Genomic DNA, 52,777 nt, shown 5'->3' with positions numbered 1-52,777 from the left:
ATCGCGACCCCGCTGCACACCGCCGACCTGCACCGGGGGCCCTTGCCGGAACTCGCCCGCGCCGCCGAGCACGCGCCGCCGCGTCCGCCCGGCACACCAGCCCCGGTGGCGGAGGTGGAGCTGACCGTCGAGGGGGACCCGAAGGTCCACACCTCCCGGGGCGGCACCACCGGCGGGCAGACCCTGGTCACGGTCGAGGCCGTGGCCGACCGGGCCACCGTCCTCCCGGACGGCCGGGCCGTCCGGACGCACACCCCGGTGACCGTCATGGTCCGCGGGTCGGAGAGCGAGCCGTGGCTCCGGCTGCTCCCGTCCGAGCGGCTGGCCGTCGAGGCCGAGGTGCGTCCGGCGGGGGAGGGCTACGACACCGAACGCGCGGCGCTGCTGGCCGTCCACGGCCCGCCCCGGCAGCTCGCGCCGCCGAGCCTGCCGCAGCGGATCGCCGGGCGGCTGCGCGCAGGACTGCGCACGGCGACCGACGGGCTGCCGCCGGACGCGCGCGGGCTGCTCCCCGGGCTGGTCGTCGGCGACACCTCGCGGCTGCCCGACGACCTGGTGGACGCCTTCCGGGCGACCGACCTGGTGCATCTGGTGGCGGTCAGCGGAGCCAACCTGGCGATCGTCCTCGGCGTGCTGCTGGGCGCGCCCGGCCAGGTCGGCACGCCGGAACGGCGTGGACTGGCAGCGCTGTTGGGGCTGTCGCTGCGGACCAGCGCCCTGCTCGGCACGGCACTGGTGCTGGCCTTCGTGACCGTGTGCCGACCCGAGCCCAGTGTGCTGCGGGCGGCGGGGACGGGACTGATCGGCATGCTCGCCCTGGCCACCGGCCGCCCCCGGCAGGCCGTACCCGCGCTGGCCGGGGCCGTCCTGGTCCTCGTCCTGCTGGACCCGTTCCTGGCCCGCTCCTACGGCTTCCTGCTCTCGGTGCTCGCCACCGCCGGGCTGCTCGTACTCGGGCCGCACTGGGCCGAGTCGCTGCGCGCGCGGCGCTGGCCGCACCACCTGGCGGGTGCCATGGCGGCGACGGCGGCGGCGCAGGCGCTGTGCGCGCCGGTCACGGTGGTGCTGTCCGGGCACGTCAGTCTGGTCGCCGTCCCGTGCAACCTGCTGGCCGAACTGGCGGTGGCCCCGGCGACGCTGCTCGGCTTCGGAGTGCTCGTCCTGCAACCGTTCTTCCCGGCCCTGGCACGGCTGTTGGCGGAGCCGGCCGGAGTGCCGGCCGGTTGGCTGGCCTTCGTCGGGCGGCGCGGGGCCGAGCTCCCCGGCGGACAACTGTCCTGGCCCGGAGGCTGGTTCGGCGTGCTGACGGTCGCTCTGGCGACCTTGGCCGCCTGTTGGGCGGCGCCCCTGCTGCTGCCCCGGCGGGCGGTGCCCGGTCGGCCGGCGCCGGCCCGGCGCCGCTGGGCGGGGGCGCTGGTGACGGGCACCCTGCTGGTGGTGCTGCTGGCCGTCCTGCTGCGGCCGCCGCAGCTCGTCCGGATCGCCACGGGCTGGCCTCCGCCGGGCTGGCGGCTGGTGATGTGCGATGTCGGTCAGGGAGACATGTTGGCCCTTGCCACCGGTGCACCGGACAGCGCCGTGGTGATCGACACCGGGCCGGATCCGGACGCCGCAGATCGCTGCCTGCGCGAACTCGGCGTCACGACGGTGCCGCTCCTGCTGCTGACGCACTTCCACGCGGACCATGTCGAGGGCGTGCCGGGTGTGCTGCGAGGGCGTCGGGTGGGCGCGGTCGAGGGCACGGTGCTGGACGACCCACCGGGCGAGGCGGCCCGGGTGGCGGCCTGGGCGGCCGGGGCCGGGGTGCCGCTGTTGCGCGCGGGCCGGGGCGAACGACGCTCGGCCGGTGCGGAGTTGGCCTGGGACGTGATGTGGCCGGACCCCGGGGCGGTCCTTGACGCGCCGGGCGCGAACAACGCGAGCGTGGCACTGCTGGTGTCGCTGGCCGGTGGTCTGCGGATGGCATTGCTGGGGGACCTCGAACCGCCGGCCCAGTCCGCCCTGGTGGGGCGTGTGGGCCGGGTCGACGTCCTGAAGGTGGCGCACCACGGCTCGGCCCACCAGGACTGGGAGCTGACGGGTGCCCTGCGGCCCCGGCTCGCTCTGATCTCCTGCGGTGAGGGCAATGCGTACGGGCATCCGTCGACCCGTACGGTCGACCGCCTGCGCGGGTTGGGCGCCACCGTTCTGCGCACCGACCACGCGGGGGACATCGCCGTGACCGGCGACTCGTCGTCCACCCTCGCGGTCGCCGTCCACCCCCAGCCGTCCCACGGCACCCGCCGCCCGGGGCACTCGGCCTCCGGGACCTCCGCCCGCACGACCCGCGGCCCGCCCCCGTGACCCCCGCTCTCCTCTTCCCTCCACGAGGTGGGGTGGGCAGGGGGTGGGGGAGGTGGAGGGAGGGTGGGAGGGGGCGGGGGCGGGGGCCCCGGGGCCGGGGGCGGCCCCGGGGGGGGGGGGGGGGCGGGGGGGGCGGCGCCGCCGCCCCCCCCCCCCCCCCCCGGGAGGGGGAGGTGGCTGGGGTGCTGGGGGCGTGTCCCCGTTGGGGCGGTGGTCGTTGTTCCGTTCGGATCGGACGTGAGCACGGTGGGAGGCCCGGGATGCGGCGCCGAGTCGGGGTGTGGGCGCGGCGGGTCGCGGCGGTGTGCTGGGTGGTGGTGCTGAGTGGGTGCGGGGGGTCTTCGGGGGCGGGGTCCGGGGATGCCGTGGGGGGTGGCGCGCGTACTGCGTCCGTGCCGCCGTCCCGGGCGGTGGTGACGGCGTTGCCGGCGGACGGGGCGCAGGACGTGCCGCCGGAGGGGCCGGTGCGGGTGAACGTGGCCCAGGGGCGGCTGGTGTCCGTGCGGTTGGCGGACGGGAAGGGGGTCGAGCTGCCGGGGGCGATCAGCGCCGACGGTGCCGGCTGGGTGCCGGACGGGCCGCTGCCGCTCGGGACGGCGTTCACGCTGGACTCGGTGGCGGAGGACGACCAGGGGCAACGGGCGGCCCAGCACTCGGCGTTCTCCACGGTGGCCCGGGCGCACACCTTCGTGGCGTTCTTCACGCCGGAGGACGGTTCCACGGTCGGGGTGGGGATGCCGGTCTCGCTGCGGCTGAGCCGGCCGATCACCGACCGGGCGGCGGTGGAGCGGGCCGTCCAGGTCACCGCCGACCCGCCGGTGCCGGTGGCCGCGCACTGGTTCGGCAACCAGCGGCTGGACTTCCGGCCGCAGCAGTACTGGGCGGCCGGGACGAAGGTGACGGTGGCGCTGCGGCTCAAGGACGTCCAGGGCGCGCCGGGGGAGTTCGGCAGTCAGAGCCGGGACCTGCACTTCACGGTGGGGCGGGCGCAGGTCTCCACCGTCGACCTGGACGCCCACACCCTGACCGTGCGGTCCGGGCCGGGCGGCAAGGTGGTGCGGGTGCTCAAGGTGTCCGGCGGCAGCCCGGACCACTCCACCTACCGGGGGGTGATGGTGGTGTCGGAGAAGTACAAGGTGACCCGGATGAACTCGCAGACCGTCGGCATGGGCGACGAGTACGACATCAAGGACGTCCCGCACGCGATGCGGCTGACCACCTCCGGCACCTTCCTGCACGGCAACTACTGGGCGGACCCGGGGGTGTTCGGCACCGCCAACACCAGCCACGGGTGCATCGGCCTGGCGGACGCCAAGGGGGGCGCGAGCAAGGACACCCCGGCGGGCTGGCTGTTCGAGCACACCATCCCGGGGGACGTGCTGGAGGTGAAGGCCTCGGCCGGGGACTTCGTGCCGCCGTCGAACGGGCTGAACGGCTGGAACGTGCCGTGGGACCAGTGGCTGGCCGGGAGCGCCCTGCACTGACGTGCCGCCTTCACCGGGGGTTCACCGTCGCTTGACCCGCCTCCCCCCGGCGTTCCGTCGGGACGGCCCGGCTATCCTGCTCCGGCGCGTCGGGCCTGACGCGAAAGATCGGGACCCGGTGCAACTTCTCGGGACGCTCGGCGCGTCAAGGGAGTGAACACCGGGAGGGGAGATTCCGTGAAGACGGGCAAGACGGGCGGCGCCGCGATACGCAGGGGCGCGATGGCGCTGGCCATGGGCGGGGTGCTGCTGCTCACCGCCGCGTGCAACGACGACAAGGGCGGCGGTTCGACGGACGCCGCGGCGACGGCGTCCGCGGGCGCGAACGGCACGGCCGCCCCGGCGGGCGACGCGGCCACGCCGAAGGCCTCCGCCGCCGTGCTCGCGGTCGAGCCGAAGGACGGCGCCCAGGACGTCGCGCCGAGCGCGCTGAAGGTGTCCGTGTCCAACGGCAAGCTGACCACGGTCGACGTGACCGACAAGAACGGCAAGCCGGTGGAGGGGGCGATCACCCCGGACGGCACCGGCTGGAAGCCGGCGGCCGCGCTCGCGGTCGGCATGGCGTACAAGGTGAATGCGCAGGCCAAGGACGACGCCGGGCTGGTGTCCGCGTCGACGACCTCGTTCACCACGCTGACGCCGGACAAGAAGGTCTCCACCAACGACAACATCGCCGACGGCGCCACCTACGGCGTCGGCATGATCGTCTCGGTGAACTTCACCAAGGACGTGAAGAACAAGGAGGCGGTGCTGAAGGGCATCACCTTCGAGACCAGCGACGGCACCGCGGTCAAGGGCCACTGGTTCGACAGCCGCCGGGTGGACTTCCGTCCGGAGGAGTACTGGAAGCCGGGCACCAAGGTGACCATCAAGTACCGGCTGAAGAGCGTCGAGGTCGCGCCGGGCGTCTACGGCGACGTGGACAAGGACGAGCCGTTCACCATCGGCCGCTCGATGGTCTCCACCGCCGACGCCAAGACCCACAAGATGACGGTCGAACGGGACGGCAGGAGCACCACGCTGCCGGTCACCCTGGGCGCGGACGCGACGCCGTCCTGGGGCGGGACCATGGTGGTCATGGACAAGGAGAAGGTCACCCGGATGAACTCGCAGACCGTCGGTCTGGGCGGCGAGTACGACATCCAGGACGTCCCGCACGCCATGCGGCTGACCACCTCCGGCACCTTCCTGCACGGCAATTACTGGTCCAACCCCTTCGGCAGGAGCAACGGCAGCCACGGCTGCATCTCGATGCAGGACGTCAAGGGCGGCAGTGACTCCTCGGTGGCCGGCAAGTTCTACAACGACTCGATGGTCGGCGACGTGGTGAAGATCGTGAACACCAAGGAGAAGACGGTCGCGCCCTCCAACGGGCTGGGCGGCTGGAACATCACCTGGGCCAACTGGTAGGCCGACGGGTTTTCCACCGAGCGGCCCGGACCTCACCCGTTGGGGTTCGGGCCGCCCGGTTTTCGGGGCGGAAAGCCCCTCGAATGGCGCAACCTTTCCGGTGGGCCGGCACATCTACGGTTCGGGCCCGTCGTGGCCGCGGGGAGCAAGGGAGGGAATCGGCGTGAGGTCGATACGCAGAGTGGTGGCCGTCGGTCTGGTCGGCGGGGCGATGGCGCTGACGGCCGCGTGCGGTGGCGGCAGCGGGAGCGGGGCGGCCAAGGCCGATCTGGGCGCCGGGGCCGGGGCGACCGCGTCCGCGGCGGCGACCGGTGGTGCGGCGCCGAAGGCGTCGACGGCCGCGGTGAGCATCGAGCCGAAGAACGGCGCGGTGGACGTGGCGCCGGGGGCGCTCAGGATCGGCGCGACCGGCGGCAAGCTCACCACCGTCAAGGTGAGCGACAAGGCGGGCAAGGAGGTCCCCGGCACGATCGCCGCGGACGGCGCCAGCTGGACCCCGACCACCGGGCTCGCGGTGGGCACCGCCTACCAGGTCAGCGCGATGGCCGCGGACCCCAGCGGGGCGGTGGCGGAGGCCGACAGCAGCTTCACCACGCTGACCCCGGAGGCGCTCGCGAAGGCCTCCGACAACGTGGACGACGGTGCCACCTACGGCGTCGGCATGATCGTCTCGGTGGACTTCAGCAAGGACGTGAAGAACAAGGAGGCGGTGCTGAAGGGCATCACCTTCGAGACCAGCGACGGCACCGTGGTCAAGGGCCACTGGTTCGACGACCGGCGGCTGGACTTCCGCCCGGAGCAGTACTGGAAGCCGGACACCAAGGTGACGGTGCACTACCGGCTGAAGAGCGTGGAGATCGCCCCCGGGGTGTACGGCTCCGACCGGGACGAGCCCTTCACGATCGGGCGGTCCCAGGTCTCGACGGTTGACGCCGCCGCGCACCGGATGACGGTGGTCCGGGACGGGGCGTCGAGCGACATCGACATCACCTCCGGCTCGGACGAACACCCCACCTGGAACGGCACGATGGTGGTCATGTCCAAGGAGGGCACGGTGCGGATGCAGTCCAGCACCCTGCCCGGCATGACCGGCTCGCCGTACGACCTCCAGGTGCCGCACTCGATGCGGCTGACCACCAGCGGGACGTACGTGCACGGCAACTACTGGAGCGGCTCCGCCTTCGGCGAGGACAACGTCAGCCACGGCTGCGTGGGCCTGCGCGACGTCAAGGGCGGCGGGGACTCCACCACGATGGGCAAGTTCTACGCGGGCACCCTGGTCGGGGACGTCGTCGTGGTGAAGAACTCCACCAAGAAGGAGACGCTCGACCCGGCGAACGGCCTGAGCGGCTGGAACCTGCCGTGGAGCCGGTGGTGACCGACTAACCGCCAGGTGGCGGCAGTTGGACGTCAACCCGGGCTTGACTTCGGTCGGCCCGGGTCGATGTTTTTTGCACCGGGCATATGCCGACTCGGGGGAGATCGTTTGCTCATTGTCCGTACGCGGCCGCTTGCGTTCCGCAATGATGGTCCGCATGGCGGGTTGGGGCGAAACAGATCAGTCATCGGTTCCCGCGGCCGGCGTGGTCGCGGAGGCGTCGTGGATCGACGGCCAGGGCGCGCTCTCGCTGGAGCGGCTGAGTTCCGAGGAACTGCAGGAGATGTACTCCGGCAGACTGTGCGACCAGTCCGCGCCGAACGAGGTGCGGCTGCCCTCCCGGCCGGAGTCGGGCCCGGTGGCCCGCCGGCTGGTGCTGAACGTGCTGGAGTCCTGGGAGCTCCACCAGCACCTGGAGGCCGGGGAACTGCTCACCGGTGAGCTGGTGGCCAACGCGGTGCGGCATGCCGCCGGGCGGACCATCGGACTGCACGTCAGCCGCAAGCCCGGCTGGCTGCGGGTCGAGGTCCGGGACTCCTCCCGCGCGCTGCCCTGCATGATCCTGGCGGAGCCCCAGCCGGTGAACGAGCGGGGGCGCGGGCTGCGGATCGTCGACGACCTGTCGGACCGGTGGGGCGCGGACCTGCTGCCGCGGGGCAAGGGCGTCTGGTTCGAGCTGAAGGTGCGGGAGCGGGCCTAGCGTCCCGGGGCCGGATACGCGCAGGGCCCCCGGTGTCGCCGTGGTCCGGCGGGTGGGGGCCCCTGCAAGTCATCGCGCGGCCAAGGGGGTGCGTGTCGCGCGATGGGCGTCGGCAGTGCCAGGTCGGGCCCGCCGAAGTTCGATACCCCGACTATCGCATGAATCTCAGCATGTGGGCAAACCAGGTGGCTTTGATTGAAAGGTTTGTAACCTAGTTCACCTTGGGATTTTGCATAGGTTAACGCGATTACCTGTGAATATTCATGATCTTGGCGTCGTCGTGAGGGTCCGACGGGCCTGTCGGCCGTGCTGCGGGCCGGGTAGCATCGGGGGCGTGAACTCCTACTGGCGCGTCGCGCTGCCACCGCTCAGCGCCTGATCGGGCGCGCGCTTCGGTGGTTCGATCCCCGAAGCCCCCGGCTCGGCCCCGTGCGGCCGCCAGGGGTCGGTGACGTGCGTCCGGTCTCGGAACCCGTTCCCCTGACGGTCTTCGACGACGGAAGTTCACGACTGTGCCGAATCGTGTGTCCGCGCCCGCGCGCGCCCGCCTGACCTCCTCCGCCCCCCGTTCCCCCCGCCGGGCCCGCCCGTTCGACGGGCCGGTGCCGATCCTGATCGCCGCGCTGCTCTGGGGCACCACCGGGACCGCCGGTTCGCTGGCGCCCGGCGGCGCTCCGGCGGCCGGGATCGGGGCCTTCGCCCTGGTCCTGGGCGGCTCGCTGCTCCTCCTCACCGACCGCGCCGCCTGGTCGCTGCCCCGCCGGTGCGGGGCGGGGGAGCGGTGGCTGCTGGCGGCCGGAGCGGTCGCGGTGGTGGGGTACCCGCTGACCTTCTACCCGGCGGTGGCCCGTGCCGGGGTCGCCGTCTCGACCGTGATCGCCCTCGGCAGCGCCCCGGTGTTCACCGGGCTGCTCGGGCTGCTCGCCCGGCAGGGGTGGCCCGGCGGGCGCTGGGCCGGGGCCACGGTGCTGGCCGTGCTCGGCTGCGGGGTGCTGGTGCTCGCCCCCGAACTCGCCGGTGACGGACGGCCGGTGGACCTCCTCGGAGTGCTGCTGGCGGCGCTCTCCGGGCTCTCGTACGCGGTGTACTCGCTGATCGCCGGGCGGCTGATCGCGGCCGGTCGGCCGTCCGGCGGGGTGATGGGCGCGATGTTCGGCGCGGCGGCGGTGCTGGTGCTGCCGGTGCTGGCGCTGGAGCCGGTGGACTGGCTGCTCACCGTGCGCGGCGCGGGCGTCGTGCTGCACCTCGGGGTGATCACCACCTTCCTCGCCTACCGGCTGTTCGGCCACGGCCTGCGCCATACCTCGGCGCAGACCGCCACCACCCTCACCCTCGCCGAACCCGCCGTCGCCGCCGTCCTCGGCGTCGCGGCCCTGGGTGAGCGGCTGCCCGCGCTCTCCTGGTGCGGTCTGGCCGTTCTCGCGGCCGGGCTGGCCTTCCTCGCCCTGCCCGGGAGGAAGTAGGTCCGCACTGCCCCCGCCCGCCGCTCGGGGCGGCGGGCGGGGCGGCGGGGGCTCAGATGCCGAAGTGGGCGGCGATGCCGTCGAGGACGCAGTCGAGGCCGGTCTCGAAGTGCCAGTCGGGGTCGTCCTTGCGGCGGGCCTCGTGCAGGAAGCGCTGGTAGGCCGGGTAGCGGCCGGTGCCCATCAGGTAGGTCATCCGGGGGGCGAGGCCGGCCCGGGTCTCGTCGCCGTCGGACCAGCCGCGGGAGCGGCGCAGGTCCTGGAGGGCGACCTCGCTGGCGGACGAGCCGTGGGTGTAGATGGCGACGGTGCGGAAGATCGCCATGGTGGTGTCGGCGTCCAGGCCGTGTCCGGCGAGGGCGGCGAACGCGCGCTCGGGGACCGCGAGTTGGTTGGGGCTGAGGGCGAACGGGGTGGCCGCCCGGGTGATCCAGGGGTGGGCCAGGCTCATCGCCCGCAGGTGGACGGCCAGCGCGTGCATGGTCTGGCGCCAGCCGTCGGCGGGGGTGTCCAGCGGGAGTCCGCCGTAGACGAAGTCGACCATCAGCTCGATGAGTTCGTCCTTGCCGGAGACGTACCGGTAGGCGGCCATCGGGGCCACGCCGAGGGCGGTGGCCAGCCGGCGCATGGTGACGGCCTCCAGGCCCTCGGTGTCGGCGATGGCGACGGCGGCCTCGGCGATCCGGTGCGGGGTGAGGGTGCTGCGCGGCGCGGGGGCCGGGCGGTCGAGCCGCTCCCAGAGCGAGGGCTGCGGCTGGTCGTGGTCGTCCCCGGTGGGGGCCTGCTGAGCGGGCACGGGGCGGGCTCCTTCCGGGTGGGAGGTCCCACGGTACCACCCGTGTGTACGTCGTATCTGTCCAGTGGACGGCGTACGCGTCGATGTGTACGTTGTATCTCACGTCGATACGGCGTACACATCACCTCGGAGGGGGACTCCCATGTCCGCGCAGCAGAAGCTCGATGTCGCCGTCGTCCTGGGCAGCACCCGTGGCGGCCGCTTCGGCCCGGTGGTGGCCGACTGGCTGATCGGCCACCTGGAGGCCCGCGGCGACATGACCGCGTACCTGGTCGACCCGGCCGTCACCCCGCTGCCCACCGTGATGCCGGGCTGGGGTGCCGAACTGCCGGAGGCGGACCAAGAGTTGCTCGCCGCGGTGTCGCCCCGGCTGGCCGCCGCGGACGCCTTCGTGTTCGTCACACCCGAGTACAACCACAGCTTCCCGGCCCCGCTGAAGAACACGATCGACTGGCACAACCAGCAGTGGCACGGCAAGCCGGTCGGCTTCGTCTCGTACGGCGGGCTCTCCGGCGGGCTCCGGGCCGTCGAGCAACTGCGCGTGGTGATGGCAGAGTTGAACGCCGTGACGATCCGCAACACGGTGAGCTTCCACGGCGCCGCCCAGTGCTTCGACGCCGACGGCAGGCCGAAGGACCCGGCCGCCGACGCCGCCGCCAAGACCCTGCTCGACCAACTGGACTGGTGGGCGCGGGCGTTGCGGGACGCCCGGCGGGCCCGCCCGTTCGCGGCCTGAGCCCGCGGGTCGCACGGACGAAGGGGGAATCGACCATGACCGCGGAATCCGCCGACGACCGCCCCGGGCCGCCGCTGCTCGGCGTGTTCGGGCTGCTGCTCGGGATCTTCCTCTCGGCCCTCGACGGGCAGATCATCGGCACCGCGCTGCCGACCGTCGTCGGCGACCTCGGCGGGCTGGAGCACCTCGCCTGGGTGGTCACCGCCTACCTGCTCACCTCCGCCGCCGCCACCCCGATCTGGGGCCGGCTCGGCGACCTGTACGGGCGCAAGGGCGCCTACCAGTGGGCGGTGACGGTCTTCCTGCTCGGCTCGGTGCTGTCCGGACTCTCCCAGGACATGGGCGAGTTGATCGCCTTCCGGGCGCTCCAGGGGGTCGGCGCGGGCGGGCTGATGGTCGGCGCGCTGTCGGTGATCGGGGTGCTGGTGCCCGCCTCCGCCCGGGGCCGGGTGCAGTCGGTGGTCGGCGTGCTGATGCCGATCGCCTTCGTCGGCGGGCCGCTGCTCGGCGGCTTCATCACCGACCGGCTCAGCTGGCGCTGGGCCTTCTACGTCAACCTGCCGGTCGGGCTGTTCGCCCTGTTCGCGGTCGGTGTCGGGGTGCGGCTGGAGAAGGCCGCGCGGGCCCGCGCCCCGTTCGACTGGGCCGGGGTCGTGCTGCTGACCACCGGCATCCTCGGGCTGACCCTGGTCAGCAGCTGGGGCGGGACGGAGTACCCCTGGACCTCGCCGCTGATCCTCGGGACCGCCCTGGTCGCGGTCCTCGCGCTGGCCGGCTTCGTCCGCGCCGAACTGCGCGCCCCCGGGCCGCTGATCCCGCCCGCGCTGTTCCGCAACCGCAACTTCACGGTGGCCCAGGTGCTGGGCTTCCTGACCGGCGCGGTCATGATGGCCCTGGTCGGCTACCTGCCGCAGTACTTCCAACTCGTCCAGGGCGCCTCGCCCACCACCGGCGGACTGCTCCTGCTGCCGCTGATGCTCGGCATGATCGGCAGCCAACTGGTCACCGCCCGGCTGATGGGCCGGCCCGGCGGCGAACGCCGCTACCCGCTGCTGGGCGGGGCGCTGGCCCTGGTCGGGGCCGCGCTCCTGCTGCTGCTGGACACGGACACCCCCGCACCGGCCGCCTCGGCGCTCACGGCCGTCGCCGGGATCGGCATCGGACTGGTGCTGCAGAGCACCATCCTCACCTCGGTCGGCGCGGTGCCGCGCGAGGACATGGGCGCGGCCATGGGCGTGGTGACCCTGCTGCGCAGCATCGGCAGCTCGCTCGGGATGGCCGCCCTCGGCGCGGTCTACGCGGCGCGGACGGCCGCCTCGCTGGAGTCCCGGCTGGGCCCGGGCGAGGGTGCCGGCCTGGCGGGTGGCGGCAGGCTCAGCCCGGCCGCGCTGACCGGACTCCCGAGCGCCGTCCGGGACGCCGTCGGCACGGCCGTCACCGGCGGGCTGCACGGCACGGTGGCCGGTGGTGTCGCCCTGGCCGCGCTGGCGACGGCGGTCGCCTGCCTGGCCCGGCCGAGCCGGGCCCCGGAGCCGCAGGAGGCCGCGGCCCCGGAGCCGGCGGCGGCGGCGAACTAGCGGGCCGGCTTCCGGGCGGTACGGGGTTCCGCCCGGGAGCCGGCCGTCAGGCGTCCGCGCTCAGCACTCGATGACGTTCACCGCGAGGCCGCCGCGCGAGGTCTCCTTGTACTTGATCTTCATGTCGGCATCCTTGCTTACCGATGCTCTGAACTGCGGCTGAGCGAGGATCAACGAGGCCTTGACGACCGCCAGGGAGTCTCCAGGGAGAATTTCGATCCGGGGAGTGCTCGGGGCCTCTGCCGACTCGAACCAGCTGTCCATCGCGGCGAGCCCGCGGGCGCCGGACCCCGGCATGAAGTGAGCGTACCGCTCCAGCGTGATCGTCGGCGAGCTGTGCCCCATCCACACTGACAGCGTCACCGGGTCGACGTTCTCCGCGAGCTGGACGCTGGCGTAGGTGTGGCGCAGACCGTGGAAGCCGTGGTCCCGCGGGTCTGTCCACCGGAAGCGCCGCAGCCGCTTCTGCCGGGCGATCTCCTCCGGCGTCTCAGGCTCGATCCTGGTGATGAGGCCGGCGGCCATGAGCGCGGGCTTCCAGGTGCGGTCGTTGAACGTCCGGTAGTAGACCCGGTTCCCTTGGCTGGTCGCCACCAGCAGCGGCACCGTCACCGGCTTCCGCTGGCGTGCCTCCAGCTCGGTCTTCGGAGGCGTCGGGTCCGACCACGGAAGCGTCATCTGGACCGGCGGGTACCGTTCCATGTGCGCCCTCACGCGGGCCGCGAGGTTCGGCGTCAGCGGCACCTCGCGCTCCTTGTCGCCCTTGGGGAGCGCGAAGTAGAACTGGCCGCCGGCCGAGGCTCGGAGCTGCCGGCGGACGTGGATCACACCCTTGTCGAAGTCGAAGTCCTCGGCGCCCAGCCCGAGTACCTCACCCTGGCGCAGGCCGGCGCCCACCCCCAGGTCGACAGCGATCCGGTACCGGTCCTGAACGGCGCCCCGGATCGTGTCGACGATCTCGCGACCCCAGGCTGTGGCCCGCTTCTCGGCCTTCTTGGGAGGCTTGACGCTCCGGTTCACGCGGCACGGGTTCTTCAGGATCCGGCTGTCCTCAACGGCCGCGTTGAGGATGGTGCTGAGGTGGATCCAGATGACCTCGGCGGTCGAGGTGTCGACCCGCGTGAGCAACTCCTTCCTCCACTCCCGAAGGGCCGCCGCGTCGATGCGCCGGAGCGCCAGCTGCCCGATGGGCAGGCCCTCGATGTGGCGGCGGATCTTGCTCTCCATGGCCGTGTAGGTGGTGAGCTTGTCGGTACGGCCGGGCCAGAAGTGCTTCTGGATGTATTCGGTCAGCAGGATGTCGCCGTTCCGCGGGTCAACGAACTCCGCCCGGCGCTCATCCGTCTGCGCCTGGGCGAGCCACTTCTTCGCATCGCTGGCGGAATCGAACGACCGGGCACGCACGCCGGGTATCCCGGCGACCTTGTAGCGCCTCCCCTTGCCCCACAGGTCTGTCTTCCGGCGCCGCCCGGTCGCCGGGTCTGGCCTCTTCGTCAGCCAGCGATCTTCGATGTACCCAGCCACTGGGCTCCCCCCTCGAGGTCGATCGCGCGGGTCTTCAGCATCCAGCCGGTGACGCCGAGTTCAGCGGCGAGTTCAGCCGGGCCACTTGCCCACTGCCGGGCGGCGCAGAAGTCGCTGATGGCGATCAGCTTGCGGGCGGCCCGCAGGTCGGCGAGACGCTCGGCCCGCTGGCCGGCGGAACCGCCACAACCGACGTCCCCGGCGAGGATGTGCTCGATCTCGTGCGCGAGAACACACCGCTCCTCGACCGGGCTGAGGCCCAGGGCGACGACGACGACGCGGTGGCCGGGGGACCAGGCGCCCCAGGTGTCCCGCAGCCATCGGCGGAGGACAGGGATGCCCATCCGGTCCAGCTCGGCGTGCGGGTCGTACTGCTGCGCTACCTCGGCGACGGTGCCGATGGTTCCGGGCATGCCTCTCCCCCTGAGTCCTGACGTGTGGGAGGCATGCCGGTGCGGAGAGTCTGGCATATGCGCGTGAGGACGTGTGAGGATTTAGCCACGTTAAGTCACGCGTGTCGCGGGTATGCCGGGGAGTTACGGCTGTTCGCGGCGCCCGCGCTCGTACTCCTCGATGGCCTGCTGGATCCGAGCTGCATCGTCGCCCGGAACGCCAGGGTCGCCCTCGGCCCAGGCGTGCGGCCGGTACGCGGCAAGACCGTAGGAGCCCTGTGCCGCGGGCGTACCGCGCTGGGGGATCGACTGCAGCAGCCGGTCTGCGACGTCCTCCAGGAGGTCACGTAGCACGGGGTCGCCGCCCGCCGCCACCGCAGCGCGGGCGAAGCGTCCCACCGCGGGGAACAGATCTCCGGGGGCGCCACCGTGGGATGGGGTCACGGCGGCGAGCGCGTTCGTTGGTGCGCTGGAAGTGCTGGGGTCTTGGCCGGCCAGTGCCCGATCGACGCCGTCGGGGGGCCACAGAAGTGCTCGACCGACCGCCAGGTAGCCAGCGGGAATCTCCGGCGCACTGGCTGGCGCTGTCCCCGTCTCGTACGTGCTGATCGTTCTCACTGTCAGCCCGGATTCGTTGGCCAGCTCGGGCTGTCGCCATCCCTTGCGCATGCGGTCGCGCTTGATGCACCGACCGAGGTGCTTCCAGTCCTGCTCCACGGTCCCGATCTCCCTTGACTGCTTGGCGCGCTCTTCCTGCAAGGCAACGATAGGCAACAGTCTTGCAGAGGGCATGCAACTACACGCAGTCAGGTTCCCGCCAACCTCATGCCCGCCTCCTTCAACTTCCTCTCCATTTCTCATTGCTTCTTGCACTTCTTGCTCACTGCATCTACGGTTCCTGTTGTGCAAGCAGACGGACCGAACATCCGGCGCCTGCGCGAACGAATGGGTCACGGCCTGAACTCCTTCGCGCAGCGAGCCGGAATCTCCCCCTCGCACCTGTCGCGCATCGAGCGCGGGCTCAGTGGGGCTCAGCCGGAAGTGATGCAGCTCATTGCCGCCGGACTTCATGTCGAGGTGGAGCTGATCATCAAAGAAGAAGTGGAGAAGAAGTAATGAGCGAGGTGGACTCGCCCTTCCTGTCGCATAAGGAGGCGGCTGCCTACATCAAGCGGACTCCGCGCGCCCTGTACTGCCTCAACGACCGACGGCAGGGGCCGCCGTCCTTCCGTCTCGGCGGCCGGCGCATGTACCGCCTTGTCGCCCTCAAGGCATGGCTCAGGGAGCACGAGGCGGCTGATTCCAGGTCGAATCTCGCGCTCGACCCGACCCGCCAGGCCCCCGAGCCGCGCCGCGCGAAGCGCTGGCAGCCGATCGGCGTCTGAGCCACCACAGACCAAAGGGTCGGGCCCCCGCCCGGCAGTCACCCGGATTCCGCCCGGATGCCGCCCGCGAAGGCCCAGTGGCCCACCCGATCAACGACCCTGAACAGGAAGGAGGTAGGCCGACATGAAGCCTACCGACTCGCACGACCGCGAGCCCATGTCCGCCGAGCGCCTCGCCGAGATCCGCACCCAGTACGCCACCGAGACGAGCACGGACGCCGCCGTCATCATCGAGCTGTTGAACGAGATCGACCAGCTGGACGACCTGCTCGGTGACTCCGAGGACGAGGTCGAGCGCCTGCAGCGGTTGCTCTCGCCGTCCGCGGTGAGCGGCTCGGTGTCCCGGACGCTGTCCGGGAAGTGGCGCGCCCGGTGGCGTGAAGCGGACGGCACCCAGCGCTCGCGCACGTTCGGCAGGCGGCGCGACGCCGAGTACTGGCTCAAGGACGCGCAGGCGCGCCAGCGCCAGGCCGGCGGTGCCGAATGAGCAACACGTACACCTGGTGGACCGAGCGGGCGTCCGCCGGCACACACAACGCGGACGGGTCCATCCACATTTACCCGGACGGGGTCGGCGGCGACCAGCTGACCATCTACCGCCGCCAGGGCATGACGGACACGGAGATGCTCGCCATCGCGGACCGCATCGTCGCGGACGTGACGCGGTGGCGCGACGCCATCGCCGCGAACGCGGAGGCGACCCGCACCGTCGAGGACGAATTCGCCGCCGCCCGGGCGGACATCGCCCACCTCAAGGGCCAGGACGGTGCCGCGTGACTGCCGTCCTCGTCATCCTCGCCGCGAGCGCCGCCGTCCTCGTCATCCGCGCCTGGACGAGCCCCGACGCCCGCGCGTACCGCGCCTACCGCCGGTCGCTGGCCGCCCAGCGCCGCACGTGCCCCTGCGGCTACCCGATCCACAAGCACGTGCCGATCCGTCACCAGCGCACTGCCGAGGAGTCCCGATGACCATCCGCACCCTGTTCGGCCGCCGCACCACTGCCGTCGACCCGCGGATCCGTGGTCTGCAGGTCGACCTGCGCGAGGCCCGTGAGCAGGCCACCCGGCTCGCCGCCCGGCTGCGTGCCGAGGGCGCCCGCGCCGACCGCGCCGAGGAGGCGCTGAACGACTTCCGCGACGGCATCCGCTCCGGCCACGACGACCTGCTACGCCTGGTCGCGCAGCAGCAGCGCGAGATGGCCCAGCTCCGCCGGGACCGCGACGGCGCGCTCTCCCAGCTCGACGCCGCGCTCGGCTACGACGCGAAGACCCTCGCCACCATCAACGCCGGCGGCGCCAAGGCGGCGGCGTGAGCTTCGCTGGTGGTGCCTTCATCGACGGGCGCGACGCGCTGTTCTTCCTGATCGTCCGCCCCGCCTCTGCGGGCACCACCGGCTCCAAGGTCGTTCTGGAGCACGGCGGAAGCGGCCTGACCATGGCCCAGGCTGCGCACATCCTGCGCCAAGTCGCGGACCGCCTCGACGCCCAGGCTGCGGCCGAGGTGCTCGGCGCCCACGATGCGCTCTGCGGCTTCACCAACGGCATCACCAACCGCTGCACCTGCACGGCGCCCCACTGACCGCCTGGGGCGGGGCGGCACCGCGCCCCGCCCCAGGCCGCCAACCACCCTCCCCGAACTACCGGAAGGCCGCACGTGACCCTCGACGCCATGCACTGGGTGTGGAACCACTCCCAGTCCAAGGGGAACCCGAGGCTCGCGCTGCTCGCGATCGCGGACAAGGTGCGGACGCCTTCCTGTGAAGTCACGTTCAGCTACTCCGAGTTCATGGGCGCACTGAATGCAGGCCGTTCCGTCGTCCGGGACGCCGTGCGGACGGCTATGGAGTCGGGCGAACTGGAGTTGGTGAAGGCCGGGAAGGGCACCCGGTCCGCCCTGTACCGGTTGCCGAAGGCAGTCGGGTACATCCGGGGGGCTGTTGCTAGCGGTTCGGATCCCGGACCGCTAGGTGCTCCGAACGTCCAGGCCAGTGTGCCGGATTCCGAACCGCAAGCTCCTCACAGTGGTTCGGAACCCGAACCGCAAGGCGCGGACCATGATCACGCTAGCGGTTCGGAATCCGGCACAGAGTGGTTCGGATGTCGAACCGCTAGCGGTTCGGAATCCGGCACACACTCTCCATACCCAGTACCCATGAACGAGAGAGCGATCGACGCGGACGGTTTCCCCGCCTTCGCCAGGCCTCTCTCCGACCAACTCACCCTCGCCGGGGTCGTCGTCCGCTGGCCGTTCAACTCCACCGAGTGGCTCAAGCTCGCCGCCGCGATCAAGAAGTCCGGCATCCCCGCGCTCGTCGAGTACGCCCGTCGTGTCTGGGACCGGCAACGAGGCGACGTCGACAGCGCCCGATTCTTCCTTGCCGGCTGGTGCCAGCTCCCGCCGCTGCCCGCCGCCGACGCCGAACGCCCCCCGCTCCGCGCGGTCGCCGGTGGCAATCCCCAGGGCTGGCAGCCCTACAGCAACCAAGACCCCTCCGTGTACAAGAACGGCTGGTAGCAATGCCCGAGCCTCAGCGCATGAACCCTGGCGCCGCCATGGCCGCTCTCCGGGCCCGCCTCGACGCCCGCGGCATCGACCTCCCCGCCCGCGGCCCCATCGAGGACGTGCCCAGCCCCAACGATCCCGGCCACCCCGAGTACCACCACCGAGTCCGCGCCGAGTTCGCCCTCGACCGCTGGAGCGCTGCCGTTCCCCGTCGGTACGCCAACGCCCGCATCGTCACCGAGCCCGTTGTCGCCGAATGGGCCCGGCAGGTCGCCACCAACCCTGTCAACGCCCGGTCTCTGCTCCTCACCGGCACCACTGGCACCGGCAAGACCCACCAGGCGTGGGCAGCTCTCAGGGCAATCGCCGAAGCTGGCCCCGCCCGGTACGAGATCATCGCCACCACTGCCGCGGACATGTACGGCCGCCTCCGCCCCGGCGGATCAGCGAACGGTCCCGAGCACGACCTCAACCGCCTCGCCCGGATCCCGCTCCTGCTGCTGGACGACCTCGGCTCCGCCAAGGCCAGCGAGTGGGTCGAGGAGATCACCTACAGGCTCATCAACGAGCGCTACAACGCCTGCAAGCCGACCGTGTTCACCTCGAACTACCCGACCGAAGCGCCCCGCCACCCGAAGACCGGAGCGGTCCTCGGTCCCGGCCTCGACGTCATCCTCGGTGACCGCATCGTCAGCCGTCTCACCGAGATGACCGACGTCGTTGTCATGGCCGGCCTCGACCGCCGACGCCACCGGGCCGCGTGATGGGTGCCCCCAGGCCAGCGGACACCCGTCGACGTGAAACCCCGCCCGAGTGGGCCATCCCCTGCCCCGTACCCACCTGCCGCGCCAAGCCCGGCACTCCCTGCCTCGGCCGCACCACCGGCCGCCCCGTCGCGGAAGGCAGCCACCCCAGCCGGGCCGACGCCTGGCTCACCCGCCCCGCCGCCTAGGAGACCACCATGTCGCGCCCCCGCCCCACCTGGACGCTCACCCGGGACAACCTCACCCAACTCATGGAGCTCATCGAGCCATCCAAGCCGCACTACCGATCCCGCGTCCCCGCCGGCCCGTACGACGTCAGCGTCGAGATCGACGGCCTCACGATCCTCGCCCACCGCGAACGGCCCCGCGCCGTCGCCCACTTCGGCGACATCATCACCCACCAGCACGACGGCACCTGGACCGTCCAGCCCGCCGCCGAGGAGACCACCCGATGAGCACCCTGACCGCCGCGGCCTGGAACGACCGCTACCCGGCCGGCACCCCGGTGACCGCCTACCCCGGCGTCCGGCCCGAGCACCCGGCCGGCGAGTTCTGCACCGTGCTGGAGACCCGCACCCGCTCCGCCGCCTGGACCCTCGGCCACGGCGAGCCGGTCGTCGCCGTCGACGGCTACGCGGGCGGGATCTCCCTGGAGCACATCGACCTGCGCGAGGAGCCCGCCCCGACCGCCGGGATCGTGCACGCCGGCACCGACACCGCCCACACCCTCGTCCAGACCGCCACCGAGGAGAACGCGCGATGAGCACCCAGCCCCAGCCCGCCACCGAGCCGATCACCAACCAGGAGATCCTCGCCGCCGGCCAGCGCATCGCCAACGACCTCATCGCCCACCTGCTCACCGAGGCCCGCGACTACCTCGGCACCGACACCATCGGCGAGGCCATCGGCGACGACCCCGACCACCACCGCCTTGACGCGCACACCCGCGGTCTCGTCTGGCGCGAGGTGTGGGACCGCCTCGGACGCGGCGCCACCGACGCCGAACGCCTCCGTGAGCAGGCCGAGACCGCCCACGTCCGCCTCTGGTTGATCGAGCAGACCCTCCGGCGCGTCGACGCCAGCCAGGACCCGGCCGGCATCGCCGGGCACGTCGGCCCCTACTTTGACGGCCCCCTGCACCCCGACCACATCGCCGCCTACCACGCTGCCCAGGAGGCCTGAGCCATGACCCAGCCCCTCGACCTCGACGCCATCCAGGCCCGCTGCCCCGTGCCTGGCTGCACCCGCGAGACCTACGCCGACCCCGAGACCCACACTGTCGACCTGTACGACCACCTCAACGACGTCCACGGCGCCGCCGGCGTCCGGGCGCTGGAGCACATCGCCCGCCAACAGGCCGCCCGGGTCCGGGACCTGGAGGCCGAGCTGGCCACCGAACGCGCCGTCGCCGAGTCCAACCGGCGGTCCGCCAAGCTGCTCGCCGACGACGTCAAGCGGCTCACCGCCACACTCGACCAGCGCGACGCAGCCATCCGCGCCACCACCGACGGCATCCTGCAGCGCGCCAAGGCCCCCAGCGGCCGCACGCGGCCCGCCTGAGCGCCCCGCAGCCCCACACCGGACCACGGAGCCGACCGGCGCCCGAACGGGCGTCCTAGGCCCCACCACGACCACCCCCACGGAGGCCCACATGGCCATCAAGCTCTACGCCTGCGTCACCGCCCAATGCGACGAGTGCCACAACACCCTGACCAACGACGACGAGGTGCTGCTGCACTTCGACAACCAGACCGAGGCCATCAACGAGGCCAAGGGCATGGGCTGGCAGCAGACCGCCGACGGCCAACTGCTCTGCGAGGACTGCGCGGACCCGCTGCCCGAGTGCCCGACCTGCGGCCCCGACTGCACCAACCGGACGCACGACCGGGTGTTCCGCACCCGCGGCTACTGACTGCTGACCCACCCCGGCGGCCGGCACCCACCGGCCGCCACGCACACCCACCACGGAGACCCGACATGACCAACGCCCGCACCGCCCTCCTCGCCGAACTTCTCGCGGGGGAGGACCCGGCCAGCCCCGAGTACGCCGACGCCCGTCGCCGGATCGAGCGGCTGGTCGACGCCTACCGCGCCGCACTGCTCGCCAAGGCGGGCCGCCGCATCCGAGGCAGCAAGATCATCGAGCCCGGCGACGACGTCGACCACCACGTCAACGACGTCCTGGAGCAGACCGCCGCGATGGTGGAGGGCATCCGGTGACTGACGCCCCGCAGCTGAGCACCGACGCCCAGCTCCAGTACGACGAACTCGCCTACCTGCTCCGCAGCACGCTCGCCGAGAGCGACGCCGACGACGCGATCGACACCCTCGACGCCCTGCTCGACCTCTACCGAGACCAAGTGCTCGCCGAAGCCCGCGACCGGGCGCCCGCCCTACCGACCGCCAGACGGCGCCCGGTGACCGGCACCCCGCCGCCCGCCGCCGACACTGACCTCGACGAGCGCGAGCGCCGCCTCCGCGCCGACTTCGACGATGCCCGCAAGGCCCTCCAGCTCGCTCAGGGCCACCTCGACCGGATCGCCAACGAACTCCGCGAACTGCGCCGCGAGCGCCGGGACCGCGCCACGGCCCGCGCGGTGCTCGGCCAGGACGGCGGCCAGCAGTGACCCGACCCCTCACCCCGCGCGAAGCCGACGCCCTCCGCTACAAGGCCGAAGGCCGCACCGACTACGACATCAGCGCCGCCCTACGCATCACCCAGAGCGCCGTACGCAGCACCACCAAGCGCGCCATCCGCAAGCTCGGCGCCAAGACGCTTGACGAGGCCATCCAGATCCACAACCAGCCCACGGAGAACCAGCAGTGACCGACCGCACCGTCCTCCCCGGCCAGGTCTGGGCCGACAACGACAAGCGCGGCTACGGGCGGCAGGTTCGTGTCATCGAACTCGACGGCACCCACGCCGTGGTCGAGCTCCATGTCCCCCGCAGTGCTGGCCACCTGCACGCCAAACCGGGTCGACGCACCCGCATCCGTCTTGACCGGTTCCGCCCCACCAGCACCGGCTACCGGCTCGTCCGGGACGCCGAGTGACCGTCAGCCCCTGGCTGGTCCTGGCCGGCGCCCTCGCAGCCCTCGGCCTGACCGCCGTTCTCCTCGGCCACCTCGACAACCGCCAGCACACCGAGCAGGACGAACAGGCCACCGCCGACGACCAGTTCGCCGCCCTCCTCGCCACCATGGAGCGCCCGTGACCACCGCCCCCACCGTCGACCAGATCGGCATCCTCGCCGACACCGCCGCCCGCCGCATGCTCACCCCCGCCGAGGCCGCCCGCCTCCGCGCCGGCATCAACGCCATCGGACAGGCCCTCAAGACGGCCTCGATCAGTCGCCTCGACCAGCAGACCCTCGACCGCCAGCGCACCGAGATCACCCGGCTCACCGCCCTCACCACCGACTACGAGCAGGTGATCAGGCACCAGCGCGCCGAGCTCCTCGCCGCCCGGAGCGGCCGACCGGTCCCGGTCGAGCCCGCGCACGCCTGACCCCCTGCACTTCTCGCCCACCGCACCAGGAGCCACCACATGACCAGCAGCACCCACGCCGACCTGATCCACATCGCCGCCTCCTGGCCCGTGCTGCGGGAGATGCTGGAGGCCCGGACGCCGCGGACGTGGCCGCCGGCGGGCCGGATGTCTGACCACCAGCGGGACCTCGACGACATCCTCGATGGGATCGAGGTGCTGGACCAGCAGGCCGCGGTCGAGCGGGCCGAGCGGACCGCCCTCGCTCCCGGGCAGCGGCCGGCACCGCTGCGGGTGTCGATCCTGGACACGATCACCGAGCTGGAGGGTGAACTCCTTGCCCTGGCCGACGAGATCGCCGGTGCCGTGCAGCGGCCTGCGTTCACGGCCCGCTTTCCCTCGGCCAGCCCGGCCGACGACGTCGCCCGCTCGCTCGCCCTCATGGGGCTGCGGGACCAGCAGGATGAGCGGCGGTGGCGATTCAACATGGCCGGCCGGTCCGGCGGGACCGCCGCGGCGTGGCTCGCCGCCCGCATCGTCGGCGAGGACGGCCCGTTCCGGCCGCTCTCCGACGCCCAGCGGGCCCGAATCGGCCAGGTCGCCGCCGCCGCCCGGCGCCGCCTCGACCGGGCGCTCGGCGACACCCCGGGCGTCACCCGTACCCGGCTGCGGGTCGAGTGCGGCTGTGGTGGCCGACTGGAGACCGTCAGCGGTGGCGACGGCGAGCCGCGCATCCAGTGCGACCGCTGCGGCACCCACGCCAGCATGATCGCGCTCCTCGAGGGCCTCGACGCCGCCTGAAACAGCCCGCTGTGAGGGCGCTCACCCGGTACCCGTGAGCGCCCTCACCAACCCGGAGACCACCATGAGCACCCTCACCATCGGCGGCGTCTACACCGCCCAACTCCACGGCATCGCGGGCCCCTGGACCATCCGCGGCACCGCCACGATCTGGGCCGTCCAGGAACACGCCAACGCCAGCACCACCGTGACCGTGCAGCTCAGCGACCACCCCGACCCGCGCCGTCCCGGCCACTCCACCTACGCCACCGGCAGCATGAGCGAGCTCCCCGACGGCACCCGAAGCCTGGTGAGCCTCATCACCCCGCACCCCGGACCCACCCAGATCAGCCTCGGCTACCGGATCCTCAGCCAGCGCGACCCGGCCGACACCGACCTCCACCTCGCCGCCGCCGCAGCCCTGCTCGCCGACTGGGAGCCCGTCCCCGACAACGACGAGCCCCTCGGCGTGAATGCACTCACCACCCTCGAACGCGTGGTTCGACGGGTCGCTGCCGGAGAGGACGCGGTCCGCGTGCGAGACACCCTGATCCGCCGCCTCCGGGCTGGGAACGTCGACCGCAGCCGCCTTGCCGCCATCGTCGGCATCGACCCCAGCCGGATCACCCAGATCTGCAGGCCGATCCGCGACACAATGAGCGCATGAGCACCGACCTGGTCGAATTTCTCCACGCCCGTTTCGACGACGACGAACAGGCTGCCCACGCCGCACTCGGCACCAACGAGCTGGCCCAGCCAGCAGGGCAGCAGGCGCGCTGGGTCCGGCAGGGCGACCAGATCTGGTCACAGGGCCGGTCGGACGTTCCAGTGGTCGGAAAGACCTGGGCCCGACCCGCCGAGCACATCGTCCGCCACGACCCGGCCCGGGTGCTCTCCGAGGTCGATGCCAAGCGCCGCGTCCTGGCAGACGCCGCGAGCTTCACCGAGGACGGCCAGCAGGCCGTTTTCCAACTGCTCGCACTGCCGTACGCCGATCACCCCGATTACCGACCCGAGTGGGCGCCGGGCACGAGTGCTTGACGCACCGCCACCTGGTGATCCAAACTGGCCCCACGTCCGGCGTGCCCGGACATCAGACCACCCGAGAGCCCCGCAGGCCAACGCCGCGGGGCTCTCGGCGTATCCAAGCGGAGGTGACCATGCCCGGCGACACCCTCGGCCAGCGCGCCGCCGACCGCGTCGCCAGCGCTTTCGGCAGCTGGCGGTTCATCTGGATCCAGACTCTGTTTGTCGCCGCGTGGATGGCCGCCAACATCATCGGGCTGGCCTATCGCTGGGATCCGTACCCGTTCATCCTGCTGAACCTCGTGTTCAGCACCCAGGCCGCCTACGCCGCGCCGCTGATCCTGCTTTCGCAGAACCGCGGCGCCGAGCGGGACCGCGAGCGTGCCGAGCAGGACCTGGCGACCGACACGGAGACGCTCGGGATCGTCCGGGCGATGGCCGACCACCTCGGCGTCACCCCAGCGAAGCGGTGAACCGACCGGCCGTTGCGTCGTCGGCCGAGAGGGTCAACTTCCCCCGGTGGCTGATCTCCACCTGATAGAACCGCGGGCCCGCAGGGACACCCGGAACCGATATCGGGAACACGCACCTCTGCCGCGACAGAGGCACCTCGTCCGTCCCGACGCCCAGCACCCCCGTGGCGACCACGGTGCCGTTCGCGTCGTAGACCGTCACGGCAGCACCGCTGCTGATGTCCGCGTAGCCGCCCGAGGTCATGCAGCCCCTCGGGTCGGTCGAGGAGTAGCTGGTGCCCGACACCGTCAACGTCCCGGTGAGCGTGAACGCTGCGGGCCTCGCAGTGGACCCGGTCGGCTGATCCGTGCCGGACAGGGTCCATGCAGCGCCGACTGCGCCGGCACCAACTGCCAGGCCGGCCAGGCCAACGATCAACGCCGTACGCCAACGTGTAGCGACGGATGCAGGCGTCGACTGCTCAGCGGGAACAGGCTGCGGCACCGACTGTGACTCTGTCACCTCGTCAGACATGGCCCGAGGATCCCAGCCTGCGCAACTGGCCACCATGCCAGTTTCTCAATCGTGATCAGGGAGGTGATCGTGGCCAAGCGTCGGGCCTTCGCCATCTGCTCCCGTCCAGGGTGTCCCGAGTACACCGACCGTGGCCGGTGCGAGGACTGCCGCCGCAGTGCCGACCGGCAGCGCGGCGGCGCGCGCCAGCGCGGCTACGACCGCACGCATGAGCAGACGTTCCGCGCCGCCGTCCTGGCCCGCGACCCGGTCTGCATCCTCTGCCACCGCGAGCCCAGCGCGCACGCCGATCATCATCCGCTCAGCAGACGCGAGCTGGCAGCAGCGGGCGAGGACCCCAACGACCCGCGGCACGGCCGTGGACTGTGCGCGGCGTGCCACAGCAGCGAGACAACTCGGCATCAGCCTGGCGGCTGGGCGGCGGCACATCACGGAGGGTGACCGAACCCCAGGGGGGATACCCCAAAGGCGATCTTGTTCCGGACCGCCGGGGAGGGCTATCGCCGTCTGTACGGGTCTGGGAGTTCCAGAATCGCGCTCCAATCGGGCCCTCAGTTACTGAGTGTCGCGGGCGAGATAGAGGGCGACCTCCCGCAGGACCTCTTGACTCGACTTCGTCGAACCTGCGTCATGCGCTTCAGCAAGTACCCTTACGATCACGCAGGCGGCACCGACCAAGCCGTTGAACCGAGGCTCCAGAGCTTTCACGACGGCATGCGCCGTTTCCTGTGGGGTGGTATCCCCTGGCAGCTGAAGGTCGACGTTCAACAGGTCGGCCAAAAGGAGCTTGACACGGTCTTCCCCATCGCTGGCTGGCTCATTTCCCTGGGCGAGCAGGATGGTCCCCAGCAGGCGGCGGGTGATGTCAGTTTGGTCCATCCCAGCATGCTTCCCGACCGTGGCGGATACCGCCAGAGCTCAGGCTAGGACTGGGAGGTAGGCGATGGCTGGGATGGGACCGCCTCCGAAGTCGGCCGACCAGCGTCGGCGCCGGAATGCCAGCGTCGCGATGACCCGACTGCCTGCCAGCGGCCGCCTGGGAGAGGCCCCGCGGTGGCCGCTGCTGGCGGACATCGTGACCACCGAGCGGCTCGCTGCCGCCCGGCGCCTCGCGGACGAGCTGGAGCTGAAGCTCCTCGACCCCGAGCTGTCCGGCCGGGAGCGATCGGGCGTTCAGCGCAAGCATGACGGCGCCCTCACCGAGGTGAACGTCCTCACGGCCCAGCTCGACGCGCACGAGCGGGTCGAGGCCGAACTCTGGACGGACCTGTGGCGGACGCCTCAGGCCGTGGCGTGGGAGCGGCTCGGCTGGACGCGAGAGGTCGCCCAGTACGTCCGGTGGAAGGCCCGGGCCGAACAGGGCGACCTGGACGCGGCGAAGGAAGCGCGCCAGCTCGCGGACCGCCTCGGCCTGAACCCGCTCGCGCTGCTGCGGCTGCGCTGGGAGGTGGCCGAGGACGAGGTCGCCGAGCAGCGGACGGTACGTCGCCAGCCGGCCGGTGTCCGTCAGCGGTTGAAGGTGGTCGATTCCGATGCCGTGGCGGGGGGCTGAGTACAAGGGCGAGTTCCCGAGCCTGGGGTGGACCGTCGGGGAGTGGATCGAGGAGCTGTGCGTCATCCCGGACGGCGACCGGGCGGGCGAGCCGTACCGGCTCACCGACGAGATGTGGGAGTTCCTCGCCCACTACTACCGGCTGAAGCCAGAGGCCCAGGCGGGACAGCGGGCGCCCGCGTTCGCATACCGCCGCGCGCAGTTGGTGAGGCCTCAGAAGTGGGGCAAGGGGCCGTTCAGCGCCTCCTTGATCTGCGCTGAGGCGGTCGGGCCGGTGCTGTTCGACGGCTGGGATGCCGAGGGCGAGCCGGTCGGCCGACCGTGGCCGACGCCGCTGATCCAGATCGCCGCGAACTCCGAAGACCAGACCGCCAACGTGTACGCCGCGTTGCAGCCCATGATCGAGCTCGGCCCGCTCGCCGACCTCATCCCGGACACCGGGGACACCCGGATCAACCTGCCCGGTGGCGGCCGTATCGACCCCGTCACCTCCCGCGCGAGGACGAGGCTGGGCCAGCGCGTGACGTTCGTGGTGCAGGACGAGACCGGCCTGTGGACGGTGGCCTCGGGCATGGTCGCCGTGGCCGAGACCCAGCGCCGCGGCCTGGCCGGCATGGGCGGCCGCTCTATCGAGACCACCAACTCATGGGACCCGTCCGAGGATTCGGTGGCCCAGCGAACCTACGAGTCCCGGGTGCGGGACATCTACCGAGACCACCGGCTCGCCGACGCCCGACTCGACTACCGTCTCAAGCGCGACCGGAAGAAGATCCACCGGGCCGTCTACGGCGACTCCGCCAAGAAACCGGGCGGCTGGGTCGACCTCGACGCGATCGAGGCCGAGGCCGCCGAACTCGCCGAGCGCGATCTGGCCCAGGCGGAGCGGTTTTTCGGCAACAGGGTGGTGTCCGGCACCGGCACCTGGCTGGAACGTCCCGTCTGGGACACCCTGGCCGAGCCCCGCCCGACACCGCCGCCCGGTACCCGGATCGTCCTCGGCTTCGACGGCAGCGACCTGGACGACTGGAGCGCCTTCCGGGCCGAGACGCTGGACGGCTACCAGTGGACGCCGACCTACAGTTCGCTGCGGCTGCCGACGATCTGGGACCCGCGGGAGTGGGGCGGCCAGGTGCCGCGCCTGGAAGTCGCCGCCGCGCTGGACGAGCTGATGCGCACCTTCGACGTCGTCCGGCTCTACTGCGACCCGCCGTATTGGGAGACCGAGATCGACGAGTGGGCCGACCGCTACGGCGACCGGGTGGTGCGCTGGGCTACCTACCGCATCGCCCAGATGCACGCCGCCGCCGAGCGGCTCCTGACCGACGTCACCAAGGGCGGCACCGGTTTCCGGCACGACGGCTGCCAGGCCACGTCCGCCCACATCGGCAACGCCCGCCGGGCAGCGAGGCCCGGTGACCGGTACGTCCTGCGCAAGGCCTCGACCGCCCAGAAGATCGACGTGGCCGTGGTCAGCATCCTCGTCCACGAGGCGGCCGGCGACGCTGTCGCCGCAGGCCTGGCCCGAACCGACCCCGAGAGCACTGTGGTGGTGATGCGCTGATGGCCCTTGTCGATCTCACCCCCGAGCAGTGGGTCCAGCGGTTGTCCCAGCTGCACGACCGCCAGATGACCCAGCTGCAGCTGTGGGACGCCTACTACGAGGGTCGCCAGCCGCTGTCCTACATGGCGCCGGAGCTGCTGCTGGAGGTCGATGACCGGCTGCGGCAGGTGGTGGTGTTCTGGCCGGAACTGGTGGTGGACGCCCTGGACGAGAGGCTGGATGTCGAGGGATTTCGCCTCGGCGGGAGCGAGAAGGCCAGCGGGGACCTGTGGGACCACATCTGGCAGCCGAACAACCTGGACGAGGAGTCCGGGCTCGCGCACGTCGATGCGATCTCGATGAGCCGAGCATTCGCGATTGTGGGTGCCGGCGACAGCCGGATCGATCCGCCGGTCGTCACCCCCGAGAGTCCGGAGCAGGTGTACGCGGAGCGGGACCCCCGTACCCGCAAGGTGATCGCCGCACTGAAACGCTGGAACGAGGACGAGCCCGACGGCTCGCAGACCTTCCACGCCGCGCTCTACCTCCCGGACGCCACCGTGTGGTTCCAACGGGACTCCCAGCACGGCCAGTGGGAGGAAGCGGAACGCGACGATCACGCCCTCGGCGTGGTACCGGTGGTGCCGCTGGTCAACCGGCCTCGCCTGTCGGACCGCTCCGGGCGCTCCGAGCTGGCTTCCGTCGTGCCGCTGTCGGACGCGGCGTGCAAGCTCGCCACGGACATGATGGTGGCCGCGGAGTTCCACGCGATGCCGAGGAGGTGGGCCACTGGCCTCGGCGACGATGACTTCAAGGACCCGTCCGGGCGCGCGGTCTCGGCCCTGTCGAAGATCGCCGGTCGTGTGTGGGCGACGCGCAACAAAGACGTGACGTTCGGCCAGTTCCCCGAGGCGAACCTGTCCGTCTTCCACGACTCGCTGAACCAGCTCGCCCGCATGGTCGCGGCGATGCAGGGGCTACCGCCGACGGCAGTTGGCCTGGCCAGCGACAACCCTCCGTCCGCTGACGCGATCCGCGCATCCGAGGCCAGGCTCGTCAAGCGGGCCGAGCGCAAGCAGCGCATGTTCGGCGGAACTTGGGAGCAGGTGATGCGTATCGCCCTGCTGGTGCGTGATGGGGAGGTTCCCCCGGAGGCCATGCGGATGGAGACGCTCTGGAGGGACCCAGCCACGCCGACGTACGCGCAGAAGGCCGACGCCGTCACGAAACTCTACGCGGCAGGGCTGCTGCCGAAGGAGCAGGCCTGGGAGGACATGGGCTACAGCGCAGCACAGATTGCCCGCATGCAGGCGATGGAGGACGACGCGCTCACGCGCCTCACCGCCGCCGACCTGCACGCCCTGTCGACGGCGCCGCAGAGCGCCGCAGTGCCTGGATCGCCGGCCGCGCAGTCCGCCGTTTCGAGCTGGTCGGCGGACGCCGCCGATGGCTGACCCCGGCCCGCACGAGGCGATCATCACCGTGTACGGGCAGTCCCAGCAGCAGGCGGTCGCCGGAACGCTCGCAGGGGTCGACAGTCTGTGGGCCGAGCTGGCCCCGGACGACCTCACCGGGTCCTGGCTGGCCGGGATCGGCGAGCGGATCGTGCGCGCCGTCCAGGCCGGCAAGCTGCTGGCCGCGACCACCGGACAGCCCTACGTGGACGCGATGGTGGCCGCCGACGGCCTCACCTCGGACTACCTGCCCGGCGCCGCCCGCGTCCCGGCTCGGGCGTGGACTCTCAGCGCGTCGGACGGCCGGCCGCTGGACAGCCTGCTCTACCTGCCCGTGACCCGGACCAAGTCCCTGCTACAGGGCGGCCTGACCCTGCAACAGGCGATGCTCAAGGGCCTGCTGGACCTGCAGCGGATGGTCGCCTCCGAGGTCGCGGATGCCGGATCCAGCGCGGCCGGGGTGGCCATGGTGGCCAACCGGAAGGTAACCGGCTACATCCGGCGGGTCCGGTCCGGCGCGTGTGCCCGGTGCGCGATCCTCGCCGGCCGCTGGTACCGCTACGATGCCGGGTTCCAGCGGCACAAGCGGTGCCAGTGCTACGGCGAACCGGCCACCTCGGCCCGACACCTGCACGCCACCGGCGCCCGGGAGTTCTTCGACGGCCTCTCGCAGGAGGAGCAGGACCGCCGCTTCACCCGGGCCGGCGCTCAGGCGATCCGGGACGGCGCCGACGTCGGCCAGGTCGTCAACGCCCGCAAGGGCATCACGACCATCGACGCCTACGACCGATCCGTCGTGGCGACCCTGCAGGGCACCGGCCGCACCGGGATCTACTACCGGCGCGAGCGCGACGCCGCCGAGGCCGCGACCGGCATCCGGTACGCCCGCGGCGCCGCCGACCTCGAGGCCGGCCTGCCGCGCTTCAAGGTCACCGCCCCCCGGCTGATGCCGGAGGAGATCTACAAGCTGGCCGACGGCCGCGACGAGCTGATCGGACTCCTGCGCCGCTACGGCTACCTCACCTGACCTGCGCGCAACGCCAGGCCGCCCCACCCCCGCAATGGGAGACACCCATGCAGCACAGCAGCCCCGCGCCCTGGTTCGACCTGGGCCGCCACAACGACCCCGACCCGGGAACCCCGCCGGCCGGCGGCGCCGACCCGGGCGCCCCGGACGACGGCACCGCAGCCCTCGGCGACCCCGGCAAGCGCGCCCTGGACGCCATGAAGGCCGAGCGCACCGCCGCCCGCCAGCAGGCCGCCGCCGAGAAGCAGCGCGCCGACGAACTGGCAGCCAGGGTCGCTGAGTTCGAGAACCGCGACCGCACCGACCTCGAGAAGGCCACCGCCGCCGCCGAGCAGGCCTCCCAGCGCGCCGAGGCAGCCACCGTCCGGGCCGTGCGCGCCGAGGTCAGAGCGCTGGCCGCCGCCGACTACGCCGACGCGGACGACGCTGCCGCTTTCCTCGACCTCGCCAAGTACACGGGCACGGAAGGCGAGATCGACACGGAGGCGATCCGGAGCGACCTGACCGCGCTGCTTGAACGCAAGCCCCACCTCGGCCGCCCGGCCGACACCCAGCGCGGTCCGCGCCCCGATCCGGGCCAGGGCGCGCGACCGCCCGCGCCGCCGACCGACTACCGCACCGCCGACCGCGCCGCGTTCGACACCGAGCTCGCCAAGTACGGCATCCGGCTCCGCTCGTGATCCACGTGCGCGCCCGCCTGGGCGCCGGCCTTACCCGCATCCAGGTGACCGGCCACGAGGAGCCCGAGCAGGACGGCCGCGTCTGCGCCGCCGTTTCGGCTATCACTCAGACCGCCCTGCTCGGCCTCGACCAGGTGGCCGCGCAGTATCCGGACCTCGTGTCCGTCGAAATCACCCAGGAGAGTCCATGACCCAGCTCATCGCACCGTGGGTGCCGTGGTTCGACCTCGGTCGGCACGGCGTGCGCCCCACCCTGCCGCCTGCGATCCAGGCCATCATGCAGAACGGCATTCTGGACCGCGTCTTCCAGGAAGCCCTCAAGCCGGAATTCCTCTTTCCGGGTATCGCCGACTCCGAGCCGTGGCAGGGCGGCCTCGGCGATAGCAAGACCTTCACCCGCAAGGGGTTGCTCACCCCGGTCACCACGCCGACCACAGGGTCCGACCCGGCCCCGGCCACCTACAGCATCGAACAGTGGTCGGTCGTGATGGACCAGTACAGCAACTCGGTGGACACCAACATGCTGGTCAGCAGCATGTCGCTTGCGAGCAAGTTCCTCGGGGACCTGGCCACCCTCGGGGTGAACGCAGGCCAGTCCATCAACCAGATATGCAGGGGCAAGCTGTTCGCCGCCTACGCCGGGGGCCGGAGCTGGGCGACCGCGGCGACCACCAACAGTGCCTCGCTCACCGTGCAGTCCGCCAACGGGTTCGCCTACGTGCTGGCCAACGGGGTCCCCGCCCCGGTGTCCGGCGCGAATCCGCTGAACGTCACGATCGGCGGCGCCGCGAACACGGTCATCGGCGTCAACACCGGGGCCGGGACCCTCACCCTCGGCACCGCGGCAACGGTCGCGGCCGGTGCAGCGGTCATCGCGGCCAACGCCCCGGTGAGCATCCGCGCGACCGGCACCAACAGCGCTTACGACCTCACTTCGAGCAACCTGGCCACCTTCCAGATGTTCCGCGCGGCTGTGACCCGACTGCGGAAGATGAACGTCCCGACCGTGGACGGCTACTACGTCGCGCACATCGACCCCGACACCGAGGCCCAGTTGTTCTCCGATCCCGACTTCAAGCAGGCCCTGCAGGGACGCGTGGACTCCCCGGTCTTCCGCAACTTGTCGATCGGTCGCTTCGGTGGCATCGACTGGATCCGCAACATCGAAACCCCGACCGTCCAGGGCGGCTCGTCCGGCTCTCTCACCGTCCACCGGCCCATCGTGATGGGCGCCGGCGCGCTCGTGTCCTGCCCGATGGAGGGCACCGCCAACCTGCTCTCCGGCACCGGCGTCGAGGACGTCCCCGAGATCGCCATGATCGACGTCGCCCCGAACGTCCAGGTCGCGCGCATCATCCGGCCGCCGCAGGACCGCCTCCAGCAGGTTCTCTCCTCCACATGGTCCTACGTGGGTGACTTCGGGATCCCCTCCGACGCGATGACCGGTGACGCCGCCGCGTTCAAGCGCGCTGTGGTCCTGGAGCACGCCTGACCCGCCCGGTGGCCGCCTCCGCGCCGGCCGCCCCGACCACAAGGAGACCGCGGTGCGCGTTCGCCTGCTGACCAACTGCCGCCTCTACTGGGACTATGCCGTCCACGAGTTGCGCGAGGGCGCCGAGCACATCGGCGACATCGCCCGGCACCTGCACGCCACCGGCGCCCCGGTCGAGGTCGTCGAACACGACCCTGAGCCGGCCCCGGCTGCCGAACAGCCCCCCGCCTCCGTCGTTTCGACGCCGGTCTCCGAAGGCCTGCCGCAGGCCGGCGCCCTGGACATCACCGGCACCATCGACACTGTCCTGACCTGGGTCGGCGCCGATCCGGTCCGCGCCCAGCAGGCCCTGGACGCCGAGCGCGCCAAGGGCGACGGGGCCCGGGCGACCCTCACCAACCGCCTGGACGCGATCCTGCAGGCCGTCGCGCCCTGACCGACCCGGAGGTGAGCCATGACGCCGCCCCCGCCGCTGGCAACCGTGGCCGACCTGCAGTCGGCCATGCAACGCACCGTCGACCCGACCCAGGCCGCCCTGGCGATCCGCCGCGCCTCCGCGCAGGTGCGCCGCTACACCCGGCAGACGATCACCTATGTCTCGCAGGAGACGATCGTGCTGCCGGGCGGCGACCGGGTCCTGCGGATGCCGGACCGCCCGCTGGTCGTGGACGCGCTGAACCCGCTGACGGTGGTTGAGCTGGCGGACCTCGGCGGCGTGCAGATCACCTGCCTGGAGAACCGGGACTACCTGCGGCTCGGCGACGAGCTCACCCGCGGCTACCCCTGGTACGCGCCCGGCCGGCTGATGGGCTGGCCCCGGCGCAACCTCGGGATCTGGGCGCCCCGCGTCCAGATCACCTACAGCCACGGCTACCAGGACGTCCCCGACGACATCCTCGACGTCGTCCTCGACCTCGCCACCATGACCATGACCAACCCCCAGGGGCTGCGTCAGGAGACGATCGACGACTACTCCCGCACGTTCGCGTCCGAGACGATCGGCGGGGCCACCCTGTCCGACGGGCACCGGGAGATCCTCGCCCCCTACCGGGTCGAGCTGACCTCGCTGAGGCCCTCGTGACCGGACAGCTCGACCAGGTGCTCGGCGCCGGCCGGGCCGCCCACCAGCAACTCATGCTGGACACCTGCACCATCACCCGCTCCGGAGCGCCGGTCCTCGACCGGAACACCAGCGCCCTCACCCCGGGCCCGGCCACCACGCTCTACGCCGGACCCTGCCGCCTGAAGACACAGAGGCTGCCGCGCGACCGCCGCGCCGGCGAACGCCTCGCCGTCACCGCCCGCTACGAGGTCGCGCTCCCGTACGGGGCGACCACGGCGGCCAGGCTGCAGATCGGGGACACCCTGACGATCACCTCCTCCGGTGACACCCGGCTCGTCGGCCGCGCGCTGTCGATCATGGCCGTCGACTACGGATCCACCGCGACCGCATGGCGCCTGACCGTCGAGGACACCAACTGAGGAGACCGCCATGGCCGGTGCACCCGCCGTGCTGCCGCACATCGACGCCGTCACCGCCGCCCTGGCCGCAGCCCAGCTGACCGCCTACCTCGGCGGAGCACCCCAGGGCGTCGCCCCGCCCTACGCCGTGCTCTACCCGACCCCCGGGGCCCCGGTGCGCGCCTCGCTCGCGGACGACCGCACCGGATGGCAGTCGCTGCTGCAGATCACCTGCGTCGGCGCGAGCGCCGAGCAGGCCCTGAACTACGCCGACCGGACCAGGGCCGCACTGGATGCGCCCCTTGTCGTGGCCGGCCGCACAGGATGGCGCCCCGAGGCGCTGGACGGTCAGCCGGTCGTCCGCGACGACGAGGTCAGCCCGCCCGTCTACTACACCGTGGCCCGCTTCCGGCTGCGGTCCACCCCCAGCTGAGGAGACCACCATGGCCCTGCTGACCGTCCAGACCATCAAGCCCGGCGGCCTCTCGCCGACCTACGGGGCCGCGAGCGCCGGCGGCGACAAGCTCCCGCTCAGCGCGGCGAACACCTTCCTGCACGTCAAGAACGGCTCGGCGTCCAGCATCACCGTCACCGTGACCACCCAGAACAACTCCTACAAGGGCCTGACGGTGCCGGACCGCACGGTCAACATTCCCGCCTCCGGCGAGCAGATGTTCGGCCCGTTCGACCCCACCCTGCACGCCGACATCAACCAGCAGGCCTCCATCGGCTACAGCGCGACCACGACCGTGACCGTCGCCGCGTTCCGCCTCTGACCAGGAAGAAGGGAAACCATGGCTGACCTGATCAGCGACGGGAACACGAAGGTCGCATGGGCGTCCTCCGTCGCCAACGTGCAGTCCCCGACGGCCGCGGAGCTTACCGCGGCGCTCGACTGGACCACCCGCATCACCCCCGACGGCCTCAAGACGGACCCGACCACCGCCGACGTCGACACCAGCTCGCTGGCGAGCACGTTCGAGACCAAGGTCCCCGGCCGCAAGAGCTACTCGGCGGAGATCACGTGCAAGCGGGGCAGCACCCCGGCCGACGACCAGCCGTACGCCACGCTGACGTACGGCACCACCGGGTACCTGATCGTGCGTCGTGGCCTGCCCTTCCAGACCGCGTTCGGCACCGGTCAGCAGGTCGAGGTGTACCCGGTCGCCTGTGGTGAGCCGCAGAACATCGCCCCGACCGCGAACGAAATCTTGAAGTTCCAGGTGCCGCTCAAGGTGATCTCGGACCCGGCGACCCGCGCGATCGTGGCCTGATGCCCGACATCAGCGACCTCATCGCCGCCGCGGTGCCCCGCGAGCAGGCCGTTCGGGTGTGCCTCGACGGTGCCGGCGCCGCCCGCCTCGCCGAGCTGGAGGACGAGGCGGCCGCGCTGGAGGGCTGGCAGCCGGCCTCCCTCGGCGACGCGGACCCGCGTGCCGAGCTGCGGCCGCTGATCGAGCAGGCCCGCACCGCGCTGGCCGGCGCCACCGTCGAGTTCCGGTTCCGGGCCCTGGGTCACCGGGCGTTCTCCGCCCTGATGGCCGCCCATCCGCCGGCGCCCGACCGGCCGGAGCTGCTGTACGGCGACACGTTCCTGCCCGCGCTGCTGGCCGCCTGCAGCACCTCGCCGACGCTGAGCCCGGGCCAGGTCGACCAGCTGCTCGAGCGCGTCAACTACGGCACCGCCGCCGAGCTGTTCGCCGCCGCGGTAGCGGTGAACGAGGAGCCCTCTCCCATCCCTTTCTGATCGGGCGGCTGCGGGACGCCCGGCTGCCGTACCGGCGAGAGGTCGAGGCCGCCCGCGCCTGGGGAGTTCCCCGTTCGGTGCTGCTCGGCCGGCCGATGCCCGGGCCCGGTGAGCCGCTGTGGCTGCCGGACGACCGCTGGTGGGCGCTCGCCCTCCTCGAGGTCGAGGCCGCGGCATGTCGGGACTGCGGGCACCCGACCGGCGAAACCACCACCGCCGACGCCGAGTACGCCTACGACGCGCAGGTGGTGCGCTGCCACGCGTGCGCGGCCGGGGCCCGGCGCATGGCCGCCGTTCAGCAGGACGGCACCCCCACCGAGGGCCTGCAGGTCAGCATCTACCCCAAGGGGGAGACGGGTTGAGCGTCGTCGTCATCGGCCTGCAGGAACTGGTCGCCTCCCTGGAGAGCGCCCCGGTGCGGCTGCGGGTCTACGCTGCCAAGGCCGTCGAGGTCACCGCCCGCACCATCCGCGACGACGCCCGCCAGCGGATCTCCGGCCACCGCTACCTGCCGCGCTACCCGCAGTCGATCACCTACGACATCAAGCCGACGCCGGTCGGCGTCGAGGCCGAGGTCGGCCCGGACAAGCAACTGGCCCAGGGCGCGCTCGGCAACATCATCGAGTACGGCACCTCGAAGAACGCGCCGCTGCCGCACCTTGGCCCGGCGCTGGACGCCGCCGAGCCGGACGCCGAGCACGGCATCACCATCGCAGTGCAGGACGCGCTGCTCTGACCGCGAGGACACCCGCCATGACCACCCGCAAGACCGCCCCTCCGGCCCGGCTGACGTTCGCCGAGATCCGGGAGCGCATCAGCCGCCCCCGCCGGATCGTGACGCTCACCCTCGACGCCGCGGCCGCCGCCCAGGTCGACGCCCTCGAGGAACTGTGCGAGCGGCTGCGGGCCACCGGTGCCGAACCCGAGCAGCTCGCCACCGCCGCCGCCGCGCTGCGCGAGGCTGAGCAGTGCGCCGAGGCCTCCCGCGCCGAGGTCGTCCTGGAATCGGTCTCCCACCGCACCTACCAGGAGCTGAGGGCCCAGCATCCGGCCACCCGTGAGCAGATCGAGGACGCCAAGCGCCGCGGCGTCCCCGAGCCGGCGTTCGACGCCGACGCGTTCTCCGCTTCCCTCGTGTTCGCCCAGCTCATCGAACCCCGGCCGGGCAACCGCGAGGCTTTTGACGGGTTCTGGGCCGAGCTGTCCGACGGCCAGCTGGGGCGCCTGTGGGACGGCGCGCTCGCCGTACAGCTGACCACCTGATCCGCGGGCCAGCGGCCCCGCAGCAGCGAGGAGGTGCCCCGTGGCCGACCGCACAGTGACCGTCCGGGTGGTTGCGGACACCTCCCAGTTCGACGGCCGGATGCGCGGCGCCGGCTCCTCCGCCCTCGCGCTGGAGGAGTCCGCGCTGCGGGCCGGCCGCGGCACCGCCCTGATGACCGCCGAGGCCGGCGCCGCCCAAGCAGGTCTCGCCGCGCTGGGCACCGGCGCCCGCGGGGGCGCCGCCGCCGTCCGGGAGGCCGAGCAGGCCACCGCCACCGCCGCCCGCAGCGCCCGCGCCGTCGGTGCGGAAGTCTCGGCCGCAGCCCCCGCGTTCGGCCGCATCGGCACCGCCGCCCGCGGCGGCATGGAGACCGTCCAGCGCGGCACCGAGGGCGCCCTGGACTCCGTCAAGCACCTGGGCCTGCTGCTGGCCGGCGGCACGATCCTCTACGGCCTGCACGACATCGTCCACCAGGGCAACGAGTACCAGGACTCGATGAACAAGTTCATGGAGGTCACCCGCGCCTCGGGCGGCCAGATGGAGATGGCCGGCCGCGAGGCCAGGGCCCTGGGCGCCGACATGAAACTGCCCAGCGCGAACGCCGCCGAGGCCGCCGAGGCGATGTCCGAACTGGCCAAGGCCGGCCTGTCCGCCGAAGACGCGATCAAGGCGGCGCGCGGCACCATCCAGCTGTCGGCGGCCGCCCGCACCGACGTCGCCACCGCCGCCCGCATCGAGGGCGACATCATGGACCAGTTCGCCCTCAAGGCGAGCCAGGCCACCCGGGTCGCCGACATCCTCGCCAACGCCACCAACTCCGCCAGCGGCGAGCTGATGGACATGTACTACGCCATGAAGTACGTCGGCCCGACCGCGAACTCGCTCTCCGTCAGCATCGAGGACACGGCCACCGCGATCGGCCTGCTGGGCAAAAGCGGGATCATCGGTGAGACCGCCGGCACCAGCCTGCGCGGCGCCCTGGTCAACTTGGCCAAGCCGACCAAACAGGCTTCCGAGGGTCTGAAGGTGCTCGGCATCCAGGCGTTCGACTCGAGCGGCAGGTTCAAGGGCCTGCGCTACGTCGTCGATGAGCTGCACGACGCCCAGCACAAGCTGAGCGAGCAGCAGTTCACGGCGGCGAGTGCGATGGCGTTCGGCAAGCCGGCGCTCTCCGCGATGACGGCGCTGGCCCACCAGGGCGCCGAGGCGTGGGATTCGTTCTCGGTGCAGGTCGGCCGGGCGGGCGGCGCCGCCGCGCTGGCGGCCGCCGAGTCCCGGGGGCTGGGCGGCGCGATGCGCGGCCTCGGCAAGCAGCTGCAGGCCGCGGTCCTGGAGATCTACCTCGGCATCGCCCCGCACCTGGAGGGCATCACCCGCGCGATGGCCAACAGCGTCTCCGCGTCGATCCCCTACATCCAGCGGGGGTTGAAGACCGCAGAGCAGCTGTGGGAGCTGTACGGGCCCGGGGTCGAGCGGGTCCTGGCTGCCGGCGGGTCCCGGATCGTGCACGCCGCGGCGGCCATCGCGGGCCCGGTCGGGTCGACCCTGGCGCACCTGGCCACCCGGGCTGTGCCGGTAGTCGCGCACGACATCGACCTCCTCGGCGAGGTCTACCGCAACGCCCGGGGCGCGGTGGCCCCGTTCACCGACGCGCTGAAGGAGTCAGGCTCCGCGCTGCTGAGCCATGCCGGGGCCGTCGAGGTGCTGGCCGGCCGGGTGCACGCCGGCATCGGCCTGGTCGCCGGCCTGTCCTCTGAACTCGGGCCGCTCGCCTCCGTTGTCGGCAGCGTCGCGCACGCGTTTTCCGCGCTGCCGGGGCCGATCCAGCTGTCCATCCTGGGCATGATCGCCATGCGCCCGTTCCGGCCGCAGATCCAGGCCCTGCAGGACACGGTCGGCGGCTACGGCCGCTCCGCCGTGGACGCGTTCCGCTCCATCAACGGCAGCATCGCGACTCAGATGGCGCTCGCCGAGCAGGCCGGCGTATCGATGGGCCGCTGGGGCGGTGCGTTCGCCGCGGTCGAGGCGCACGTGCCGGTGATCGGCGCGATGGCCGGGGCCTACCGCTCGACCTCGGCAGCCGTCGAGGAGAGCGGCGGCCGGCTCGCCGGCTTCCGCGGCGCGCTCGCCGGTACCGCCTCCGCGGTGGGCACCGGAGCCGGCATGGGACTGCGGGGCGCCCTCGGCGGCCTGTGGAGCCTGCTGGGCGGCCCGTGGGGCGTCGCGATCGCCGCCGCCATGATCGGCCTGGACCACCTCGCGCAGAAGCAGCAGCTCGCCGCGGCCGCCGCCGAGGCCCACCGGGGCCGCATCACCAGCCTGACCACCGCCCTGCAGCAGTCGCACGGCGAGGTCGACGCCTCCGTGCGCGCGGCGGCCGTGCAGGTGATCGCCGACGCCCGACTCAAGGACGGCAAGACCGCCCTGCTGGACGTCATGAAGAGGGCCAAGATCAGCGCGAGCGAGCTGACCGACGCCTACCTCGGCCAGGGCAGCAGCATCCCCCAGCTGCGGCAGAAGCTCGAGGAGCTCGCCAAGTCCTACGCCGCGTCGCGGGCCGGCAGCGAGAAGGACCAGGTACTCACCCATGAGCAGGGGCGCCAGTACAAGGCCGCGGCCGACGCGCTGGCCCAGCTCGACGGCGAAGTACCCAAGGCCATCGAGCGGCAGAAGGACTTGGCCGGCGCGGTCCGGGGATCCGGCGACGCGGCCGGCGACGCGACCAGCCCTACCGGCAGGCTGAAGGCCGCGATCGACACCCTCAGCAAGACCGAGGCGGACGCGGACACCAAGGCCCGCGCCCTCAAGGACGCGCTGAAGCTGCTGTCCGGCGGCCAGCTCGAGGTAGAGGCCGCGATGGCCGGGATGAACCGCGAGGTGCTGGACCTCAACGCGAGCTGGGCGAACGGCGTCGACAAGACGCAGGGGTACGGGGCCGCGCTCCTCGCGGTCGACGGCAGCCTGAACACGACGACGGAGAACGGCCAGACGCTCTGGAACAAGCTCCAGAGCCTGACGGAGGGGACGGCCCAGGCGGCCCAGGCCAGCTACGACCTGGCCCGCTCCCAGGGCGTCTCCCTCACCGAGGCACTGAGCCGCGCCGAAGCCCCCATGCAGACCGCATGGGAGGCCACGGTGAAAGCCGGCACCGAGTTCGGCTTGACCGGCGACCAGGCGAAGATGCTCGCCTATCGGATGGGCCTGATCCCGTCCTACCTGGCGATCACCATGGCGACCCCCGGCATGAGCCAGACGCAGAAGGAGCTCCTGTACGTCCAGGGCCTGACCACGCACCTCGCCGAGGGCACCAAGATCACCGTTTCGGCCCTGACCGCGGAGGCCGTCAGGGACCTGGAGTCCGTCGGGGTCAAGGTCAGGGAGCTGCCGGGCGGCCGGCAGATGGAGATCACCGTCCCCACCGCACAGGCGCAGAACAACCTGAACGCCCTGATCAGCAAGATCGCGCAGATCCCGTCGAGCAAGAGCGTCTCGGTGGACGTGTCGTGGATGACCTACTCCGACCGGCACCTCCCGGTCGGCTGGGCCAACGGCGGTATCAACTACGCCTACGCCGACGGCGGGATCACCGCGTTCGCGCAGGGAAGTGAACGCCACGTCGCCCAGATCGCCCCGGCCGGCGCCATGCGGCTGTGGGCGGAGCCGGAGACCGGCGGCGAGGCGTACATCCCGCTGTCCCCGGCGAAGCGAGTGCGCTCGGAGCGGATCCTGGGCCAGGTCGCGGACCGGTTCGGGTACCAGCTCGTCCCGGCCCGGGTTGTCACCGGCGCTGGGGCGACCTCGAGTACGAGCTACGACCAGTCCCGGCAGATCGAACTCCACCTGCACGGGGCCCAGCAGTCCAGTCGCGAGCAGGCCGCCGACCTGGTGCGGCACCTGCAGTTCGTCAGCTGAGAAAGGGGTGGTGTCGTGGCGTACATGCCCGGGAGCACGCTCGGCGGCCTGCGGGTCGACCTCGGCACCATCCCGCTCGGCGGCGTCGACAGCGCCGGCGTCGCCTGGGTGCTGACCAAGCTGGAGGGCTGGGACAGCCCGGATATCCGGATCACCCACGCGCTGCGGCAGTCCGACCACGGCGCGTGGGCGAGTCCCGCCTACCTCCACCCGCGGGTCCTCGCGCCGCAGGGCACGATCGTCGCCCCCGGCCGGGCGACGCTGGACGCCGCGATGGACCAGTTCCAGGCCGCAGTCTCTCTCGGCGACACCACGTTCACGGTGTGGGAGACCACGCCGAAGCGGTGCACCGTCCGCCGCAGCGGCAAGCTCCTGATCGAGCGCCAGACCGACCGGGTGGCCACGTACAGCGCCCTGCTGACCGCGGCCGACCCGCGCCGCTACTCCACCACCCTGCAGACCCAGCAGACCGGGCTGCCGCAGATCACCGGCGGCACCGCACTGCCGTGGACGCTGCCGCTGACCATCGCCAGCGGCAGCCAGTCCGGGCGCCTCACCCTGGCCAACACCGGGACGATCGGCACCCGGCCCGTGTTCACCATCACCGGGCCCATCACGCCGCCGGCGGCGATCGTCGTCCAGGTCAGCGACGGCACGGTGCGCCAGCTCACCTACAACGACGCCCTCGGCCCCGGCGACCGGCTGGTCATCGACTGCAACGCGCACACCGCGATGCTCAACGGCGCCACCAGCAGGCGCCGCTACCTGTCCGGACAGTGGCCCGAGATCCCGCCAGGAGGATCCGCCACCGTCCAGTGGAACGCGAACAGCTACAGCCCCGCGGCGATGCTGACCGGCACCTGCCGCTCAGCCTGGATGTGAGGAGGCCCCCATGCCCACCCGACCCCTGTGGGAGCCGACGCTCTCCTACAACGAGGCCGACCTGCGGTCCATGGACAGCATGCTCGCCATGACCGACGGCACCGTGCTGGGTTCCCGGCCCGGCGCGCGCCCGGGCGACCCCGGGCTGACCGTCACCCTGTCCGGCACCACGATCAACGTCGGCGCCGGTGTCGCCACCCTGTACCGGTCCGGCCAGGGCGTGTACCGGGCCTACCTCGCGGCGACGTCCCCCGGCACCCTCACCGCCGCGAACGCCACCTACACCCGGATCGACCTGGTGTACCTGCGCGTCTGGGACACCGCCGTGGACGCCACCGGCCTGCGCCAGGCGGACGCCGTCTACCTGCCGGGCACCGCGGCGGCCGCACCGGTGGCCCCCTCCCCGGGCCCCACCGAGATCTACATCCCGCTGGCGACCATCACCGTCCCCCCGACCGGCGCCGGCGCGCCCACCGTCAACGGCTCCGTCCTGCCGGTCACCGTCGCCCCCGGCGGCATCCTGCCCGTCACCTCCGCCACCGACCTCGCCGCGACCGGCTCCTACACCGGGCAGGCCCGCTACAACACCGTCCGCGGCTGCCCCGAGTACTGGAACGGCTCCGCCTGGACCGCCCAGGGCGACTCCACGAGCTTCACGCCGACGTTCTCCTCCCTCGGCGGCGGCGCCAGCCTCGGCAACGGCACCCTCACCTCGCGGTGGACCCGCATCGGCAACCAGGTCCAGTGGTCCGGCTCGTTCACCATCGGGTCGACCACGAACACTGGCACGGGCCTGTGGTTCATCAGCATGCCCACCCCGCAGGCCTCAGGGTTCACCCGCCTCGGCTCGCTCAACCTGATCGCCGGCGGCAACAACTACCTCGGCGCGGTCAGCTGCAACCCCGCCGACGGCGGCAAGGCCGCGCTGATCGCCAAGTCGCCGTTCTCCAACGTCTCGTTCGACAACGTCTCCGGCACCGTCCCGGTCGCCCCCGCCGCCGGCCAGCAGATCCTCTGGAACGTCAGCTACGAGGGCGCCTGATGGGCCCGGTCACCCTCACCTGGTACGGCTGCGACCTGCGCACCGGACGGATCGCCGAGGAACTGCCCGCCCTCACCCCGGCCCAGCCGCTCTCCCGACGGCTCGGCGCCGTCACGACCACCTCCTTCGACCTCGCCCTCGCCGGCGCCCCGCCGGCCTGGCAGCCCGCGACCGACCCGGGTCGCACGCTGCTCGTCGCCGTCGATGCGACGACCGGCGTCCCCCTGTGGTCCGGCATCCCACTGACCCGCGCCGGCGGCAGTGCGGACACCGTCGCGATCACCGCCTCCACTCCGGAGTGCTACCTCGACCGCCGGTACACGGCCTACACGGGCACGGGCGTGGACCTGTCGACCGCTATGGCGCAGGTCGCGCAGCCGCTCCTCACCCAGGGGCCGCCGTTCGCCGTCGACTCCGTGCCATCCGGCACCCTCGGCAACTACACCGTCCAGGACTCCGACGACAAGACCGTCCTGTCCTGCCTGCAGGAGATCGACGCGATGTCCGCGGCCCCGGAGTGGACCATCGACACCGTCTGGGCGAACGCCGCGCAGACCGCCGTACAGCTGGTGCTGCGGATCCGCCCGCAGATCGGCGTCCAGTCCGCCAGGCCCGAAGCACAGTTCGACCTGCCCGGCTGCGTCACCGACTACACCCTGACGGAGTCCTACGAGCGCGGCCGCGGCGCCACCTCGGCCACCGCCCGCGGAGAGACCCAGGGCAACTCCCGCATCACCTCCGCCCCGCACACCGCCGCCTCCCTGATCGCCGACGGCTGGTGCCTGTGGGAGTACCGCTACCAGCCCGCCAGCGGCATCACGGACACCTCCCAACTCGACGCCCACGCCACCGAGGCACTCGGCCTCCTCCAACTCGGCTCCGCAGCCTGGACGGTGCACGCCGCCGCCTCCGCCGCCCCGCGCCTGGGCACGGACTGGGCGCTCGGCGACAGCATCGCCGTCAACATCGCCAGCTCACAGCGCCACCCGACCGGCGCCACCACCGTCGCCCGCGCCTACGCCTGGGAACTCGACGCAGAGAACAACACCGTCTCCCCGATCCTGCTGGAGGACCAGTGAGCGTCCGCCGCGACCAACTCCCCACCACCGCAGCCGATTTCGGACGCGCCGTCGACCAGATCCGCCGGGAGGCCCGCGAACGCGCCGCCCAACTCCTCTCCCTGCTGCGCCGGGCCGACGGCACGATCGCCGCCCGCGTCACGGCCACCTGGTCGTGGCTCGACCGGGCCGGCAACACCCTCATCGCCGAGGACCCGGTCGCCGGATCCGGCCTCGCCCGCCCCTGGGTCGCCTACAGCCCGCCCACCGACGACAACTCCGCGAACTGGCCCAGAACCGCGGCAAGTTCCTGGACCACGATCGCCCGCTCGCGCGGCATCACCCAGCACCCCAAGGTGCGAATCCGGGCCGCCGTGGTCACCGACAGCGGCACCGCCGGCCAGATCCGCCTGTGCGTCAACGGCACCCCCGTCGCCACCGGGGCCGTCGGCGCCGAGCTCAACACCACCGCGCCGCTGCCGAGCTTCGTGCACATGGCCGAGGTCGAGTTCACCCTCCAAGCCCAGGTCACCTCCGGCGCCGGCAACGTCTACGGCACCACCCGCTACCTGTACGGCGTCCAGTCCTAAGGAGTCCCCCGTGCGCTTCATCGGCATCGTCGTCGCCCCGGACACACCCACCCTCACCGGCTACCTCGACCAGGTCGCCGGAGCCGAGTACCGCGCAGGCCGGGCCGGACAGGCCGCACCGCCGCAGCCCGGAGTACCCACGGTCTACGGCGAGTTGTGGCTCATCTCCGTCAACATGCCCACCACCTCCGGCACCAACAGCTGGCAGGTGTGGGCGTTCACCAGCAACGACGACATCCCCGGCTGGCCGGCCAGCACCGCGCAGTACACCGGCGGCATCCGGGCCGCCAGCGACATCGCGCAGCCCCTCAAGACCGCCGGGAACACCGTCGTCCTGCGCCACTACAGCAACTTCGCAGTCACCTCGACCGCCGCGGACGTCCCGCTCACCTGACCCAACCCGCCCTCGAGGAGGGACACATGCCCGACCTCTGGATGCCCGGCGCCGAGGTGCACGACCTCGGCGACCACGCACCGACCGACCAGCAGTATCCGCCCAAGGCGATCGCCCACATAACCTGGGACCGCAACGCCACCGCCGCCGCGCCGCAGGACTGGTGCACCTTCGACGACCTCGTCAACTACTTCACCACCAGCGGCGCCGGCGCGGCACCCCACATCATCTGGGACCCGTTCAGCGGCCGCATCGCCCAGCTCTTCCCCGCCGACTCCCGCTCCAAGTCGGTCGTGGACCAGCCGGGCGGGACGAGGACCAATCGGGCTGGCCGGGTCGTGATTCAGATCGAGGCAGTGTTCTTCCCCTACTGCCGCAAGGACGGCGTCGTCTACCCGCGGCTGGTGGACACCCCGTGTGCGGGCTGGGACCGCCTCCACGCCTGGATCTCCTCCTGGGGCGTGCCCGACACCTGGCCGATGGGCCACCCGACCGACTTCACCTCGCACCGCAACGAGCAGGTGTGGGAGACGCAGGGCGGCTGGTACGCGCACGCGCACGTGCCGGAGAACGACCACACCGACCCGGGCTCCTGGCCCGACTTCACCGCGCCGACCCCGGCGCCCACTCCCTCGGAGGACGACATGCCCCTGACCGCCGATGACGTCGACCGCGTAGCCCAGCGGGTCGTGTACCTGCTCGCCCAGGCCTGCGCTGGCCAGCCCCCGAACGGCGCCGACGACAACCTCACCTGGCTGATCAACTGGTACCACCAGTGCAGCCAGTCCAGCATGGGCGCGGTCCTCGACTACAAGCTCGGCGCGGCCGGCGTCGCCGGGCTCGCGCAGAAGATCGACGCGGCCCCGGGTGCAGTGGCCCAGGCCCTTACGAGCGGCATCACCCTCACCGTCAACACCACCCCGAAGGGGGCCTGATCCATGCCGCGCATCTTCGGCCGCGAGCCCGCCCTGTGGCTCGGCCTCGTTGCCATCGTCGTCAAGGCGGCCGCCGCGTTCGGCCTCGACGTGACCCCGGACCAGCAGGCCCTCATCAACGCCCTGGCCGCCGCACTGGTCGGCGCCGTCGTGGCGTTCATGGTCCACGACGGCGCGGCCGCCGCGATCCTCGGCCTGGTCCAGGCCGCCATCGCCCTCGCCGTCGGATACGGGCTGGACTGGTCGGCCGACCGGCAGGCCGTCGTGATGTCGCTGGTGGCTGCCGCCGTGGCGATGTGGACCCGCACGCAGGTGACCGCGCCCGTGCCCGCTCCCGCGCAGCTGCCGCCTCTGCCCGCGAGCCGCCAGTGACCAGCCCAGCCCCGGAGGTGTCCATCGCGCTCGAACTCGCTGAACTGCGTCGGTCGGTGGACGTGGGCAACGCCACCACCCAGGGGCAGCTGCAGCTGCTCGTCCAGCGCGGTGACCAGACCGACCGGCGGCTCGACGACCACGAGGGGCGGCTGGACTCGCTGGAGCGGGGCCGGTGGCCTCTGCCCGCAATCGGCGCGCTGACCGGCCTCGCGGGACTGGTGGCCGGCGTCGCCCCTCTCATCTCCCGCTGAACCACCGCGCCCCCGCTCTCCTCCGGGAGGGCGGGGGCGGCTTGCCATGTAGCGTGCTTGACACTTTGGGGCCGGGCGGGCATTCTTATGTCAAGCGCGCTACACAAGTTGGCGCCGGACACCGGAGGACGCTATGTCCGCTCTCGTCACCCCTCGCCAGATCCGCGCCGCCTTCGCCAACCGCTCCACCATCGACCGTGGCGACGACCTCGCACCGGTCACCTACGACGACATCGCCACACTCCTCGGCGAGTTCGACGCTGACGACTTCGGCGACTACTCGAACGCCGACTGGCAGGTCATCGCCGACCAGCTCAACAGCGACATCCCCGGTGAGCCCGCAGACTCCGCTCAGGCCGTCGCTCTGCAGCAGGTCGAGGAGGCCCGGCAGTATCGTGACCGCGTCGTCGCCCAGGCGACCGAGGAACTCGCTGACAGCATCCGCCACGCTCTCGCGGTGAAGGCTCCCGTCACCAGCATTGCGGCGCGGGCCGACCTCAGCCGGGAGCGGATCTACCAGATCCGCGACGGCCGCCGCTGATGGGCCGCCGGCCCCCCCGGCCTGCTGGAGCGGACCCGGATGGTCTGGTGACCTGCCTGTCGTGCGGGCGCCGCTTCCGTTCCCTCGGCCCACACCTCTACCGAATCCACCAGATCACGGCTGCCGATTACCGGGCCGAGCACCAACTCCCCGCCGGTACGGCCTTGATGGCTACAGCCACGCGGAACGCCCTGTCAGCCGGGCGCCTCAAGGCCATGGTTGATGACCCGGAGCTGGTAGGTAGGATGCGCGCTTCCACTCCTCCGCTTTCGGAGCTCGCTCGCCGGTCGGCGGAGGCCCGCGCTGGCACTGACGGGCTTAACGCGGTTCGGGCCGCCCGTCGCAGTGGCGCCCTGCGGACTCTCCCATCTGCCCAGCAAGCACGCCGGGAAGCCCTCGACGCAACGGCCCGCGCGGCTGGATTCGCCTCGATGGAGGAGGCGATCAGAGCGACGAGCAACCTTCCGTCCCGCGCTGCGGCCGCCCGGATTGGGGTGGGCGCCAGTACCGTCAAGCGGTGGCGCCGGCGTAACGCGACCTGATGTGCCCCGCCCGACTTCGGTCGGGCGGGGCATCGTCGCGTCTGGGGTCAGCCCTGCGGGTACTGGCCGTCGAACCCGCGGTACTTGGTAACGATCTTGGGCGCGGGTCCTCCTGTGGCCGGTGGGGCACGAACCTACCGGCCGACCGCCGCCGGGTGATCCCGCTGTGGCTGACCTGTGACCAAATGGGTCAGCCGTCCCTCTCTGCGAGGGATTCGCCAAGGGCAGTGTGTGCGCGGCCGGTGAGTTGCTGGTGCAGCAGTTCGGCCCGAGACCGGATCAGGCCTTCCCGGTAGTCACCTGGCAGCCGGTCCCACACGCCCACGGCCATCGCGGCTGCGCCGGTCTGATCTCCGTCAACCCGCAGGCAGGCGGCGGTGTCCATGGCCAGCAGCGCCCGCGTCATCACGGACGGCGAGTCGGTCAAGCCCAGGGCTGCCTCCTGTGCGGCGTAGGAGCGGCTGGAATCGCCGAGCAAGACGTAGGCCTGGGACAGGTGAACGTGATGCTTCTGCTCGGGATAGCCGAACCAGGTGTCCGCAGATTCTGCACCGTCCAGCCGCTCTGCGAGGGTGTGGACATCGGCGACAGCCTGCGCGGCCCCCGACATGTTGCCGGAGGCCGCCAGCGCGCGAGCCGTGACAGCTGCAGCCAGAGCGCCGGCTGCGGTCGGGCCGTCGCCTGCTTCGGCCCGCGCACGCTCGGCGATCTTGGCGGCGACTTCCGGTGCCCCGTAGTTCAGCGGGACCATCGCGTGCCGAGCAAGGACCCACGCCAGCATCCGCTGATCGCCGGACTCCCGGGCGGCACGCTCAGCAGTGGCGAACCACTGGAACGCCGAGCGCTGATCACCCCGGTCGTGCTGGACGATGGCGACCAGCCCCGTGATTCCGGCGGCCGTCCGGGCGAGGTCCGTACGAGAACGCGCCGAGTGCGGGCGTCGGAGGACGTCCTGGAGCAGGTCTAGGTCGGACAGCATCTCGGCTAGGACTCGGTCCGGAGAACGTCCCCGGTACCCTCCCCGATGCCGCTCGAAAGCCGCTTCCAGGTAGTTGAGGTCGCCGTCCTCAGATGGTGTGAGTGCTGACTCGATGCCTTCTCGGGCCTGGGCGATGCCTGGCAGCACTACGATTCCGGCCGCCGCGGCCATGCCCGTTCCGATGAACTTCCGCCGGTTCACGGTGTCCTCCGTGCTGTGCTTGCGCCGATACAGCCGAGATCGGGCTACAGCCTCGGCCACCTGCTCCATGGAGAGACCGTAGGCGCCGACGATGCCTGAGAGCGAGGGCTGTCGCGGAAGGCGCTTCTCCGTTTCCCAGTTCTTCACCGTGTCAGGGCTGCACCACTCGCCCATCGCCTCCCCGACCGCAGCGGCCTGTTCTTCCCGCGTCAGCCCCGCTTGCTCGCGCGTCGCGCGCAGCAGCTCGCCGATTCCGTTCGGGGTGACGGCCACGCTCTTCCCCTTGATCGTAGGTGACGAGGCATCAATTGTGCCTCCAGGAAACGGCCCCGGGGTCACTTCATCGGCCCCCTTTGCGGCTCCTCCCTTCGGCATGCCCCGGGAGTTGACTAGCTAACGGCCGCTCCACAGGAAAGTGCCGGACACCCGGCCTGGGGCCCGAGAGCGGCAGCGCGCGGCAGCCTCTTGTGACCCGGTGGTGGGCGCGGGGCTGCTGCGCCGCCTCCCTCAGACGGTCAGGAGCGCTCCGTGAACACCGAGCAAACCCCCACCCCCCGGAAGACCAGCATCGAGCTGCCGTCGCTCGACCCCGGCGGTGGCCGGCGGCCGCCGAGCCAGGTGTCTCGGGAGAACAGCGTCGCGACCGAGGCGCGGATCCTGCGGGACGAGCACCGCAGCGACAACGGCCAGTGTGTGCGCTGCGAGGTGCCCTGGCCGTGCAGCATGACCGTTGCGGCGGCGTACGGGGTCTCGCCGTGACCGGCTCGGTCGATCTGGACCGCGCGCGACGTCGGGCCCTGGTGCTCTGGCAGATCGGTGAGGGGCGCCGTCGTCGGCGGCTGCGGGGGCTGCGATGACGTCCGCGCCTGCGGCCGCGGCCGAGGAGCAGGTCGAGTGCGGGCTGTGCACCGTCTGCGGGCGCTGGGTCCGCGGCCGATTTCTCCAGGACCTCACTGCGTACGTGGCTGAGGTCGAACACTGCCCGCCCCGCGACGCGCATCAGGAGGCACCATGCCGCCCGACCCGGCGATGACCGGCCTGGCTGATCAGATCCTGGCCAGCAGCACTCACGCCGGCCAACTCCTGACGTCCATGGGAGCGGTGGCTACCGGATCGTTCTCCCCGGAGGCTGCGGACCGGTGGGTGCAGGACGTGCGGGCTCGGGTGATGCAGTGCTTCCACGACGGGTCGCTGCAGATCTGCCCGCACCTGACCGGGCCCCAGCCGACCGTTGCACTGGCGGAGCGGCCGGGCGCGATCATGTGCTGGCCGTGCTACACCGCGGCCGCACGCACGTGCCTGACCTGCAGCAGACCCGTCGGTGGAGACTCTGCCCGCTGGGGCCGTGAACACCTGGCGCGGGGCCCCGCCGTCACCTACTCCCGAGTCCTGTGTACGCCGTGCGTCGGCACGTGCGAGCCGGGCGGCACGTTCGGCAGCGGCCGGTAGCCACAACTCCCGCCCCGGTCGCCGGGGAAGGCGACCAGACGGGCCCGCCGGCCGCTAGCTCTTCCCCCTGAACTCCTCCTGGCCCTTAGCGCCGGGAGGCTGCACCACTCGACACCACCGAGAGGAGCATCATCATGACCAGCTCGCCGATGTCGCTCGTGAGCGCAACGACGTACAGCTCCGTCGTGTCCACCGTGCTCGACAACAACAAGGGCATGGCGGTCGAGATGGCGGAGCGCATCGTGCGCGAGGCGCTCGCGTTCGTCGTCACGGGCGCCCGCCGGCCGTACCTGGCGATGGCGCCGAGCCGCATCGTGGATGAGGGCTGGCATGCCTTCATCGTCCACACCGAGGCGTACGCCGAACTGTGCACCCGGGAGGGCGGGTTCGTGCACCACGCGCCCGGGTTCGACCCGGACAACTTCGACCCGGACATCCTGGAGCAGACGCAGGACGCCATCCGGGAAGCCGGCTTCGAGGTCGACCCGGAGCTGTGGCGGCCGCCGACGGACGACGCCCTCGTGTCGGTCGCGGCGAACTGCCAGCACGCGCCCAATTGCACGATCAAGCCCATGAAGAAGCCGGAGAAGCCGTGCAACAAGCCGTCGGCTGCTTGACGGGCGCGTACGCTGCCGGACAGTCGACAGGAGGTGTCCAGATGGGTGAGTACATCGATCCGCGCTACGCGCACGTCGTTGCCTGGTACCGGCAGCAGCAGGTGACCCCCGACCCGGAGCCGGCGCTGGGCTGGCCAGTGTTCCGGGCTGATGGCGAGCCTGTGCCGGCTCGTCTCGGGTTCCTCATGGAGCCGATCCCGAGCGAGTAGCACGAGCCCCCTGGCCGGCCGTGCGGCGGTGCGGTCGGCCAGGCTCGCGCGTTCGAACAGCAGTTCGAGATAGACTCCGGCCACCGCCACCCGGGGGGACAGACCGGGGAGCACGCCCTGAGCACCTACACCCTCACCGCCGATGGCCTCCTTGCAGTGTCGAGTACTCACGACACGCTGCAGGGGGCCGTCGGCGCGCTCGTCACGCTCGTCAAGGCCCTGCCGCTGGACCGCGCCCAGCGACGGGCGTACCTCTTCTTCCTCGGCGCGGACGGCGGCACGCGGCGCGTCGAGGACTACCTCCGCGAGGACGACGGCCGGTTCGAGCTGCAGATCCTGCTCGGCGGTCGCCTGTACAGCGTGATCATTTCTCCAGATTGACCGGCTCCGGGTAGTGCGATTCGTGTCGCGCCCACCAGTACAGCAGCGAGTGCAGCGAGGTCGCCCCGAGCGCGGCTTTCAGCGGTTCCAGCTGCATGCTGATCCACCGTCGGCTCACCCCGCGGCCCGAGGCGATCGCCTCCAGGGTGACGTCGCGCGCGAGCTGGGTGAGGATGCCGTGCTGCATCGCGGTGACCTCAGGAAGCGGCGTCCCGTCCCAGGGAAGTGCGCTGTCCCAGTCCCGCAGCCATGCTCGCCGTACGTACGCGACGAGGGCCTCGTCGCGGATGAGCAGGGCCCGCTCGGGGTCAGGGGTCTCTATGACGGCGACGCGCCGGTCAACGACGACCGTGCGAGGCCACCCGACTTCCGAGGCGAGGGTGCGCACCTTCGCCCCGTAGCTGGTCATGGTGGCGGCCCAACTGGCGGTGGGGCCGTGCTGGCGCGCCGAGGCGCGGTGGATGGTGCGCATCTTGGCGCCGCGTTCGATGACCCCGAGGTCGCGCTGGTAGCTCATGGCGAGCATGGCGGGCGGTCGGGCGCCGCTGGGCTGGGCTGTCAGCAGCTCTTTGCGGCAGTTCTCGATGATGGGCCCGAGCCGCTCCTGCATCTCCCGCTTGGTGGCGACGTACTCGACAGCGCCGTCGGATCCGGGGTGAGTGGCCCTGTAGGACGAGATCAGCGGGTCGAACAGCCGCGGCAGGGCGGCGGCCTGCGCGAGGTGTTGGGCGCCGAGCCGGAGGAAGTGCTCCTGCATCCGGAGCGCGGCGTCGGCAGCGGACAGCACCTGGTAGTGCCCGGGACGACCGGTATCGGGCGCGACGAGCCCGAGGCTGAGCAACTCATCGAGTGCCGGCGACGGGCCGGGGGCAGTTGCTCGGCCGGCTGCGATGTCCTGATAGAGGATCCGGGACTCCCATTTTAGAAGTCCGTCTGACACAACCGGGTCCAAACTGTCCATTTTGCCCCTCGAAATGAACTTCCAATATGGGAGTTTGGCCGATCGTATGGCCGATGCACTTGAACAAGCAACGACTCAGGCGAACACTGGATCAAGCCGGAGCCACTTGCTCCGCACTTGCCTCTTACACCACATCTGCGAGCAGCAGAGAGGGGACGCCCATGCCCGCACGCAGCCTCACGATCCGAATCGGCGCCGCCGCCGCCACCCTCACCGCCGGCCTGGCACTTCTGGTTGGCACGACCGCCGCCTCGGCCCCGGCCGCTCCGGCGCGCGTCGCCGACTCCAGCTGGGGCATCGCGCCTCCGAACTCGACCCCGAGCCCGACGGTCACCCCGCTTGCGCTCGCGGACGACTCGTCCTGGGGCTGATGGCTGCGCCCGGCCGCAGAGGCGGCCGGGCGTGCCCATGACTTCCGCCCTTCAGTGCCCGCTTTCACCGGGCGCTGAAGGGCGGGACCTCCAGAGTCGGTAGGAACCCAGACGCTCGGGAGGCTGCCGGGAATCC

74 protein-coding genes (1 of these 74 cut by a window edge) are annotated in these 52,777 nt (G+C 71.9%); 65 read left to right on the top strand and 9 right to left on the bottom strand.

Annotated features, from left to right (window positions below; all coding sequences use genetic code 11):
• The 6 genes from AB0O91_RS21275 to AB0O91_RS21250 all read left to right on the top strand — a co-directional run.
• Positions 1-2,343, top strand: partial view of a ComEC/Rec2 family competence protein gene (locus AB0O91_RS21275; protein WP_363435472.1) — the 3' portion only. It extends 258 nt beyond the left edge of the window; only the last 2,343 of its 2,601 coding nucleotides appear in the window; its start codon lies off the left edge, out of view; it ends in the stop codon at positions 2,341-2,343.
• A gap of 392 nt (positions 2,344-2,735) precedes the next feature.
• Positions 2,736-3,827 (top strand): Ig-like domain-containing protein, encoded by a 1,092-nt coding sequence (locus AB0O91_RS21270; RefSeq protein WP_363435469.1) that lies wholly within the window; start codon positions 2,736-2,738, stop codon positions 3,825-3,827.
• 177 nt (positions 3,828-4,004) lie between these two features.
• A complete protein-coding gene (locus AB0O91_RS21265; RefSeq protein ID WP_363435466.1) occupies positions 4,005-5,237 on the top strand; it encodes an Ig-like domain-containing protein in 1,233 nt (410 codons plus the stop codon).
• Positions 5,238-5,400: 163 nt separating this feature from the next.
• Positions 5,401-6,615: an Ig-like domain-containing protein gene (locus tag AB0O91_RS21260; protein ID WP_363435463.1), complete on the top strand. Its 1,215-nt coding sequence runs from the start codon at positions 5,401-5,403 to the stop codon at positions 6,613-6,615.
• 205 nt (positions 6,616-6,820) lie between these two features.
• Positions 6,821-7,315 (top strand): ATP-binding protein, encoded by a 495-nt coding sequence (locus AB0O91_RS21255; RefSeq protein ID WP_363435460.1) that lies wholly within the window; start codon positions 6,821-6,823, stop codon positions 7,313-7,315.
• 512 nt (positions 7,316-7,827) lie between these two features.
• On the top strand, positions 7,828-8,778 hold the full coding sequence (locus tag AB0O91_RS21250) for an EamA family transporter (RefSeq protein WP_363435457.1): 951 nt from the start codon (positions 7,828-7,830) through the stop codon (positions 8,776-8,778).
• Positions 8,779-8,830: 52 nt separating this feature from the next.
• On the opposite strand, the gene AB0O91_RS21245 is transcribed toward AB0O91_RS21250, so the two are convergent.
• Entirely contained in the window at positions 8,831-9,574 is a 744-nt protein-coding gene (locus AB0O91_RS21245) for a TetR/AcrR family transcriptional regulator (RefSeq protein WP_363435454.1), read from the bottom strand.
• Positions 9,575-9,716: 142 nt separating this feature from the next.
• Here AB0O91_RS21245 and AB0O91_RS21240 point away from each other — a divergent pair, with 142 nt between their 5' ends.
• Positions 9,717-10,310 (top strand): NAD(P)H-dependent oxidoreductase, encoded by a 594-nt coding sequence (locus AB0O91_RS21240; RefSeq protein WP_363435452.1) that lies wholly within the window; start codon positions 9,717-9,719, stop codon positions 10,308-10,310.
• Between the two features lie 35 nt (positions 10,311-10,345).
• Positions 10,346-11,887, top strand: a complete 1,542-nt coding sequence (locus AB0O91_RS21235; RefSeq protein ID WP_363435449.1) for an MFS transporter — start codon at positions 10,346-10,348, stop codon at positions 11,885-11,887.
• Between the two features lie 60 nt (positions 11,888-11,947).
• Here the strand turns inward: AB0O91_RS21235 and AB0O91_RS21230 are convergent, their stop codons facing one another.
• The 3 genes from AB0O91_RS21230 to AB0O91_RS21220 form a co-directional block, all read right to left on the bottom strand.
• The gene (locus AB0O91_RS21230; RefSeq protein WP_363435446.1) at positions 11,948-13,411 is read right to left on the bottom strand and encodes a site-specific integrase; all 1,464 of its coding nucleotides are present in this window, start codon (positions 13,409-13,411) and stop codon (positions 11,948-11,950) included.
• Positions 13,381-13,824, bottom strand: a complete 444-nt coding sequence (locus AB0O91_RS21225) for an ImmA/IrrE family metallo-endopeptidase (RefSeq protein ID WP_363435443.1) — start codon at positions 13,822-13,824, stop codon at positions 13,381-13,383. The genes AB0O91_RS21230 and AB0O91_RS21225 overlap by 31 nt, the downstream gene beginning before the upstream one ends.
• A gap of 123 nt (positions 13,825-13,947) precedes the next feature.
• Positions 13,948-14,520 (bottom strand): helix-turn-helix transcriptional regulator, encoded by a 573-nt coding sequence (locus tag AB0O91_RS21220; RefSeq protein ID WP_363435440.1) that lies wholly within the window; start codon positions 14,518-14,520, stop codon positions 13,948-13,950.
• Between the two features lie 186 nt (positions 14,521-14,706).
• On the opposite strand from AB0O91_RS21220, the gene AB0O91_RS21215 reads away from it, so the two are divergent.
• From AB0O91_RS21215 to AB0O91_RS21100, 24 genes are all read left to right on the top strand, one after another.
• On the top strand, positions 14,707-14,919 hold the full coding sequence (locus AB0O91_RS21215) for a helix-turn-helix transcriptional regulator (RefSeq protein ID WP_363435437.1): 213 nt from the start codon (positions 14,707-14,709) through the stop codon (positions 14,917-14,919).
• On the top strand, positions 14,919-15,188 hold the full coding sequence (locus AB0O91_RS21210) for a helix-turn-helix domain-containing protein (RefSeq protein WP_363435435.1): 270 nt from the start codon (positions 14,919-14,921) through the stop codon (positions 15,186-15,188). Before AB0O91_RS21215 ends, AB0O91_RS21210 begins: the two co-directional genes overlap by 1 nt.
• 124 nt (positions 15,189-15,312) lie before the next feature.
• Entirely contained in the window at positions 15,313-15,675 is a 363-nt protein-coding gene (locus AB0O91_RS21205) for a hypothetical protein (protein WP_363435432.1), read from the top strand.
• A complete protein-coding gene (locus AB0O91_RS21200; protein WP_363435429.1) occupies positions 15,672-15,965 on the top strand; it encodes a hypothetical protein in 294 nt (97 codons plus the stop codon). The genes AB0O91_RS21205 and AB0O91_RS21200 overlap by 4 nt, the downstream gene beginning before the upstream one ends.
• Positions 15,962-16,156: a hypothetical protein gene (locus AB0O91_RS21195; protein ID WP_363435426.1), complete on the top strand. Its 195-nt coding sequence runs from the start codon at positions 15,962-15,964 to the stop codon at positions 16,154-16,156. Before AB0O91_RS21200 ends, AB0O91_RS21195 begins: the two co-directional genes overlap by 4 nt.
• Positions 16,153-16,500: a hypothetical protein gene (locus tag AB0O91_RS21190; protein ID WP_363435423.1), complete on the top strand. Its 348-nt coding sequence runs from the start codon at positions 16,153-16,155 to the stop codon at positions 16,498-16,500. Before AB0O91_RS21195 ends, AB0O91_RS21190 begins: the two co-directional genes overlap by 4 nt.
• Positions 16,497-16,766, top strand: coding sequence for a hypothetical protein (locus AB0O91_RS21185; protein ID WP_363435420.1), 270 nt, complete (start codon positions 16,497-16,499; stop codon positions 16,764-16,766). Before AB0O91_RS21190 ends, AB0O91_RS21185 begins: the two co-directional genes overlap by 4 nt.
• 573 nt (positions 16,767-17,339) lie before the next feature.
• Positions 17,340-17,702, top strand: a complete 363-nt coding sequence (locus tag AB0O91_RS21180) for a hypothetical protein (RefSeq protein WP_363435418.1) — start codon at positions 17,340-17,342, stop codon at positions 17,700-17,702.
• A 20-nt stretch (positions 17,703-17,722) separates the two neighbouring features.
• Positions 17,723-18,454, top strand: a complete 732-nt coding sequence (locus AB0O91_RS21175) for an ATP-binding protein (RefSeq protein WP_363435415.1) — start codon at positions 17,723-17,725, stop codon at positions 18,452-18,454.
• Positions 18,455-18,651: 197 nt separating this feature from the next.
• Positions 18,652-18,909, top strand: coding sequence for a hypothetical protein (locus tag AB0O91_RS21170; RefSeq protein ID WP_363435412.1), 258 nt, complete (start codon positions 18,652-18,654; stop codon positions 18,907-18,909).
• Positions 18,906-19,217: a hypothetical protein gene (locus AB0O91_RS21165; protein WP_363435409.1), complete on the top strand. Its 312-nt coding sequence runs from the start codon at positions 18,906-18,908 to the stop codon at positions 19,215-19,217. The genes AB0O91_RS21170 and AB0O91_RS21165 overlap by 4 nt, the downstream gene beginning before the upstream one ends.
• The gene (locus AB0O91_RS21160) at positions 19,214-19,636 is read left to right on the top strand and encodes a hypothetical protein (protein WP_363435406.1); all 423 of its coding nucleotides are present in this window, start codon (positions 19,214-19,216) and stop codon (positions 19,634-19,636) included. The genes AB0O91_RS21165 and AB0O91_RS21160 overlap by 4 nt, the downstream gene beginning before the upstream one ends.
• Positions 19,637-19,639: 3 nt before the next feature.
• Positions 19,640-20,014 (top strand): hypothetical protein, encoded by a 375-nt coding sequence (locus AB0O91_RS21155; RefSeq protein WP_363435403.1) that lies wholly within the window; start codon positions 19,640-19,642, stop codon positions 20,012-20,014.
• Between the two features lie 91 nt (positions 20,015-20,105).
• The gene (locus AB0O91_RS21150) at positions 20,106-20,366 is read left to right on the top strand and encodes a hypothetical protein (RefSeq protein ID WP_363435400.1); all 261 of its coding nucleotides are present in this window, start codon (positions 20,106-20,108) and stop codon (positions 20,364-20,366) included.
• Between the two features lie 65 nt (positions 20,367-20,431).
• Positions 20,432-20,674 carry a hypothetical protein gene (locus tag AB0O91_RS21145; protein WP_363435397.1) on the top strand — a complete coding sequence of 81 codons (243 nt, stop codon included), beginning with the start codon at positions 20,432-20,434 and terminating at the stop codon, positions 20,672-20,674.
• Entirely contained in the window at positions 20,671-21,081 is a 411-nt protein-coding gene (locus tag AB0O91_RS21140; RefSeq protein ID WP_363435394.1) for a hypothetical protein, read from the top strand. Before AB0O91_RS21145 ends, AB0O91_RS21140 begins: the two co-directional genes overlap by 4 nt.
• Entirely contained in the window at positions 21,078-21,281 is a 204-nt protein-coding gene (locus AB0O91_RS21135; protein WP_363435391.1) for a LuxR C-terminal-related transcriptional regulator, read from the top strand. The genes AB0O91_RS21140 and AB0O91_RS21135 overlap by 4 nt, the downstream gene beginning before the upstream one ends.
• A complete protein-coding gene (locus AB0O91_RS21130) occupies positions 21,278-21,508 on the top strand; it encodes a hypothetical protein (RefSeq protein ID WP_363435388.1) in 231 nt (76 codons plus the stop codon). Before AB0O91_RS21135 ends, AB0O91_RS21130 begins: the two co-directional genes overlap by 4 nt.
• Complete coding sequence (locus AB0O91_RS21125) at positions 21,505-21,669, top strand: hypothetical protein (protein WP_363435386.1); 165 nt, start codon at positions 21,505-21,507, stop codon at positions 21,667-21,669. The genes AB0O91_RS21130 and AB0O91_RS21125 overlap by 4 nt, the downstream gene beginning before the upstream one ends.
• Positions 21,666-21,962, top strand: a complete 297-nt coding sequence (locus tag AB0O91_RS21120; RefSeq protein WP_363435383.1) for a hypothetical protein — start codon at positions 21,666-21,668, stop codon at positions 21,960-21,962. The genes AB0O91_RS21125 and AB0O91_RS21120 overlap by 4 nt, the downstream gene beginning before the upstream one ends.
• Before the next feature lie 39 nt (positions 21,963-22,001).
• Positions 22,002-22,742: a hypothetical protein gene (locus AB0O91_RS21115; RefSeq protein WP_363435380.1), complete on the top strand. Its 741-nt coding sequence runs from the start codon at positions 22,002-22,004 to the stop codon at positions 22,740-22,742.
• A gap of 34 nt (positions 22,743-22,776) precedes the next feature.
• Complete coding sequence (locus tag AB0O91_RS21110) at positions 22,777-23,388, top strand: hypothetical protein (RefSeq protein WP_363435378.1); 612 nt, start codon at positions 22,777-22,779, stop codon at positions 23,386-23,388.
• Positions 23,385-23,762: a DUF6221 family protein gene (locus tag AB0O91_RS21105; RefSeq protein ID WP_363435375.1), complete on the top strand. Its 378-nt coding sequence runs from the start codon at positions 23,385-23,387 to the stop codon at positions 23,760-23,762. The genes AB0O91_RS21110 and AB0O91_RS21105 overlap by 4 nt, the downstream gene beginning before the upstream one ends.
• 119 nt (positions 23,763-23,881) lie before the next feature.
• Positions 23,882-24,220, top strand: a complete 339-nt coding sequence (locus AB0O91_RS21100) for a DUF1003 domain-containing protein (RefSeq protein WP_363435638.1) — start codon at positions 23,882-23,884, stop codon at positions 24,218-24,220.
• Here AB0O91_RS21100 and AB0O91_RS21095 read toward each other — a convergent pair.
• The 3 genes from AB0O91_RS21095 to AB0O91_RS21085 form a co-directional block, all read right to left on the bottom strand.
• Complete coding sequence (locus AB0O91_RS21095; RefSeq protein WP_363435372.1) at positions 24,201-24,734, bottom strand: hypothetical protein; 534 nt, start codon at positions 24,732-24,734, stop codon at positions 24,201-24,203. The two genes, AB0O91_RS21100 and AB0O91_RS21095, sit on opposite strands and share 20 nt — an antisense overlap.
• 45 nt (positions 24,735-24,779) lie before the next feature.
• Entirely contained in the window at positions 24,780-25,031 is a 252-nt protein-coding gene (locus AB0O91_RS21090; RefSeq protein ID WP_363435369.1) for a hypothetical protein, read from the bottom strand.
• 258 nt (positions 25,032-25,289) lie between these two features.
• Positions 25,290-25,613, bottom strand: coding sequence for a hypothetical protein (locus AB0O91_RS21085; protein ID WP_363435367.1), 324 nt, complete (start codon positions 25,611-25,613; stop codon positions 25,290-25,292).
• A gap of 130 nt (positions 25,614-25,743) precedes the next feature.
• Between AB0O91_RS21085 and AB0O91_RS21080 the strand changes: the two genes are divergently transcribed.
• The 28 genes from AB0O91_RS21080 (at position 25,744) to AB0O91_RS20945 (ending at position 47,473) form a co-directional block, all read left to right on the top strand.
• Entirely contained in the window at positions 25,744-26,286 is a 543-nt protein-coding gene (locus AB0O91_RS21080; protein ID WP_363435364.1) for a hypothetical protein, read from the top strand.
• Positions 26,267-27,847: a hypothetical protein gene (locus AB0O91_RS21075; RefSeq protein WP_363435361.1), complete on the top strand. Its 1,581-nt coding sequence runs from the start codon at positions 26,267-26,269 to the stop codon at positions 27,845-27,847. Before AB0O91_RS21080 ends, AB0O91_RS21075 begins: the two co-directional genes overlap by 20 nt.
• The gene (locus tag AB0O91_RS21070; protein ID WP_363435358.1) at positions 27,847-29,280 is read left to right on the top strand and encodes a phage portal protein; all 1,434 of its coding nucleotides are present in this window, start codon (positions 27,847-27,849) and stop codon (positions 29,278-29,280) included. Before AB0O91_RS21075 ends, AB0O91_RS21070 begins: the two co-directional genes overlap by 1 nt.
• Complete coding sequence (locus AB0O91_RS21065; protein ID WP_363435355.1) at positions 29,273-30,307, top strand: hypothetical protein; 1,035 nt, start codon at positions 29,273-29,275, stop codon at positions 30,305-30,307. Before AB0O91_RS21070 ends, AB0O91_RS21065 begins: the two co-directional genes overlap by 8 nt.
• A gap of 47 nt (positions 30,308-30,354) precedes the next feature.
• Positions 30,355-30,987: a hypothetical protein gene (locus AB0O91_RS21060; RefSeq protein ID WP_363435352.1), complete on the top strand. Its 633-nt coding sequence runs from the start codon at positions 30,355-30,357 to the stop codon at positions 30,985-30,987.
• On the top strand, positions 30,984-31,178 hold the full coding sequence (locus AB0O91_RS21055; RefSeq protein ID WP_363435349.1) for a ribosomal-processing cysteine protease Prp: 195 nt from the start codon (positions 30,984-30,986) through the stop codon (positions 31,176-31,178). Before AB0O91_RS21060 ends, AB0O91_RS21055 begins: the two co-directional genes overlap by 4 nt.
• Complete coding sequence (locus tag AB0O91_RS21050) at positions 31,175-32,479, top strand: hypothetical protein (RefSeq protein WP_363435347.1); 1,305 nt, start codon at positions 31,175-31,177, stop codon at positions 32,477-32,479. The genes AB0O91_RS21055 and AB0O91_RS21050 overlap by 4 nt, the downstream gene beginning before the upstream one ends.
• A 52-nt stretch (positions 32,480-32,531) precedes the next feature.
• Positions 32,532-32,915 (top strand): hypothetical protein, encoded by a 384-nt coding sequence (locus AB0O91_RS21045; protein WP_363435344.1) that lies wholly within the window; start codon positions 32,532-32,534, stop codon positions 32,913-32,915.
• Positions 32,916-32,933: 18 nt separating this feature from the next.
• Positions 32,934-33,560 (top strand): hypothetical protein, encoded by a 627-nt coding sequence (locus tag AB0O91_RS21040; protein WP_363435342.1) that lies wholly within the window; start codon positions 32,934-32,936, stop codon positions 33,558-33,560.
• On the top strand, positions 33,557-33,961 hold the full coding sequence (locus tag AB0O91_RS21035) for a DUF6093 family protein (protein ID WP_363435339.1): 405 nt from the start codon (positions 33,557-33,559) through the stop codon (positions 33,959-33,961). Before AB0O91_RS21040 ends, AB0O91_RS21035 begins: the two co-directional genes overlap by 4 nt.
• A gap of 10 nt (positions 33,962-33,971) precedes the next feature.
• The gene (locus tag AB0O91_RS21030; RefSeq protein WP_363435336.1) at positions 33,972-34,373 is read left to right on the top strand and encodes a hypothetical protein; all 402 of its coding nucleotides are present in this window, start codon (positions 33,972-33,974) and stop codon (positions 34,371-34,373) included.
• A 10-nt stretch (positions 34,374-34,383) separates the two neighbouring features.
• Complete coding sequence (locus AB0O91_RS21025) at positions 34,384-34,716, top strand: hypothetical protein (RefSeq protein ID WP_363435333.1); 333 nt, start codon at positions 34,384-34,386, stop codon at positions 34,714-34,716.
• An 18-nt stretch (positions 34,717-34,734) separates the two neighbouring features.
• Entirely contained in the window at positions 34,735-35,214 is a 480-nt protein-coding gene (locus AB0O91_RS21020; RefSeq protein ID WP_363435330.1) for a hypothetical protein, read from the top strand.
• Positions 35,214-35,687 (top strand): hypothetical protein, encoded by a 474-nt coding sequence (locus tag AB0O91_RS21015; RefSeq protein ID WP_363435327.1) that lies wholly within the window; start codon positions 35,214-35,216, stop codon positions 35,685-35,687. The genes AB0O91_RS21020 and AB0O91_RS21015 overlap by 1 nt, the downstream gene beginning before the upstream one ends.
• A gap of 77 nt (positions 35,688-35,764) precedes the next feature.
• Positions 35,765-36,049 (top strand): hypothetical protein, encoded by a 285-nt coding sequence (locus tag AB0O91_RS21010; protein WP_363435324.1) that lies wholly within the window; start codon positions 35,765-35,767, stop codon positions 36,047-36,049.
• The gene (locus tag AB0O91_RS21005; protein ID WP_363435321.1) at positions 36,046-36,423 is read left to right on the top strand and encodes a hypothetical protein; all 378 of its coding nucleotides are present in this window, start codon (positions 36,046-36,048) and stop codon (positions 36,421-36,423) included. Before AB0O91_RS21010 ends, AB0O91_RS21005 begins: the two co-directional genes overlap by 4 nt.
• A 17-nt stretch (positions 36,424-36,440) precedes the next feature.
• The gene (locus AB0O91_RS21000) at positions 36,441-36,950 is read left to right on the top strand and encodes a hypothetical protein (protein WP_363435318.1); all 510 of its coding nucleotides are present in this window, start codon (positions 36,441-36,443) and stop codon (positions 36,948-36,950) included.
• A gap of 40 nt (positions 36,951-36,990) precedes the next feature.
• Complete coding sequence (locus tag AB0O91_RS20995) at positions 36,991-40,863, top strand: phage tail tape measure protein (protein ID WP_363435315.1); 3,873 nt, start codon at positions 36,991-36,993, stop codon at positions 40,861-40,863.
• Between the two features lie 24 nt (positions 40,864-40,887).
• Entirely contained in the window at positions 40,888-41,745 is an 858-nt protein-coding gene (locus tag AB0O91_RS20990; RefSeq protein WP_363435635.1) for a hypothetical protein, read from the top strand.
• A gap of 10 nt (positions 41,746-41,755) precedes the next feature.
• Positions 41,756-42,787: a hypothetical protein gene (locus AB0O91_RS20985; RefSeq protein ID WP_363435312.1), complete on the top strand. Its 1,032-nt coding sequence runs from the start codon at positions 41,756-41,758 to the stop codon at positions 42,785-42,787.
• The gene (locus AB0O91_RS20980) at positions 42,787-43,866 is read left to right on the top strand and encodes a hypothetical protein (RefSeq protein WP_363435309.1); all 1,080 of its coding nucleotides are present in this window, start codon (positions 42,787-42,789) and stop codon (positions 43,864-43,866) included. Before AB0O91_RS20985 ends, AB0O91_RS20980 begins: the two co-directional genes overlap by 1 nt.
• The gene (locus AB0O91_RS20975) at positions 43,863-44,435 is read left to right on the top strand and encodes a hypothetical protein (RefSeq protein WP_363435307.1); all 573 of its coding nucleotides are present in this window, start codon (positions 43,863-43,865) and stop codon (positions 44,433-44,435) included. Before AB0O91_RS20980 ends, AB0O91_RS20975 begins: the two co-directional genes overlap by 4 nt.
• Before the next feature lie 10 nt (positions 44,436-44,445).
• Entirely contained in the window at positions 44,446-44,829 is a 384-nt protein-coding gene (locus AB0O91_RS20970) for a hypothetical protein (RefSeq protein WP_363435304.1), read from the top strand.
• Between the two features lie 26 nt (positions 44,830-44,855).
• Positions 44,856-45,764, top strand: coding sequence for a hypothetical protein (locus tag AB0O91_RS20965; protein ID WP_363435301.1), 909 nt, complete (start codon positions 44,856-44,858; stop codon positions 45,762-45,764).
• Between the two features lie 3 nt (positions 45,765-45,767).
• The gene (locus AB0O91_RS20960; RefSeq protein ID WP_363435298.1) at positions 45,768-46,136 is read left to right on the top strand and encodes a hypothetical protein; all 369 of its coding nucleotides are present in this window, start codon (positions 45,768-45,770) and stop codon (positions 46,134-46,136) included.
• Complete coding sequence (locus AB0O91_RS20955) at positions 46,133-46,390, top strand: hypothetical protein (protein ID WP_363435295.1); 258 nt, start codon at positions 46,133-46,135, stop codon at positions 46,388-46,390. The genes AB0O91_RS20960 and AB0O91_RS20955 overlap by 4 nt, the downstream gene beginning before the upstream one ends.
• A gap of 133 nt (positions 46,391-46,523) precedes the next feature.
• Entirely contained in the window at positions 46,524-46,931 is a 408-nt protein-coding gene (locus AB0O91_RS20950; protein ID WP_363435292.1) for a hypothetical protein, read from the top strand.
• On the top strand, positions 46,931-47,473 hold the full coding sequence (locus tag AB0O91_RS20945; protein ID WP_363435289.1) for a MucR family transcriptional regulator: 543 nt from the start codon (positions 46,931-46,933) through the stop codon (positions 47,471-47,473). Before AB0O91_RS20950 ends, AB0O91_RS20945 begins: the two co-directional genes overlap by 1 nt.
• Before the next feature lie 190 nt (positions 47,474-47,663).
• Here AB0O91_RS20945 and AB0O91_RS20940 read toward each other — a convergent pair whose 3' ends face one another.
• Positions 47,664-48,926, bottom strand: a complete 1,263-nt coding sequence (locus tag AB0O91_RS20940) for a helix-turn-helix transcriptional regulator (protein WP_363435287.1) — start codon at positions 48,924-48,926, stop codon at positions 47,664-47,666.
• Positions 48,927-49,181: 255 nt separating this feature from the next.
• On the opposite strand from AB0O91_RS20940, the gene AB0O91_RS20935 reads away from it, so the two are divergent.
• The 4 genes from AB0O91_RS20935 (at position 49,182) to AB0O91_RS20920 (ending at position 51,309) form a co-directional block, all read left to right on the top strand.
• The gene (locus tag AB0O91_RS20935) at positions 49,182-49,412 is read left to right on the top strand and encodes a hypothetical protein (RefSeq protein WP_363435284.1); all 231 of its coding nucleotides are present in this window, start codon (positions 49,182-49,184) and stop codon (positions 49,410-49,412) included.
• 824 nt (positions 49,413-50,236) lie between these two features.
• Positions 50,237-50,719: a hypothetical protein gene (locus AB0O91_RS20930; protein WP_363435281.1), complete on the top strand. Its 483-nt coding sequence runs from the start codon at positions 50,237-50,239 to the stop codon at positions 50,717-50,719.
• Between the two features lie 41 nt (positions 50,720-50,760).
• Positions 50,761-50,928 carry a hypothetical protein gene (locus AB0O91_RS20925; RefSeq protein ID WP_363435278.1) on the top strand — a complete coding sequence of 56 codons (168 nt, stop codon included), beginning with the start codon at positions 50,761-50,763 and terminating at the stop codon, positions 50,926-50,928.
• Positions 50,929-51,084: 156 nt separating this feature from the next.
• On the top strand, positions 51,085-51,309 hold the full coding sequence (locus AB0O91_RS20920) for a hypothetical protein (protein ID WP_363435276.1): 225 nt from the start codon (positions 51,085-51,087) through the stop codon (positions 51,307-51,309).
• On the opposite strand, the gene AB0O91_RS20915 is transcribed toward AB0O91_RS20920, so the two are convergent.
• The gene (locus AB0O91_RS20915; protein ID WP_363435274.1) at positions 51,293-52,261 is read right to left on the bottom strand and encodes a hypothetical protein; all 969 of its coding nucleotides are present in this window, start codon (positions 52,259-52,261) and stop codon (positions 51,293-51,295) included. The two genes, AB0O91_RS20920 and AB0O91_RS20915, sit on opposite strands and share 17 nt — an antisense overlap.
• A 170-nt stretch (positions 52,262-52,431) precedes the next feature.
• On the opposite strand from AB0O91_RS20915, the gene AB0O91_RS20910 reads away from it, so the two are divergent.
• Positions 52,432-52,641: a hypothetical protein gene (locus tag AB0O91_RS20910; protein ID WP_363435271.1), complete on the top strand. Its 210-nt coding sequence runs from the start codon at positions 52,432-52,434 to the stop codon at positions 52,639-52,641.
• Positions 52,642-52,777: the final 136 nt, after the last annotated feature.

Source organism: Kitasatospora sp. NPDC089797, from assembly GCF_040684795.1.
Taxonomy (GTDB): domain Bacteria; phylum Actinomycetota; class Actinomycetes; order Streptomycetales; family Streptomycetaceae; genus Kitasatospora.
This window is presented reverse-complemented; position numbering and strand designations above follow the sequence as displayed.

Excerpts from the sequence above, each read along its gene's own strand:
- AB0O91_RS21240 (WP_363435452.1), top strand. The coding sequence starts at position 9,717 with ATGTCCGCGCAGCAGAAGCTCGATGTCGCCGTCGTCCTGGGCAGCACC.
- AB0O91_RS21235 (WP_363435449.1), top strand. The coding sequence starts at position 10,346 with ATGACCGCGGAATCCGCCGACGACCGCCCCGGGCCGCCGCTGCTCGGC.
- AB0O91_RS21225 (WP_363435443.1), bottom strand. The coding sequence starts at position 13,824 with ATGCCCGGAACCATCGGCACCGTCGCCGAGGTAGCGCAGCAGTACGAC.
- AB0O91_RS21210 (WP_363435435.1), top strand. The coding sequence starts at position 14,919 with ATGAGCGAGGTGGACTCGCCCTTCCTGTCGCATAAGGAGGCGGCTGCC.
- AB0O91_RS21205 (WP_363435432.1), top strand. The coding sequence starts at position 15,313 with ATGAAGCCTACCGACTCGCACGACCGCGAGCCCATGTCCGCCGAGCGC.
- AB0O91_RS21200 (WP_363435429.1), top strand. The coding sequence starts at position 15,672 with ATGAGCAACACGTACACCTGGTGGACCGAGCGGGCGTCCGCCGGCACA.
- AB0O91_RS21190 (WP_363435423.1), top strand. The coding sequence starts at position 16,153 with ATGACCATCCGCACCCTGTTCGGCCGCCGCACCACTGCCGTCGACCCG.
- AB0O91_RS21180 (WP_363435418.1), top strand. The coding sequence starts at position 17,340 with ATGAACGAGAGAGCGATCGACGCGGACGGTTTCCCCGCCTTCGCCAGG.
- AB0O91_RS21175 (WP_363435415.1), top strand. The coding sequence starts at position 17,723 with ATGAACCCTGGCGCCGCCATGGCCGCTCTCCGGGCCCGCCTCGACGCC.
- AB0O91_RS21170 (WP_363435412.1), top strand. The coding sequence starts at position 18,652 with ATGTCGCGCCCCCGCCCCACCTGGACGCTCACCCGGGACAACCTCACC.
- AB0O91_RS21165 (WP_363435409.1), top strand. The coding sequence starts at position 18,906 with ATGAGCACCCTGACCGCCGCGGCCTGGAACGACCGCTACCCGGCCGGC.
- AB0O91_RS21160 (WP_363435406.1), top strand. The coding sequence starts at position 19,214 with ATGAGCACCCAGCCCCAGCCCGCCACCGAGCCGATCACCAACCAGGAG.
- AB0O91_RS21155 (WP_363435403.1), top strand. The coding sequence starts at position 19,640 with ATGACCCAGCCCCTCGACCTCGACGCCATCCAGGCCCGCTGCCCCGTG.
- AB0O91_RS21150 (WP_363435400.1), top strand. The coding sequence starts at position 20,106 with ATGGCCATCAAGCTCTACGCCTGCGTCACCGCCCAATGCGACGAGTGC.
- AB0O91_RS21145 (WP_363435397.1), top strand. The coding sequence starts at position 20,432 with ATGACCAACGCCCGCACCGCCCTCCTCGCCGAACTTCTCGCGGGGGAG.
- AB0O91_RS21115 (WP_363435380.1), top strand. The coding sequence starts at position 22,002 with ATGACCAGCAGCACCCACGCCGACCTGATCCACATCGCCGCCTCCTGG.
- AB0O91_RS21105 (WP_363435375.1), top strand. The coding sequence starts at position 23,385 with ATGAGCACCGACCTGGTCGAATTTCTCCACGCCCGTTTCGACGACGAC.
- AB0O91_RS21100 (WP_363435638.1), top strand. The coding sequence starts at position 23,882 with ATGCCCGGCGACACCCTCGGCCAGCGCGCCGCCGACCGCGTCGCCAGC.
- AB0O91_RS21095 (WP_363435372.1), bottom strand. The coding sequence starts at position 24,734 with ATGTCTGACGAGGTGACAGAGTCACAGTCGGTGCCGCAGCCTGTTCCC.
- AB0O91_RS21090 (WP_363435369.1), bottom strand. The coding sequence starts at position 25,031 with ATGATGATCGGCGTGCGCGCTGGGCTCGCGGTGGCAGAGGATGCAGAC.
- AB0O91_RS21085 (WP_363435367.1), bottom strand. The coding sequence starts at position 25,613 with ATGGACCAAACTGACATCACCCGCCGCCTGCTGGGGACCATCCTGCTC.
- AB0O91_RS21080 (WP_363435364.1), top strand. The coding sequence starts at position 25,744 with ATGACCCGACTGCCTGCCAGCGGCCGCCTGGGAGAGGCCCCGCGGTGG.
- AB0O91_RS21075 (WP_363435361.1), top strand. The coding sequence starts at position 26,267 with ATGCCGTGGCGGGGGGCTGAGTACAAGGGCGAGTTCCCGAGCCTGGGG.
- AB0O91_RS21070 (WP_363435358.1), top strand. The coding sequence starts at position 27,847 with ATGGCCCTTGTCGATCTCACCCCCGAGCAGTGGGTCCAGCGGTTGTCC.
- AB0O91_RS21065 (WP_363435355.1), top strand. The coding sequence starts at position 29,273 with ATGGCTGACCCCGGCCCGCACGAGGCGATCATCACCGTGTACGGGCAG.
- AB0O91_RS21060 (WP_363435352.1), top strand. The coding sequence starts at position 30,355 with ATGCAGCACAGCAGCCCCGCGCCCTGGTTCGACCTGGGCCGCCACAAC.
- AB0O91_RS21050 (WP_363435347.1), top strand. The coding sequence starts at position 31,175 with ATGACCCAGCTCATCGCACCGTGGGTGCCGTGGTTCGACCTCGGTCGG.
- AB0O91_RS21040 (WP_363435342.1), top strand. The coding sequence starts at position 32,934 with ATGACGCCGCCCCCGCCGCTGGCAACCGTGGCCGACCTGCAGTCGGCC.
- AB0O91_RS21030 (WP_363435336.1), top strand. The coding sequence starts at position 33,972 with ATGGCCGGTGCACCCGCCGTGCTGCCGCACATCGACGCCGTCACCGCC.
- AB0O91_RS21025 (WP_363435333.1), top strand. The coding sequence starts at position 34,384 with ATGGCCCTGCTGACCGTCCAGACCATCAAGCCCGGCGGCCTCTCGCCG.
- AB0O91_RS21020 (WP_363435330.1), top strand. The coding sequence starts at position 34,735 with ATGGCTGACCTGATCAGCGACGGGAACACGAAGGTCGCATGGGCGTCC.
- AB0O91_RS21015 (WP_363435327.1), top strand. The coding sequence starts at position 35,214 with ATGCCCGACATCAGCGACCTCATCGCCGCCGCGGTGCCCCGCGAGCAG.
- AB0O91_RS21000 (WP_363435318.1), top strand. The coding sequence starts at position 36,441 with ATGACCACCCGCAAGACCGCCCCTCCGGCCCGGCTGACGTTCGCCGAG.
- AB0O91_RS20990 (WP_363435635.1), top strand. The coding sequence starts at position 40,888 with ATGCCCGGGAGCACGCTCGGCGGCCTGCGGGTCGACCTCGGCACCATC.
- AB0O91_RS20985 (WP_363435312.1), top strand. The coding sequence starts at position 41,756 with ATGCCCACCCGACCCCTGTGGGAGCCGACGCTCTCCTACAACGAGGCC.
- AB0O91_RS20980 (WP_363435309.1), top strand. The coding sequence starts at position 42,787 with ATGGGCCCGGTCACCCTCACCTGGTACGGCTGCGACCTGCGCACCGGA.
- AB0O91_RS20965 (WP_363435301.1), top strand. The coding sequence starts at position 44,856 with ATGCCCGACCTCTGGATGCCCGGCGCCGAGGTGCACGACCTCGGCGAC.
- AB0O91_RS20960 (WP_363435298.1), top strand. The coding sequence starts at position 45,768 with ATGCCGCGCATCTTCGGCCGCGAGCCCGCCCTGTGGCTCGGCCTCGTT.
- AB0O91_RS20950 (WP_363435292.1), top strand. The coding sequence starts at position 46,524 with ATGTCCGCTCTCGTCACCCCTCGCCAGATCCGCGCCGCCTTCGCCAAC.
- AB0O91_RS20945 (WP_363435289.1), top strand. The coding sequence starts at position 46,931 with ATGGGCCGCCGGCCCCCCCGGCCTGCTGGAGCGGACCCGGATGGTCTG.
- AB0O91_RS20930 (WP_363435281.1), top strand. The coding sequence starts at position 50,237 with ATGACCAGCTCGCCGATGTCGCTCGTGAGCGCAACGACGTACAGCTCC.
- AB0O91_RS20925 (WP_363435278.1), top strand. The coding sequence starts at position 50,761 with ATGGGTGAGTACATCGATCCGCGCTACGCGCACGTCGTTGCCTGGTAC.
- AB0O91_RS20910 (WP_363435271.1), top strand. The coding sequence starts at position 52,432 with ATGCCCGCACGCAGCCTCACGATCCGAATCGGCGCCGCCGCCGCCACC.